Here is a 43,501-nt window from a genome sequence, read left to right as displayed (position 1 = left end):
CCCCCCCCCCCCCCCCCCCCCCCCCCCCCCCCCCCCCCCCCCCCCCCCCCCCCCCCCCCCCCCCCCCCCCCCGGCCCGCCCCCCCCCCCCCCCCCCCCCCGAGGGGGGTGTTCAAGCTGGACATAGCTCAGCCAGCACCCGCTTCTTCGCCAACGGCAACTTCTACACACCCGACGGCAAGGCGCGCTTCATCCCGATCCGTCCAGTTCCGCAAACCCGCACGAACGAAAAATTCCCGCTGGTGCTCAACACCGGGCGGGTTCGCGACCACTGGCACACCATGACGCGGACGGGAAAAAGCCAGCGGCTGTCGCAGCACCTGGCGGAGCCGTTCGCCGAAATCCACCCGGCGGACGCTCAGCACTTCGGCATCGGCGATGCCGACATCGTCCGCGTCTCAACCGAGCATGGCGAGGTGCTGCTTCGTGCGCTGGTGACGGCGCGGCAGCGGCCAGGCTCGGTCTTCGTGCCGATGCATTGGACGGACCAGTTTTCCGCGCGGGCTCGTGTCGATGCGCTGGTGGCGCCCATCACCGATCCGATTTCAGGACAGCCGGCCTCGAAGAATGTTGCCGCCAGGGTGGAACGCTTCGCTGCCGTCGCGTTCGGCTTCGCGGTGCTTGCCGAACGGCCAGCCTCGATCGACGCCGACTATTGGAGCCTCGCCCGCTGCGCCGCCGGCTGGCGTCTCGAGCTTGCGCTGGAAGCCGACCGGGACTGGCCGGGTTTCGCGGCCTCGCTTTTCGGGGCGGACGCGCCAGGCGAGACGCTCGCCTATCATGATGTCGCCGGCGGGCACTATCGCTTCGCCCGCTTTGCCGGCAGCCGGCTGACTGGCGCGCTCTATCTTGCGCCCAGGCCGGTCGCGGTGTCGCGCGGCTGGGCGGTCGAGCAGTTGAGCGCGGACCATGCCGATCGGCGCGGGCGACTGGCGATCGTGGCGGGGCGGCCGGGCGGCAACAGCGTCGATCGCGGCGCCATCGTCTGCTCCTGTTTCGGGGTCGGCGCCAATCAGATCGCCGACGCGGTGCGCGGAGGCTGCGTAAGCGTCGAAGCGATCGGCGCCAGCTTGCATGCCGGCACCAATTGCGGCTCCTGCCGCGCCGAGATCAGGACCATCATCGAGGCGCGGCGCCTTCACGCGGCGGAGTGAGGGCGTCTAAAGCGCGTCGCGTTTGACGGGCCTCATGCGACGCGCTTCAGGGTGTTGTTTTATGCATGTCGTTATCGCAAACCGCTGCACACCCCCGGGTCAGGCCCGAGAGCATGCTTTTGCGCGACATGCATGAGAACTCTGTCTCGCCGGGCCTCGGCGCTTACCAGCAATTTACAAACGGTGGGCTACCAACGTCCTTATTCGATTCGTTCCGAGCAGGACCCTTATGAGCAAAGCCCTCACTTCTTTCGCATTGGTGGCCATATTGACGGCTTTGCTGATGGCTCTCAGCCTGGCGGTGGCCAGGCATGGCTATCCCTTTGGTGCGATCGGCGCAGAACGCCTGGACGACGTCGCCGATGCCGGGACGTTTATCCCGCTCGCGGCCGTGTACTTCTTCAGCGCGCTGCTGATGATGATCCTGCCGATCAGGGTCGCCGGCATCGTCCTGACACATGCTGCGGATGCGATCTTCTGGACAGTCATCGTGTTGTTCGCGGCCATCATTGGCGGCCTCGCCGCCAGATGGGCTTTCGATCGAAGCAATGTCTTGCCGGCACTGCTGAATTGGCGGTTCCTGTTTGTCGTGGCCGTCGTCGGCTGCCATCTCTTCATGAACGAGCTGCGCCGCAATATTCTGCTGAGAAGCCTGTTCTTTGTCGTCTTCGCCGCAGCGACGCTCGCCTGCCTGTTCTGGTCGTTCACCATCTGAGAAACCTCGCAGCCGCTGGGCCTGACGGCTCAGTTCTTGTCGACCGGCTTCGAGCGCATGCGCGAAACGGTCTCGCGTTCGGCCCGCTTCGAACGCATTGGCGGCAGGCCGCGGTCGATCAGGTCCATGTCTTCCAGCATCATGTCGCCCATGCGCTTGAAAGCGATGTCGAGCGCGCCGGCCCGGTGGGCGGAGCGCAGGAAGCCGGGCAGCGTGCGGACAGGATGGTCCTGCGCCAGCGGCTCTTGCGGAAACACATCGCTGGCGGCGACGATGTGGCCGCTGCGAACTGCATCCATCAGCGCCGGAAAATCGACCACGCCGGCACGGCTGAGCAGGATGAAGGCGGCTCCTTTGCGCATCCTGGCAAAGGCCTCAGTGCCGAGAAAACCCTGGTTTTCGCTGGTCACCGAAGCGACGACGAAGACGAAATCGCTACTCGACAAAACCGTGTCGAGGGAAGCCGGCTCGACGCCGTTCTCGATCAGGATCGAGGGCGGCAGCCACGGATCGAAGACCTTGGTCCGCGTGCGAAAGCCCGACAGCAGCCGGTTGAGCGCACGGCCGAGATCGCCGAAGCCGATGATACCGACATCCGCGCCGGAGAGAAGCCGCGCCGCCCGGTTACCCTCGCCGCCCCACAGCTCCTTGCCCTGACGAAACGCGAGATCGGCGTCGACGATGTCGCGGGCGAGGTTGAGCGCCATGGCAAGACCGAGCTCGGCCACCGGCTCGGCAAACACCATGCCGGTGGTGACGACATGGATGCCGCGCGAAAACAGCGTTTCATACGGCATGTTGTTGATGAGGTTGCTCTCGACATTGAAGACACAGCGCAGCGCCGTCATCCTTTCCAGCGTCTCCGGCGCGATCGGCGGCTGGCCGACGATGTAGCGCGCCTCGGCGAGCACATCGTGTGCCAGGGCCGCGACGCCTTCTGGCGACGTTTCGACGATACGGTATCTGGCGCGGAATCTCGCCAGTGCCTCGGGCGTGAAAATCAGGTCGAGCGTGCGTGGCTCGGGCGCGCTGATCACCAGCGGCAACGCGCTGTCGGACACGGCAGCCTCCTCCTGGCGCGATCCGCGTCGCGCCGCACTAGAATCATGGTTTACCACCTCGACACCCAAGCAGGCTTGCCGGGCTTCGCCTGCCGGGTTTGTGTTTGTCGCAGGTTTTTATCGGAAAACCATCGAACACTTTTTCGAAACCTGCTTAGCACATGCCTGTCGAGGAGCAGAACTTTGCCGCTGGCGGCCTTGCGGTGTGGCGGCTGGTGGTCCAGATAGACGGCAATCGAAGGACAAGGAAGACAGCGACATGATCCCGTTTCGAAAGAACCTCATCGATGGCGAGTGGGTGGGCGATGCCGGCTCCCGCAACATCAACCCTTCCAATCTCGACGACGTGGTCGGCGAATATGCGTCGGGCGACGCCGAGCAGGCGCGGCAGGCCATCGCGGCGGCGAAAGCGGCATTTCCTGCGTGGTCCCGATCGGGCTTGCTGGCACGCCATGCGGTGCTGAGGAAGGCGTCGGACGAGATCACCGCGCGGAAAGATGAAATCGGCCGGGCGTTGGCGCGCGAGGAGGGCAAGACGCTGGTCGAGGGAATTGGCGAAACCGTGCGGGCCGCCCAGATATTCGATTTCTTTGCTGGTGAGACGCTGCGCCTGTCGGGCGAGCTGGTTCCAAGCGTGCGGCCCGGCGTCGGTGTCGAGATCACACGCGAAGCGGTCGGCGTCGTCGGCATCATCACACCGTGGAATTTCCCGATCGCCATCCCGGCGTGGAAGATCGCTCCTGCCCTGGCCTACGGCAACACCATCGTCTTCAAGCCGGCCGAGCTGGTTCCGGAGAGCGCCTGGACCATTGTCGACATATTGCACCGCGCCGGCCTGCCTGAGGGTGTGCTCAATCTTGTCATGGGCAAGGGTTCGGTAGTCGGCCAGGCCATGCTCGACAGCCCTGACCTCAATGCCATCACCTTCACCGGCTCGGTCGGCACCGGCAAGCGCGTGGCTGCCGCCAGCGTCGAGCACATGCGCAAGTACCAGCTCGAAATGGGCGGCAAGAACCCGCTCGTCGTGCTCGACGATGCAGACCTAGCCGTCGCCGTCGACTGCGCGATCAATGGCGCATATTTCTCGACCGGCCAGCGCTGCACGGCGTCGTCCCGCCTGGTCGTGACGGACGGCATCCATGACCGCTTCGTCGATGCGATGAAAGATCGCCTCGCCAAGCTGGTCGTCGGCGACGCCCTCGATGCGAAAACCCAGATCGGACCCGTCGTCGACCAGAGCCAGTTGAAACAGGACGAAGACTATATCGCCATCGGCCGCCAGGAAGGCGCCGATCTCGCCTTCGGCGGCGAGCGGCTCGATCGCGAAACCCGCGGCTTCTACCTGCAACCGGCGCTGTTCACGCAAGCCACCAACGCCATGCGCATTTCACGCGAGGAGATTTTTGGGCCGGTCGCCAACGTCATCCGCGTCAAGGACTATGACGAGGCCTTGGCGGTGGCCAACGACACGCCGTTCGGGCTGACGTCGGGCATCTGCACCTCGAGCCTCAAGCACGCCACGCATTTCAAGCGCAACTCGGAGGCCGGCATGGTGATGGTCAATCTGCCGACGGCGGGCGTTGACTTCCACGTGCCTTTCGGCGGACGCAAGGGATCGAGCTACGGCCCGCGCGAGCAAGGCCGCTACGCAGCGGAATTCTACACTACGGTAAAGACCGCCTACACGTTCGCCGGCTAAGTAAATCAAGCCAGACGAAATCGAACGGCCTTCCCGGCGGGCGCGAGTTGCCGGGAAGGCGAACGTCTTCGTGGCCGAAACGACAGCGACCACTGGGCGCTAATGCATGTCGCGCACATGCATGAAACAGCAACCTAAAGCGCGTCGCAGGAGGCCGGTCAAACGCGGCGCGTTTTAGCCGTCATTCAGCAGGGGTCCTTGCGAGGAGGGCTCGCCGGCTGCGACAGCCAGCCGCCGGAGAACCCGGCCTTGCACAGGCCGCGACGGATATGCGGGCTCGACCGCATCAGCTCCCAGATCAGCCGCGAGCGGTGGTTTTCAATCATCAGCACGACGATGCCTTGGTCCAGTCCATAGTGCGCATCCGATATCCAGCCGCTCGGCCCGAACTTCCGCCGGTTCGCCAGCGTCGGGTTGAAGCCGCTCGGCATCCTGAAACCGTCGACCACCTCAGGGTGGCGTTCTCTGAGGTGGCGCAGCGCAGGCAGGCAGATTTCCGGTGCGAAGGGCAGCGATGCGAGATACGACCACGGCGCAATCGTTCCGTCATCGGGGCCGAACGGTGCGCCACGCGCTGCATAGCCGGAAAATTTGCGCGGCCGCCGCTCGATCCGCGCGCGGAATTTGCCGGGTCCGTCACCCGCCGAAAGTCCCCAAAGTGCTTCGCCGTAGCCGTCATAGCCAGAGGGGTTGTGCCGCGCATAGTCCCGGTGAAGGTAGGTCGCGCGGCGGCTGTTTTCGAAATAGTCCGAGTTCTTGTCCCGCATGAACGCATCCCGGATGCCATCGAAGTCAATCCAGGCATGCGAGAATTGGTGCATGAACAGCGGGCCGCCATAGAGCACGTCGTAGCCGTAGATGTTTTCCCACTGATATGTCGCCGTCCAGCCGGCATAGCTGTCGTCCGAGGCGGGTTTGTCGGGGGCGGCCATTGCCAGGACGTAAAGGATCGTCGCTTCGTTGTAGCCTTCCCAGCCATAACGCAGAAAACCGCTCTTCGGCTTCCAGCCCTGTCGCAAGATCGGTCTGCTGCCTTGAATCCATCGCCAGTCGACGCGTCGGTAGAGCATTTCCGCCAGCTCGCGGATTTCGGTTTCGTCGTCAGTGTCGCCTGTGAAATAGGCGCCAGCCGTGAGCACGCCGGCCATCAGCAGCGCCGTGTCAACCACCGACAACTCGCATCGCCAGGCGCGCAGGCCGGTCCGCATGTCGAGGAAATGGTAGTAAAAGCCTTTGTGGCCGGTGACGTCGTCGCCATCGCCTTGCCGGCTGTTCCAGAAGAAACGCAGTGCGGCAAGCGTCAGCTTCACGGCTGCGTCTCGTGCTATCCAGCCGCGCTCGACCCCGACCGGATAGCAGGACAGGGCGAAGCCGACGACCGCGATGCTTGCCGGCCAATTTGGCCGCGACGTGTCGGCAACCAGTCCGTTTTCCGCATTCACGGTTTCCAGAAAATAGCCGAAGGCGGCGCGCTGGAAGCGGTCGAGCAGTTCTTCGTCGGACTGTGGAGGTTCGATCCTAAGCAAACGACGGGAACTCCAGTCTGGCGTCCGTGGTTGCAAATCGTTCCAGTTGCTTCAATAGGTCGCCCGGCCGCCGGAAACGTCGAAAACGGCAGCCGTCGTAAAGGAACATTCCTCGGAAGCGATCCACGAGATCAGCGCCGCCACCTCCTCGACCTCGCCAAACCGCGCCATTGGTATTTTCGACAGCATGAAATCGATGTGCTGCTGGCTCATCTGCTGGAAGATCGCGGTGCGCACCGCTGCCGGCGTGACGCAGTTCACCGTCACCTTGGTCTTCGCCAGTTCCTTGCCCAGCGACTTGGTCAGGCCGATCACCGCCGCCTTGGAGGTGCTGTAGGCAGAGGCATTCGGGTTTCCCTCCTTGCCGGCGATCGAAGCGATGTTGACGATCCTGCCGTAATTGCGCTCGAGCATGTGCGGAACCAGCGCCTTGTTGCAGTAGAAGACGCCGTTGACGTTGATGTCGATGACCCGGTGCCAATCCTCCACCGAATAGTCCCAGGTCGCCATGTTCGGTCCGGTGATGGCCGCGCTGGTGACCAGGATATCGACCGCGCCAAGGGCTTCAATCGTCTGCCGGGCGGCCTGTGCGACCGCTACAGGATCGGCGACGTCGACGGTCACGCCGTGCAAGTCGGCGATGACAGCCTTGGCCTGCTCGATCTGGGTGGAGTTGCGATCCCAGACGCAAACGCGCCCGCCCTCTTCAACGATTCGTTGCGCGACGGCCAGGCCGATGCCTGAGGCGCCACCGGTGACCACGGCCGATCGTCCGGCAAACCGTCCCGCAAAACTCATTGGCATATGGTCTCCCTCATTTGCCCGCCCCGACGGGCGCTGGCGACACCGCCGGCGGCGAATGTGAAGTCAACAGCGGAGAAGTTCAAGCCGGGGACTGGAGCCTCGAACAGGTTCATGGCGGGCCAGGAGCAGGCGGTTGAGAGCCGCTCTTGGCTACGACCTGACCATTCGATGCTGGGGCTGCCGTCTCTGCAAGGCGACTTCCACGCGCACAGTTCAAACGTTCTTGATCGACTTCCAATGGCTCAGCCGCTCCGCGATCAACTCCACCCGTCGCTGGTTGTCGCGCCCGTCCAGGATGCTCAAGTCCTCCGGTTCGGCGCGCAAGTAGACGCCTGAGGTGCGCGCGTTCAGTTTTGGCTGCGTGTCGGCGCGTGTGGTAAAGTACCCGGACGCGCGATCGGCGGACTCCAGCCGGATCTCCCCCGTCCCGTACAACTGCGACGCGTTAGCATCCAAGGGCCGTTCTCCATTCCAAAAGTAGAAGATGCCGGCAGGCTCCTTTCTCTCCTTTACCGCCTCGCTCCAGTATCTGGCTGACAGACTGCCATTCTCTTGCCATGAGCGGCCGGCCAACTCCAACGCGCCATCGCGGTCTCGCGCGATACGCAGGAGGCTCACGGCGGACGGTTCCTTTACGGTCCGCTCCGACAGGGAAAACTGCCACCAAAGGCCCTCTATTCGGGCGACGCGGCCTTCATTTTCAACAGCTTTTCGCAGCTTTTGGTTGACCGCTCTCATCTCCGCGGCGGTCGTCGCTTCGCCATACCTCACGGACGTCAGGCCCAGGAGATCGCTTGGAAGCTTGGAACCGTTGGCATGAAGGATAAACGTTCGGCGCATTCCAAGGACTCCGCCGAAAAGGCCGGCTTCGAAGACGACATTGTCTCGCGGAGAAGCCTGAGCGGATACAGGAGCAGATGATGCTGGCAGGCTTACACTGGTCCAGTCGTCCTGGGCGAAGACGAAAGCGGCGAAGTCGACTTCACGCGTAAGCTCGAGGAGGCGCCCCAGGGTGGTTGTCCCCGGATTGAATGACGTCGTCCAGGGTTCCACATGCGCGATGTCTTCAAGACCGCGTGTCAGCGCCTGCAGCAGTTTTTTCTGCTTCCCCGACGAGCCCAGGAAGATTCGAGGTTTGTCCATCCGTTTGCTCCAACCCAGCAGATCGGGGACGACCAGCCTCTGCCAATTGTTGGTGTGGCCATCGTCTGGTTGTCTCCGAGATAGCGTACGCGGAGGGCCTCATTCATTGCAACGGATGCAACGAATGCCGGCTGCTATTTTTCGGTCCGGTGCTGAAAGCAACTGCAAAAACAGTTCCGCGCGGCGGTCATGCCGACCCTCTCGTTAGATGCGGCGGCGATGGCTTTTGACGGCGCCGAGAGCGATGCCCCAGCCCTGCGCCGGGATGCTCGGGTTCTTGCCGCACGGCCTGTCGTGGCCTTTTACCGCCGCACGGGGCGCCTTATGGCTGTTTTTGCCTCATTTGGGTGACAGGCTGTGGGGGATGGGTTATATTGCACTGCACAATGAGATCGTTCGCGCATGGCGCGGCGGCGAATCGGCATTGAACTGCATGGACGGGAATTCGCTACCGAGATGAAGATTCCAAAATCTCTGTTGGTCGACCCGGAGAAGAGCACCGTCTACGGCGCATTTGCTGTTGCCATCTCTATTTGGGCGTTCTCCTACTCCTCGGTTTTCGGGCCGATCCTGATCCTGGCCTATTATGCGGTCTGGCTTCCCCTGATTCTGGTAGACTACCGGCGGCTGTTGCGGCATGCCTCCAGCGCGTGGCTGCCGCTGGCGTTTGCATTCTATGTCTGCCTCTCGGTGTTCTGGTCGGATGCCCCCGGCATCACGTTGAGGACGTCAATCCAGTATTGCTCCCATATCGCCTGCGCCTACATCGCCGCGCGCACCGTCAGCGTCCGGACGTTGACGATAGGCTCACTGATCGGGATTTTTGTCGTCCTGCTCTATTCGCTCAAGGTCGGGGGTTATTCCTATGATATGCTCGACGGGACGTACAATTTCGTCGGCGCATTCAGCTCCAAGAACCAGATCGGCTTTGTCGCCTCCCTTGGCATCTATTTTTGCATTGTCTTCCTGGTTTTTCTCAGGCGCGGCCGGATAAGCTTCATCCTGACGGCGCCCATCCTCGTCCTATCGGCCTATCTTCTGATCATGGCGCATTCCGCCACCTCGACGGCTTCGATACCGGCAGTTCTCGCTCTGGTGGCTCTGCTTGCCATGGCCAAAAAGCTTCCACTCCGCTACCGACGGGTGATTTTCGTGGTCGGCGCATGCGGGCTGGTCGTGGTCACCGCGGTTGCCTTTGCAGGACTTCTGGATTTCGTCCTTGGCGCCTTCGGAAAGGATTCCACGCTCACCGGACGGACCTATCTCTGGGAGCAGGGCTGGGAAGCGGCGCAGCAGGCGCCAGTCCTCGGCGTCGGCTACGCGGCCTATTGGGTGCAGGGGTTCGCCGAGGCCGAGCGGCTCTGGAACGAATTCTACATCACAACCCGAAGCGGCTTCCACTTCCACAACACCTATATCGAAGCCCTCGTCGAGCTAGGTTATGTCGGGGCGACGCTGATTTCGCTGATCATCCTGCGCACCCTATGGGGCCATATATCGGCCCTGATATTCAGGGCATGGCAAGCCGAGTCGGTGATTCTTGCCGGCGTGATGGTGCTTTTGTTCATTCGGTCCTTCGTTGAGATCGACACCTTCAACCCCTACATCACGGGCTCCTTCCTCCTGTATTACAGCTACTTCAAGCTGGTCAGGGTGCATGTCGCCCGTCCCCGATGGACCGCAGCGGACCTCGCGGAACCAGAAACCGCAGGGCGCTAATCAAAGGGCTAAAATATTACCTTGATTTTGGTGGCGCGCACAAAAACGCCGCCTGACAGCGCCAAGGCCAAGCAATTATCTCATCTCACAGGCAGCAGGCGAGCCTCGCCCGAGTTGGGTTTGCTGCCTGTTGATCAGGCCCTGAGGGTCAGGAGCGCATACCATGCGAACCGCTTCACAAAGGGAAGCGTCAAAACCACTGAATCGACAGCTTTGCCAACCGTGTAGACGGTCTCCGAGATGGTTCGCGGCATCAGCGCGCTTCCTACGGAGCACAGGCCGAAATAGTCCACCTGGACATCGCTGAAATAGCGGCGGGCCAAAGCGAAGTCCGAAATCAGCAAGGGATGTTCATCAGCGGTGCGGATGAGGGGTGTCCGCTTTCTGTAGGCATTCAGGAGCGGATTGTGTCCCATCGGCTCGTAGAAGGACGCCACGCCGTTCGGCTTCAGGACACGGACCACATCGGAAAAACACCGGTCCAGGGCCAGGTGATGGATGATCCCGCGTCCATACACCAGGTCGAACTTGTTGCCCTCGAACGACATGGCTTCCGCATTCATCGCCAGGAATGTAGCGTTCGTGCTTCCAAGCGCGCTCGCCCGTTCGTTCGCCCTGTTTACCGCTACATCCGAAATATCGATCCCCGTCAGAGATCGGCAATGATCGGGCAGGTGCAGGGAATGCAGGGACCACCCGCCATCGGAGCAGCCGTACTCGAGCACGTCTGCGTTTTTCGAAAGCTGTTTTATCTGCTCGTCTTGACGTTCAGCGCCGTGACGGATCGTTCGATACCACTTGTCAAGGCTTCCTCTTGGATCCTCCTCCTGACTAAATCTGAGATTGTGAAATTCTCTTTCTCGACTGACGATTTCGTCCCTTGCACTGTGCATGACGAAGTCCTCCTCGGATTTTGAGTTGCAACTAAAGCACAACATCTCCTTGCGCTGTAATTACTCACGTCCCGAGTTGACGGTTGGCTGGCCTGTCGGGCAGCGAGCACAGTGTCGACGAGTTCATGGTCGAACTCGTCCCGGTCGAACTCTTTGCCGATCGAATCTGGGCGGCGTGATCGGATCGGCCGATCGCTCGAAGGCCTATTGGCTAGCCATTGGCACCAGCTTCACCTTGATCACGTCTCCGGGCAGTACGGGCGTGTCTTCGCTGGCGGCGATTTCGCTGGTCTTGCCGTCGACAATCCGGACCAGGCCAAACGACATCGTTGGCTCTTCGCCGTCGCGATAGCCTTGCAGTGCCGGGTTCCCCGACATGGCTTCGGCCATCAGGCCGGTGTGCATGTTCATCTTGAGCATTGTTTCGGCGAGATCGGCTTCTGCCTGTTGCCGGCCAGTGGCGAGGTCGGCATTCTGGGTGTTCTCCAGGTCGATGGCGTCCTGGTTGGCCTTGCTGATCGACTGCCTGGCGGTGAGGATAGCCGTTTCGTAATCCAGGATCTGTCCTTCCAGGTCGGCGATCGTTTGCTGCGAACCCAGAACCCGAGTGTTGACCACAAGGCCCTTTTGCGCCAGCGAACCGATACCGCTGAGCTGTTCCTTTGCCAGGTCGACCTGCCGCTGCTGGTTGACGATCTTTTTCTGCAGCGAATCGATCTCGCTCTGCAGCAGCTTCTTCAAATCGTCGAGCGCCTGAAGGCGCAGTTTGAGATTCTTTTGATCGGCCGTCAGGATCGCCATCTCGTCGGCAACGATGCTTGCCAGCTTCGGATCCTCGGCTAGCTCCTTCGGCACGTCGAATGTCGGCTTGTCGGCGATCTGTGCTTCGATCCGCGCGCGCCGAACGATCAGTCGGACCCGTTGGTCCTGGAGAACGTCAAACTCGCCCTTGGCGTTGATCATGTCGCGGTCGTACCGCTGTCCTTCGGGGGCTCGCCGGACACCGCCGGCGATGCTCATCGCCCTCAGGACGGTCAGGTCGGGCACGTAGGGATACTGGCCCGGCGTCTGCACCTCCCCGGAAATGTAGAACGGCCTGTACTGCGCCATTTCGACGGAGGCTTCCGGCCGGTCCGCCAGAGCGAGCTTGCGCTGGAGCGCCTGGCTGATCGCTGCCGCGATCTCGGATGTGGTCTTGCCGGTTGCCGGCATTTCGCCGACGAACGGCACCGACAATGTTCCAGACGGGCCGACCGTGTATTCTCCGTTGACGGCCGTCCAGTCGCGGAACGTGCCTTCAACGGTCTGCCATTCGGCCACGCGGATGGTCAGCTTGTCCTGGGATCCAAGCCGGTACTCGTCGGCCGCGGCGAGTTGCGGAACGGCGAGCGCCAGCGCGAGGCAGGTGGTCATAAGCCGAATCCGTCGCATGCGATTGCTAACCGTGCCGGCCCAGGAGATTTCGAAGATGTCTGTTTTCAACTGTATGTTTTCCGATTCGCTTTAGCCCGGCCCGATGGAGCTTGCTGCAGAATGCTTGGCGTCTGGACAGTCACTTCTCCGCACACAGCCGGCTGCCGGCCGGTCAATAGCAGCCCCGCGACATCCAGACGGCAGGCACGGTCTTGATAATGATGCGAATGTCCTCGAACAGCGACCAGTTCTCGACATAGTGGCGATCGAACGCGACGCGGCTGTCATAGGAAACGTCATTGCGGCCGCTGACCTGCCAGAGCCCGGTCAGGCCAGGGCGCGATTTCAGGTAATAGACGGCCGAACTGCCGTAGATTTCGAGCTCGTCGCGCACCACCGGGCGAGGACCGACAAGGCTCATGTCACCCTGAAGGATGTTGATGATCTGCGGCAGTTCATCGAGGCTGAGCTTCCTCAGCACGGCCCCGACACGCGTGACGCGCGGATCGTTCTTGAGCTTGCGGGTAGCTATCCATTCGGCCTTCGCGTCCGGGTTGGTGGCAAGGTATGCCGCCAGCACCTGTTCGCCATTCTGCACCATGGTGCGAAACTTGAGGCACGGGAAAATCCGTCCGCCCCGCCCGATCCGCCTGTGACCGTAGAAAATCGGCCCGCCGTCGGAAAACTTGACAAGCAGCGCGACCATCACAAACAGCGGACTGAGAGCAACCAGCCCAATCAGTGAACCGGCGATATCGAAGCTGCGTTTGAGCAGGCCGCCGATTGGTGGAAAGTCGATACCGGCCTGTGGAAAATCCGCGTCGGCCGGCTTGGCTACGTCCCTCATGCATAAACTCCATACGTTGAACGGATGGTTTGCCGCACGATATCAAAAAAATGCTGCATCGCAACACACAATTCCTTGAGCGCCTGAAATAATCGCGTCATGCATTGATTAAATAATAAACCGGTCCTGCGCAAATTTTGGCCTTTTATGGCGGTTTCGTGACAAATTATGGGCAAACTTGAAAAATTTAGTGCCTTTTTGAGGCTGATTTTGGGCGTGTCGCTCTTTGTGCCGCACGGTTGAGAAATATCGTGCTGTAGCTTTGTGAAATATAAAGCGCTCTTAAAGTAAAATACTGATTAATATTATGGCCCTTACTGAAGTGAGTCCAGACCGGGTGATTGGTCGTGATACCGGGGTGTGCGTCGCAACATGGCAGAGTCGATCCCCCGAACTTATGCAAAATAATTTGCGGCTGGCCTTGCCCGCTATTGCACACCTTAATAGAGTTGCAAATTGTTTCTGTCAGAGTATGGACAGCGTGGGAAGGCTGGAAGCAACCGGCCAAAAAAAAGCGGGTGGCCTCAACAAGCTCGCATGGCGAAGGGAGGCTTCGGGATGGTCAATCATCGATTTTTGCCCGAGCAGGTTGACGGGCTGTCGGGTATGTCGCTACCAAAATTCATTATCGGCATGATTTTCGCGCTGGCGATCGTGGTCGCCTGGTCTTATCTCAACGGCGCTTCGCTAGGCGCAACGCTTCTTCGCGCTATAGCCTGCGCCATTGTCATTCAATTGGGTTACTTTCTGCTCGTTTTCGCCATGGTTGCCAGAAATACCCCGACGTCGGCTGACAAGATTCGCGACGTCGAACGAAAGCTGAGTTCGACCGAAGCGGCCGATGGCGAGAAGTTCAGTGCCAGGAGAAGCCTCCACTGACCTGACGGCAGGTAGCGTCGGCCGGGTCCCTGGCGCACTGCTCGCCCGACAGCATCCTGGGCAACCGACTTGTGATTTCCCCTTCAGCCTCGGATCCTCTGACTCGGCCACCACTGCCTAAACCCTGTCGATCGACCTGGTGATCAGCGATTCGAGTGCGCTGATCACCCATCCAGAATGGGCAGGGACGGTGTGCGAAGCGGCCCGCCTATCCGCTGGCATTTCACCGCCCATCGATTTGCGCCATGACGACCCCGAAAGGAAAGACTGGACGGAGCGAGTGATTTTAACGATGCTTCGCACTCGCAGCATAAGCGCCGGCTGATGTTTCGTACAGCCGGGCAGTCAGTGAGAACGAGAGCTGCATTGCGGGAGAAATTCGGAGCTACCTGTGCAGTCGAGAGGCGAATTGATGACAGAACCGGAAGTCTGCGTGATCATTGCTGCTCGCAACGCGGCGCGGACAATTGCGGTTGCCATCGCATCGGCCTTGCGCGAGCCGGAGGTGGCCGAAGTCGTCGTCGTCGATGACGCCTCCACTGACGATACCGCGAAAGTCGTTCGGGCGGCCGACGATGGCAGCGGCAGGCTTTCCGTCATCCGGCTCGACGTCAACGGCGGTCCTTCCTTGGCCCGCAACGCCGCGATCGCCAGCTCCAAATCGCCGTTCATCAGCATTCTGGACGCCGACGATTTTTTTCTCGAGGGCAGATTTCGCGAGTTGTTCGCCAGCCCCGATTGGGATTTCGCTGCCGACAACATCATGATGATCAGGGACGATGCGGCGACCGACGTTTCGAAAATCACCGCTCCGCGGTTTGCAGCCGATCCGGAATTTCTCGATTTCGAGCGCTTCATCGAAGGCAACATCTCCAGTCGTCGTGTGCAGAGAGGTGAGTTGGGTTTCCTCAAGCCGGTGATCAGCCGCGCTTTTCTGGACCGGCATGGGCTGCGCTATGACGAAAACCTGCGGCTGGGCGAAGACTATGAACTCTACGCGCGCGCAGTTGCTTGCGGGGCGCGCTTCAAGGTCATCAGGTCCTGCGGCTACGGAGCGATCGTTCGCGCGGATTCGCTGAGCGGCCAGCACAAGACGCAGGATCTCAAGCGTCTGGCCGACGCGGATCTGGCGCTGCTGGCGATCGACAGTTTGCCGGAAGGCTCCAAGGCCGTGCTCAGAAAGCACGAACGGCAGGTGCGCGACAAATATCGGTTGCGAAACTTCCTCGACGTGAAGAACGAGAGAGGGCTGACAGCGGCTGCGGCCTACGCCCTGGCCAGCCAATCCAATCTCATCCCCATCGTTCGCGGCGTGGCCGCCGACAAGCTGGATGCGCTGTTTCGCCGCGTCGGCTTTGGCTCGAAACAGCCTGTGCCGTCGCGGCGCTTTCTCATGGCCGCAACCAGCCCGGTCGGCGAGGCTTGAGCTGGTCCGCCGGCGCGCCACACCGATCATGTCAACAGGTCCTTACCCTGCCTCAAAACGATGCGAATTTCCGATTCGCCGCACTAGGTGGTTGCCTACTCGCTTTGGGAATGGCATGTATGTTGCGGTGCAGCAATTTTGATTGGCTGTTTGAATCGGCCGAAAATGTCCGCCTGTCAGAGGAGCTGGACGATGCGACAAGAACTTTTTTGGCCCGGCCGGGCACAAGGGACAGCTTAGGCCGGCTATGACAGGAAACTGAGCGTATGGCCTCCATATTTGGCTTCAGATCAAGGGATCCGGCTCGAGACAGGCAGACCGATATCTCGCGCCTTGACCGCCTGGCAAAGCTGCTTGACCAGATCGCAGCCGAGATCGAGGCGGAGAAAAACGGGCTTGAGAATCGCTACCGGACAAAGGCCACCAACGCCGCCTTCCTGGTCGAGGCGATCGAAAATGGCGCGGCCTCCTCCAGTAGATCCTCCGAGGTCAGCGAACTGACGAAGTCGATCCTGAATTACGAGCGGCGCATCGCGGCGCTCGCCCGCCAGAACGAATTGATGAAGGGTCTCCGGCATTCGCTGGATGCTATCTTCGACGAAAGCGCCCAACCTGGCTCGGCCACCAAGGCCGATTTCGCCAACCCGGCCGCCGGCGCGGGGTGAAATTTCAAAGAGCCTGGGTGGCGCCACTGGGCAAGAAGCAGGCAACCGGGGAAGCTACCGGCAGAAGGTCAAGATCAGCTCGTTTCGTCATGGTTTTGAACATCGATTTGGGTTGGGGGGCGCACAGCACAAGGTGAGTTTGGTATGAACGCGGATTCGAAAAGCACGTCCACCCGAGCAACCGGCGACCGGCCGTTCACGCACATGATGAGGCAAGGGAAACTGAGGCAGCTATGTTTGGGCGGAGCGTTTCTGCTGGTCGCACTCGGCAGCCTGGTTGCGGGCCCGACCCCTTCCCGTTCGCAGGACATCCCGACTGCGCCATCGTTCGTCGATGATTTCACCAGCTTCGACCGGGCGCGTTGGTACATTGCTGACGGCTGGGCGAACGGCAAGTATCAGAACTGCATCTGGTCCAAAAAGCAGGTCAAGCTTTCCAATGGCATGCTGACGCTCGGTTTCGAAAAGCAGAAGGTAAAGGATCGCGACTTTGCCTGCGGCGAGGTCCAATCCAAGCAGCGCTTCGGCTATGGCACCTATGAGGCGCGGATGAAAACCGATTCGGGCTCTGGCATCAACGCCTCCTTCTTCACCTACATCGGCCCCACCGATAAGCAGCCGTGGGATGAAATCGACTTCGAGGTGCTGACCAAGGACACCTCCAAAGTGCAGGTCAACGCCTACATCGCCGGCAAGGGCAATAACGAGAAAGTGGTGGATGTAGCTGGCGGCACCGACAAGGCTTTTAACGATTACGCCTTCGTTTGGGAGAAGGACCGGCTGCGCTGGTACGTAAATGGCGAGCTGGTGAACACGATCACCGATCCGGCAAAGCTGCCCAGCCATGCGCAAAAGATATTTTTTAGCCTCTGGGGCAGCGACACGATGAAGGAATGGCTGGGGCCGTTTTCGGATCCGGGTCGCAAGCTTACCTTGCAAGTGGATCGCATCGCATTCACGGCGCTCGGCCAGCCATGCCAGTTTCCGGAATCGCTGGCATGCAGCATTAAGTAAAGACCAATCTGAACCGGCCGGGCCGAAAGCGCTCCGAAGTCTTGAACAGGAATGAAATCAAATGAATTTGACGGTCTTTGGAATCGGCTATGTCGGTCTGGTGCAGGCGGCGGTGCTTGCCGAAGTCGGCCATCAGGTATTATGCGTCGACATCGACGTGAACAAGGTGGAGCGGCTCAATCAGGGCCTCATTCCGATTTTCGAGCCCGGGCTCGAAAACCTCGTCAAGGAGAACCACGCGGCCGGCCGCATCAAGTTCACCACCGACGCCGCGGCCGCCGTCAAGCATGGCCAGATCCAGATGATCGCTGTCGGCACGCCTCCGGGCGAGGATGGTTCGGCCGACCTCAAATATGTGCTGGCGGTTGCCGAGGCCATCGGCCGGGAGATGGATGCGCCCAAGATCGTCGTCGGCAAGTCGACCGTGCCGGTCGGCACCTGCGAAAAGATTAAGGCCAGGATCGCCGTGACGCTGAAGGCGCGGGGCCGCGAGGATCTTACTTTCGACGTCGCCTCCAATCCGGAATTCCTCAAGGAAGGCTCCGCGGTGGCCGACTGCATGAAGCCCGACCGCATTATCGTCGGCACCGGCAGCGAGGACACCGAGGCGGTGATGCGTGAGCTTTACGCTCCATTCAACCGCAACCACGAGAAGATGATCGTGATGGATGTGCGCAGCGCCGAGTTCACCAAATACGCGGCCAATTGCATGCTGGCGACCAAGATCAGCTTCATGAACGAAATGGCCAATCTGGCCGAGGAACTCGGCGCCGACATCGAGGAGGTCCGCAAGGGCATCGGCAGCGATCCGCGCATTGGCTACCACTTCATCTATCCGGGCCTCGGTTATGGCGGCTCGTGCTTCCCCAAGGACGTGCGCGCCCTGATCAAGACCGCCGAAGGCGTCAAATTCGATGCCAAGCTGCTGCGCGCCGTCGAGGAACGCAACAACGAACAGAAATCGGTCCTGTTCGATAAGGTGAACCGCTGTTTCAACGGCAATCTGAAGGGCAAGACTTTTGCGCTGTGGGGCCTGGCGTTCAAGCCCAATACCGACGACATGCGTGAGGCGCCGGCTCGGGTCTTGATGGAAGCGCTCTGGAAGGCCGGCGCCAAAGTGCAGGCTTACGATCCCGAGGCGATGCAGGAATGCCAGGCCGTCTACGGACTGCGCGAGGATCTGCTCTTGTGCGGGACCAAGGAGGCAGCGCTGCGTGGCGCCGATGCGCTCATGATCGCCACCGAGTGGAAGAATTTTAAGGCACCGTCGTTCGACGCGATCAAGGATGCGCTGTCCACGCCGATCATCTTCGACGGTCGAAACCTCTACGACCCCAAGGTCATCGCTCGCTACGGCATCGAATATCACTCGATCGGCAGGATGGCGGCGTGAGATCAGGCAGGACAGGCCGGTGGCCAGGACATCAAGGACGATCGCGAAGGCTTCGATGAACGCGCTCGTGTCAACAAGGGGTCTTCTCTGATGGTGCTGGGCATCAGGCCGGAACAGATCGCCAACGAGCATTTCGATCTTGTCGCAGTCGGTTCCGGTTTCGGTTCGGCCTTCTTCCTGCATGCGTTCGCCAAGCAGCGAAAGGCACGCATTCTGGTTCTGGAATGGGGCGGGCACAACACGCATGAATGGCAGCTCGAGCAGAACGTCAACACCGACATCGAGGACAAGACCACCTACAAGACCAACTCTGACAAGCCGTGGAATTACACCATCGGATTGGGTGGAGGAACGAATTGCTGGTTCGCCCAGACGCCGCGCTTTCACCCGAACGACTTCAGGCTGAAAAGCCTCTACGGCGTCGGTAACGACTGGCCGATCAGCTATGACGAGCTCGAGCCGTTTTACTGCGATGCAGAGGACGTCATGTCGATTTCAGGCGACCCCGACATGGCGGCGATGATGCCGCGTTCCAGGCCATTTCCCCAGCCACCGCATCACATGTCGACGCCGGACCGGATGATGAAAGCGGCGCAGCCGGACCAGCATTTTGTCATGCCGACAGCCCGCGCGCGCGTGCCGACCGCGCAACGGTCTTCTTGCTGCGCCAACTTGCGGTGCGGATTATGCCCGGTCGATGCCAAATTCACCGCCAACAATGGGCTGATGCACGTCTTCGAGCATCCCGACGTTTCGGTCTGCCTTGGCGCTGAAGTGCGCCGGCTCGACCATATCGGCGGTTCGGTCCGTTCGGTCGCATTCGTGCATGAGGGCAAGGAATATTCGGTCAGCGGCGATCTTTTCATACTGGGCGCCAATGCCATCCAGAGCCCGGCGATCATGTTGCGGTCCGGCCTGTCGGGCGAATTCGTCGGGCGCGGCCTGCACGAATCCTACGGATGGAATTTCGAAGCCTATCTCGACGGTGTCGATAATTTCGACGGAAGCACCATCACCACCGGCTTGAATTTCGGCCTTTATGACGGCTCTCACAGATCGGACCATGCGGCGGCGCTGGTCTATTTCGAAAACCGCTGGCAGCACGGGATGCGCCCTGAAAAGGGACGTGTCCGTCAGACGCTTCCCATCATCATTGTTACCGAAGACCTGCTCGACCCGGAAAATCTCGTGATTCTCGACGAGGATCAAAACGCCTTCGTCAGTTTCGCGGGAGCATCCGACTATGCGGTCAAGGGCATGGCCCGGGCAAAGGAGAAATTGGCGGCGCTTCTGGCGCCGCTGCCGGTCGAAGAAATCTTCGATCGCGGCATCCGGCGCACCGAGTCGCATGTCCAGGGCACGTTGCGGATGGGCTCGAGCCCGGCGGATTCGGTGGTCGATCGGGACATGATCCACCATCAGCTCAGGAACCTGGTTGTCGTCGGCTCAAGCACATATCCAAGCTGTTCCTGCGCCAACCCGAGCCTGACGGCGGCAGCCCTCTCCCTGCGGGCGGCGAGCCGGATAGCAGGAAAGGAAATGGCCGGATGACCAAGGTTTCGCGACGCGCGGCACTGGCCATCATGGCTGGCGGAGTTGCTTCGACCGGCATCGCCTACGCCACCGTTTCCTCGCTTTCGGACGAAGACCTGGTGCGCGTCACGCTCGAAAGATATTTCGGCAGGCTGAACATGCGCATCGAACATTTGCAGCAGTTCGTCCTGGAATTCCAGAAGCGGAACCCCTGGATATTTCCAAACACAAAGCTGGGCGATGCTGTCACTGTGCTTGAGGCGCTGAAATTGGGCGCCGCACGCCGGTTTCTGCCCGAACAGAAAAAACAGGACCTGAGGCATTTCGACCGCTGGGTCATTGCCGAGTTCCATATGCTGACCGACTACGCCCGGCGCAGTTCGCCAGCCGACCCGGTCCGGTTCACCGGATGGCAGCCGTGTACCAATCCGTTCGCCAATTTGGAGACGCAGCAGGATGCTTGAAGCGGGTCGCAAGCCAGCATCCGTAAATAAGCCGTGCGTCATTGCCCGTAAACTTGAGAATGCGACAAGGAGCCGAAACCATGAAAGTGCTTTTTGCAGGCGGTAACGGTTACACGCCCCAGTTCAGCGGCGGTGTCCAGTCCAGCACCCATCACCTTGCCGAACAGTTGCGCGAGCACGGGCATGAGGCTTCGGTGCTCGCCGCCCTGTTCGGCCAGGGCGTCTTCGGCTACAAGGCGCGCGCCAAGATGAAGCTTTTGAGGCAGCGCGCTGTCATCGACAGCTTTCCGGGCTATCCGGTCGTGCGCGCCTGGTTTCCCTGGGAGGCGGCGGGTTTCGCCGTCGAAAAGCTGAGGCCGGATGTCGCCGTGGTCCAGTGCCACAAGTCGGTTCCGATCGGCAAGGCGCTGCAGGCCGAAGGCGTGCCGCTGGTCGTCTATCTCAGGAATGTCGAGTTCCACGAATTGGGCGGCGATCTGCGCGAGCTCCATTCGGCGCTCTACATAGCCAATTCCGAGTTCACGGCGCGCACCTACAAGGCAAAATTCGATATCGATTCGACGGTTATACCGCCGACCATCAATCCCGCGCTCTACCGCACGCCGACGACAGGCGAGTTTGTCACGCTGATCAACCCCTATGAGGAAAAAGGTTTCGAGCTTGCGGTGCGCATCGCCGCCGCCTGCTCTGAAATCCCGTTCCTGTTCGTCGAAAGCTGGAAGCTTGACGATGATCATCGGGCCCGGATCGAGCAGACGATCGCGCCGCTCGGCAACGTCACCCTGGAGAGCCGGACCAACGACATGAAGACGGTCTACGGCCGCACGAAAATCCTACTGGCTCCCAGCAAATGGGAAGAGGCCTGGGGTCGGGTGGCGTCGGAAGCCCATTGCAGCGGCATTCCAGTCGTCGGCTCGCGTCGTGGCGGCCTGCCCGAAGCGATCGGCTCCGGTGGCGTGGTGCTGGATTACGATGCCCCACTCGCCGACTGGGTGGCAGTGGTCAGGCGTCTGTGGACCGACAGCCTGGAATATGGGCGGCTTTCAGCGGCGGCGCGTGCATTCTCCGAGCGCCCGGAACTCGATCCGGCGGGTCAATTCGCGACCTTCTTCTCGATGCTGGAGAGGGCGACACAACAGCCTTCGCGGCAAGCCGCCTAACGCATGTCGCCCAAAAGCATGCCCTCGGGCCTGACCCGGGGCTTGACCAGAGGGTGCGTAGCGGTTTTGCGATAACGACTGCATAAAACAAAACAAAAGCGCGCGTCGCGTGACGCGCTTTAAGTCCCGAAACCGGGTTCAAGCCGGTCGTTTGACCCGGCTTTTGAGCGTCTCGTAACCGCGTTCGCCAAGCAGCGTGCGCGCGACGGTCTTGATTGCCGTCTTGCGCCCGTCAGGCGAACTGATCTGCCTTAACCTGCCCGGAAGGTTGCGCGCCGCCTGTCCAAGTGCCGGAAGTGACAGCGTGTCAGGATAAATTGCCAGATGCGTTTCAACGCACAGCACCGGCTTGCCGGAAAGCTCGGCGATCTTGAGGGCCTGCTGGTGCTCGCTTTCGATGAACAGGATGGCATCGGATTTGCGGTAGAAATCGGCTTTGAAACTGCCATGCGCGCCAAGCCGTTGCCGTTCTGCCTTGCTCGGCAGGTCAAGCATGATCAGCTTGTCGTATTCTATGCCGTGCTTTGCCAGCCATGCTTCGGTAAGCGCGCGGTATTTCTCGAGCCGGCTGGTGACGAGCCAGCCGATCTTGCGGGTCGGGCCAAACAGAGGCAGCGCTTCGCCCAGGAATTTCTCATAGGCGGGGCCGTCGTCGTTTTCTGCTTCGGTCGGGTCCAGGCAAAGCACGCCGTCAATGTCGACGCAGCTTTGCGCGAGGAATTTGTGGTGCATGAAGTTCCATTGGAACATCCTTGGATGCGGCACGACCTCGAGGACGATGTCGGTTTCCTCGTGTTGGGGCAGCAGGCCGAACACCGCGGCAAAGGTGAAGTCCGCCTTGATGCCGGCGGCCTCTACCCGGCTGCGCGCCTCTCTCATAGCAGCGCCGCCGCTGACGCTGTCGTCGATCACCAGGACCTTGCGCATATCGGTCGCCTGGCGGTCGAGCGCGGCGCGGCGTTTGGTGACGCCCGAAGTATAGATCTTTCCGGCCAGGAAACTGTCCAGGTCGGTCATCGGAATGTTCGCCGTCAGGCTGAGCAGGGTGGCGGCGAGAATGCCGCTTCGCGGGACCCCGACCACCAGGTCGATGTCGCGCGGCAACCGGTGAAGGTTTCTGACAATTGCGTCATTCATGTCGGAGATCGATCGGTAGTGCATGGGATCAGACCTGGTCCTCGTATGGATGTCCGTGCAAGTTACTCGCCTCGCTTGGTGCGGCCTTAGGCGCCCGCGCCGGCAGCAGTTTTAGGGCCTCCCGCAACGCCTCGCGGCCGGAAGCAAACGCCAGCGCGGTCATGACCGTGATCATGTAGGACAGCGCCACCGCGCTCGCCATCGCGACGATGTGCTGTTGCGGCAGCAACGGCTTGGCGAACCAGATCGCGGCAAGCGCCAGATGCGCGCCAAGCACGAAGGGCGTTGCCGCGCGAAGCATATGGCTTGCCCGCAGCGGCCCGGTCTTTCCGATATACAGCCACAGAAAAGGCGTTCTGAGATATTCGCTGACCGCATAGGCGATCGCCACGCCCAGCGCGCCATAGGGCAGGCCGATCAGGAAGGCCAGCACCGACGTCAAGGCTGTTATGATGCCCCAGCGCATGAAATCGCCCGAGCGGCCCTGGCTGATGAAAAGCCATCCCGCCGGGTTGTTGAGCGGCTGCAGCAGACCGGCAAAACCGAGCGCCAGGAAGATGCTGGAACTCTGCCGCCACTGCTCGCCGAGCACGAACGGTATCAGCACGTCGGCCATGGCGATGGCGAAGGCGACACCCGGAAGTGCGACCAGCAATATCAGCGGCATGACGCGAAGATAAGCGCTGCGGTAGCGATCCGGCTCGTCCTTCAGCCTGGAAAGAGCCGGCACCATGACCTTCGACAGCGGATTGGTGATCTGGCTCAACGGAAACAGAAGCAGCTTGTAGGCGCGGTCATAGAGTCCAAGCTGCGCTTCGCCCCAGTATTTTCCGATCAGCACATTGTCGAGATTTCGGGCAAAGAAGTTGGCGAAGTTGAACCCGGTGATGCCGGCGCCGAAATTGATCAGCTCGCTAATGCCGTTGACCTTGCGCGGCAGGCTGGGGCGCCATCGCGAGTTTGCCCAGTAGCAAAGCGTGGGCAGTACGGCTGCTGTCAGGGTGCCGGCAAAAAGCGCCCAGTAGGAACGGTCGATGAAAGTCCAGGCGATCGATACGGCAAGGCCGGCAATGGCGCTTGCGACGTCGATGATGGCCAAGCGGGCGAACTGCATTCGGCGTGTCAGCAGCGCCAGATGCTGGGCGCCCAGCCCATAGGCTATGATCTGCAGTCCGAGTGCTGCCACCAGACCAGACACCCGCGGTTCGCCATAGAAGGCGGCGACCAGAGGCGCCGCGCCGGCAAGCACGCAGGCGAGCAATGCGCTAACCGCGACATTGACCCAGAAGAGGTAATTGACCTCTTCATGCTTGATTCCGCTTTTCTGAACCGTCGCCTGGGTCAGGCCGAAATCCTGGAACAGCGCGATGAACGCCAGCACAGGCGCGCACATCGCCACGACGCCGAAGTCCTGCGGCGAGAGCAGGCGCGACAGCACGATGACGGAGACGATCTGCGTCGCAACCCGCACCGATTGCGCCAAAGCCGTAATGATAGCGCCGCGTCCGACCGATCTGCGGAGAGAGCCCTCTGGCGGGTCGAATGCATTGGCTTGCAAATTCAGGGTCCCTGATTTTCGTGCCGGTCCCGGAGTCCCGACCCGTGCCCGATGCCACCATCAAACTACGGCAATAATATTGCAGCGCAACAAAAAACATTGATTTTTGCTACGCTGCACCAAAAATGTTGCGATGCAGCACGAGCTGTACTAGGATTCTTTCGGGCGGGCCAACAGTGGTCGAGTTTTTCATGCTGCATGTCTTGTACTTGGTGCACGACGTCTCCGATCCGGCAGTGCGCCGGCGGATCATAATGCTCAAGGCAGGCGGTGCCCAGGTCACACTGGCAGGCTTTCGCCGGTCAGCAAGCCCGATCGCCGAGGTCGAGGGCTTGCATCCGATCGATCTTGGCGCAACGCGCGATGGGCGATTCGCCCAGCGGCTGGCAGCGGTCACCAAGGCGGCGGTTTCGATCGGGTCGAAACTCGGTTCGATGCCCAGACCCGACCTCATCATCGCGCGCAATCTGGAAATGCTGGCGCTTGCCCGGCGTGCCAAATCGGCATTCCAGGCAACCGTGCCGATCGTCTATGAGTGTCTCGATATCCATCGCCTGATGCTTCGCGACGATTTTCTGGGCAAGGCGATGCGCGGCGCGGAGCGCTATCTGGCCAGGGATGTAAAGCTGCTGGTCACCAGTTCGCCGGCCTTCATCGCAAACTATTTCAAGCCGTTCGGGCAGATTGCCGCGCCGGTCGAACTGCTCGAAAACAAATATTTCGAGCCTGCCGCGGTTTCGCTGAATGATCGCACGGCGGCGGAGCCCGTCGCTCCGCCTTGGCGGATCGGCTGGTTCGGCGCGCTCCGATGCCGCCGCTCCCTGGAACTGCTGGCCGAATTTTCCCGGCGACACGAGGGCCGCTTCGAAATCATCCTCAGGGGCCGTCCGGCGCTTTCCGAATTTCCGGATTTCCACGGTTTCGTCGAATCTGAGCCCTGGCTCTCGTTTGGCGGACCCTATCGGAATCCCGAAGATATGGCGACGATCTACCGTGAGGTTCATTTTTCCTGGGCCATCGATTTTTTCGAGCAGGGGCTGAATTCTGAATGGCTGCTGCCCAACCGCCTCTACGAGGGCTGCCGCTTCGGCGCCGTGCCGATCTCGATGGGCCACACCGAAACCGGCCGGTTCCTCGACCAGCAGGGGATCGGTGTTCTCTTGCCTCAAGCCACTCCCGAGGCACTCGAGGCTGCCTTGGGCGAGTTGGAGGACCATCGTTTCGGGAAATTGCGGGCGCGTGTTCTTGCTCGCAATCCGCGAATCTGGAGCCACGATCGCAGCGATTGCCGGGCGCTCGTCGAGAAGCTTCGCGGGTTGACGGTCGCGCCCGGTTCATATGCTGCCGAGGCACTGGCTTAGGATGGCTAGGGAAGGACATGGGCCGATGATGCAGACCGAAATGCCGTCCAACCTGATCGTGATTCCGTGCCTGAACGAAGCGGCTCACATCGGTGCGCTTGTTCACGAGCTTCGACCGGCCGCCGAGAGGCTCGGCGCCCGGATCATCGTTGCCGATGGCGGTAGCACGGACGGCACCAGGGCGATCGTCGAGGAGATCGCCGGGAAGGATCCGAGGATCATCCTTCTTGACAATGAAAAGCGCCTCCAGAGCGCGGCGATCAATCTCGCCATCGCCAGGTACGGCGATGGGGCTGAATATTTCATTCGCATCGACGCGCATGGCGGCTACCCTCCGGATTATTGCGATCGGCTGATCGAAGAGGCGCTGGCCACCGGCGCCGATTCGGTCGTCGTCTCGATGCTGACCAGCGGCAGCGGCACAGTGCAGAACGCGGTTGCGGCTGCACAGAATTCCAAGCTCGGCACGGGCGGCTCCAAGCACCGGCATCTCTCGGCGGGAGAGTGGGTCGACCACGGTCACCATGCGCTGATGCGGATTTCGGCGTTCAAGGAGGTGGGCGGCTATGACGAGACGTTCAGCCATAACGAGGATGCGGAGCTCGACTACCGGCTGCGCAAGGCCGGCTACCGGATCTGGATGAGCGGCAAGACGCAAATGATCTATTACCCGCGCTCGTCGCTCGCCGGCCTCTATTTCCAGTATCTCGGCTATGGCCGCGGCCGGGCAAAGAACGTTCTCAAGCACCGCATGATACCGAAGGTCCGGCAGATGGTGCCGCTCCTGGTGTTCCCTGTCGTCCTTCTCTCTGCCTTTTTCTTCGTGCATTGGCTGGCAGTCATGCCGATTCTGGTGTGGGCGTCGGTTTGTCTCGGCTATGGCGTGTGGATTGCGATCAGCCAGCGCAATCCGGACAGCGCCCTTGCCGGGATTTCGGCGATGGTCATGCATTTCGGCTGGTCCGTCGGTTTCTGGCTGCAACTGCTTGGACCGCGATTGCAACGTAGAAGGGTGGCGTGATGGGTGTGGCCGAAAAAAACCGCAGCGTCGACGTCTGCGTCTGCACGTTTAGGCGGCCGGAGCTTGCCGACACGCTTCGCTCGGTAGCCGCCCTGGACGTGCCTTCGGGATTCGACATCCGCGTCATCGTCGCCGACAATGATGACGGGCCAACGGCCGAACTGCTGGTGGCGACGCTGGCGGAGACGCTGAAGCTGCCGATCAGCTATCGTCATTGCCCGGCACGCAACATCTCGATCGCCCGCAATGCTTGCCTCGACGCCAGCACGGCGGATTTCGTCGCCTTCCTCGACGATGACGAAACGGCATCGTCGAGATGGCTCGTCGAACTGGTTGCAACGGCGGACTTGAGTGGCGCTGCCGCCGTGCTCGGGCCAGTGCGGGCGCGCTATCGGCCGGATGCGCCCAACTGGATGCGCCGCGGCGATTTTCACTCCACACTGCCCGTCTGGGTGGGCGGCGAGATCCGCACCGGCTACACCTGCAACGTCCTGCTCAGGATGGGCGCCGACAGCCTCCGCGGCCGGCGATTCAGCCTGGCGCGTGGCCAGACCGGCGGCGAGGACACCGAATTCTTCGACCACATGGTCAAGGCCGGCGGTCGCATCGCCTTTTCGCCGCAGGCCTGGGTCGATGAAGTGGTGCCGCGCGCCAGGGCGGCCTTCGACTGGCTCCGTCGCCGCCGGTTCCGCGTCGGGCAGACGCATGGGCACCTGCTGGGGCGCGACGCGCATGGCCTCGCGCTGGTCAGGCAAGTCGGCCTCGCCTCGGCAAAGGCGGTTTTTTGTTTCGCATCGGCAATCCCGGTCGCCATCAGTCCCGTGCGCAGGAACCGCAGCGTGCTTCGCGGCATCATGCATGTCGGCGTCGTGAGCGGTCTTGTCGGCGTGCGTGAAATCCGCCAATACGGCCTGCCCTCGCCGCAGGAAGGGGGCAAGCGTGCAGCCTGACGTCACCTTTGTCATTGCCGCCTACAATTCGGAGCTGACCATCGAGCGGGCGATCGCCAGCGCCATCGCCCAGCGCGATGTGAGCGTGGAGGTGATAGTCGTCGACGACCAGTCGCGCGACCGGACGCTCGATCTGGCGCGATCCTACTCCGAAGACATCGTCCGCGTCGTCGCACTTGAGCAAAACCGCGGTCCAGGCGGCGCCAGGAATGTCGGCCTTGAGCTTGCCCGCGGCAGGTGGGTGGCGGTCCTCGATTCCGACGACGCGGTCTATCCCGGGCGGATCTGCACCATGATTGACCGCGCCGAGAAAGCGGGCGCCGAGCTCGCAGTCGACAATCTCCAGGTGGTTCGCGAGGACGGTGTTGCCGAAGAGACGATGTTCCCTGCCGACTATCTCAAGGGTTTGAGTGAAATCTCGCTGGCGGACTATATTGGTGGCAATGTGGTCTTCGAATCCAGGTTCAATCTCGGCTATCTCAAACCGATCTTCCAGCGCCGGTTTCTGAACGAAAACGGGCTTCGCTATGACGAAAGCCTGATCATCGGCGAGGACTACATCTTGCTGGCCAGTGCTCTGGCCAAGGGCGGCAAGTGCGTGGTCGAGCCGACGACCGGTTATGTCTACCATATCCGGACCGGCTCCATTTCCCGCGTGCTCGAACCTCATCACGTCGAGGCGATGCGTAAGGCCGACCTCGTTTTCGCCAGAACCCATTCGATGGACGCAAAGGCCGCAGCCGCTTTCGCAAGGCGCACGCGCAGCCTGCGCAAGGCGGCGTCGTTCCTTTCTCTGGTCCAGCACATCAAGGCGCGATCCCCACTCAAGGCGGTGTGGACGGCGCTCAGCGATCCGGCGGCGGTTTGGCATATGGGCATGCCGATCGCCGTTCGGCTGCGAAGGGTCGCGGCGCAATTTGCCGTGGGTGCGGGGGAGGTGAAGGGTGCAGGCAGCTGAAAAATAGTTTTCGCGGCCTGCGACAGGTTGAAGTCGATCTCCTCAGAAGGAATATGCAATGAAGAAAGTCAGGAAGGCAGTCATACCGGTAGCGGGGCTTGGAACGCGATTCCTGCCGGCGACCAAGTCGATGCCGAAGGAAATGCTGCCGGTCGTCGACAGGCCTGTCGTGCAATATGCGGTGGACGAGGCGTTCGAAGCCGGCATCGAGCACATTGTCTTCGTGACGGGCCGCAACAAGGCGGTCATCGAAGATTATTTCGACCTGCATCCAGAATTGATCGGAACTTTGGAGCAAACCGGCAAGACGGCGCAGCTTCAGGCGCTGGAAAGCCTGCTTCCCGTGGCTGGTGCGACGAGCTTCATTCGGCAGCAGTCACCGCAAGGTCTGGGCCATGCGGTATGGTGCGCCCGGGAAGTCATCGGCGACGAGCCCTTCGCATTGCTGTTACCGGACATGGTGTCCTTCGGCGGCCGCGGATGTCTCGCTGAAATTGCGGACCTCTATGCGCAGACCGGCGGAAACGTCATCGCCGTCGAGCGCTGCGACCCGACCGAGACCAGCAAATACGGCATCGTCGGCTGCGGCGCCGATGTCGGCTCGGGCTTCGAGGTCACCGCCATGGTCGAAAAGCCGGCTCCGGCGAATGCGCCGTCGAACTACTACATCAACGGCCGCTATATCCTGCAGCCTGAAATATTCGGGCTGCTCGGCAATCAGCAGCGCGGCGCCGGCAATGAGATCCAACTGACCGACGCCATGGTCCGCCTTGCGCAAAGCCAGGCTTTCTTCGCGCAGCCCTTCAACGGCCGGATGTTCGATTGTGGCTCGAAGGAAGGGTTCATCCAGGCCAATGTCGCCTTCGCGCTGGCGCGCGACGACATGAAGGGACCGATCTTCGAGATGCTTCAGGAGTTCGTCCGGTTGCATGAGCGCCGGGTGGAAGCCGCATAAAGCCCATTTTTTGGGAGCAAGCATATGAATGGTGACGCAAGACATGCCGATATGTTTGACTGCCCAGGTCTCGCGGTGGCTGGCATGAAGCTTGCGTTGGGCATATGCTGATGCTCCCGCTCTAGCGCCTGCAAACGAGAGCAGCGGACCCGAGTGGAGACAGGGTTTCCGAGGCTCAAACAAAAATAGAGCGGCGGCGCGTTCGACTTGAGAGACCGCCGCTCTAGATGCAAACTTGAATTGGACCGAAGATGAATTATGCCAATTTTCCTCTCGACAAGAGGAAACCATTGCCGAGTTCGGACCCAGTCAGCGCCGACGATTTCATCGATGTCGAGCGCCTGCTCGGCATGGCAGCAAGGCAGGCAAAGGTGGTTGCGGCATGCGCTGCCATCGGTCTTTTTCTGGGCGTGCTCTATTTGCAGACCACGCCTCCCACCTACATGGCGACGAGCCGTGTGCTGATCGACGAAGGGTTGAATAAGGTCGTCGACGAGGTCTCGGCGGCGTCGGTCAGCATGCAGACCGACTCCGCCATTTTGAGCCAGATCGAAATACTCCACTCGGCGAGACTGGCGGCGGTGGTCGTCGACAAGCAGAAGCTCGATCAGAACGACGCTTTCATGAACCCTCCGACGTCGGCCGTGTCGAAGGCTGCCGGTTTTGTGCGCGGCGTGGTCCGGTATTTCCGTCCCAATCCCGCCGTGGGTACGGCCGACGTTACTCAGCTTGACCCGGCGACGCGTGACGCGATGATTGCCTCGTCGCGGCGCGATTACGCAATCCTCAAACTGCAGGACGAGGTGCAAGCCGAGCGCATCGGTCGAAGCTATGTGATCTCCATCGCCTACCAGGCCACGGACCCCGCACTTGCGACCGCGGTTACCAAAGCCTATGCCGACGCCTATCTCGCCGATCAGCTCGATGCGAGCTTCGATGCGACCGAGCGGGCGGCGGTCTGGCTGCAAGGTCGGCTGACGGAGCTTCGCGAAAGCTCCCAGGCAGCGGCGCTCGCCGTCGAGAAGTTCAGGGCCGAACATGGGCTGGCCGTCGATGACGGCCAGTTGATCAGTGACAAGCAACTGTCGGACCTCAATGGCCAGCTCATTGAGGCGCAGGCCGACACCGCCCGCGCCAGCGCCCGCTACCAGCAATACAAGTCGATCGTCGAAAGCGGTTCGGACAACGCATTCAGGGACGCCGCGATATCCGCCGACCAGCCGAGCAACTCGATCATTTCAACGCTCAAGACCCGCTATCTCACTGTCGCCAAGCGGCAGCAGGATATCGAAGCCAATTTCGGGGCTGAGCATCCCCAGGCGGTCGCACTTGCCAAGGAAAGGGCCGACATATCGGCGCAGATATTCGGCGAGCTGAAGCAATTGACCGAAAGCTACCGCAACGAATACGAAGTCGCTCTCGCGCGCGAGACGGCGCTCCGTGCAAATGTCGCGTTAGCGGCTGGCAAGAGTTCCATCGACAACCAGTCGCAGGTCAAGCTGCGCGAACTGGAGCAGAAGGCAACGGCGCTCTCGACGCTCTATCAAACGTTCCTTGGCCGCTACGAGGAAGCCTCCCAGCAGCAGTCCTTCCCGGTCGGCAAGATCCGCGTCATCTCGGACGCGACGCTGCCGAAGTCCGCGGCAACCCCGCGCACGTCCATAGTGCTGGGACTTTCGCTCGTGCTTGGCGTGATGTTGGGAGCCGGGGTTGGTGGCCTGAATGAGTTCAGGGAGCGGTTCTTCAGGACCGGCGAAGACGTTCGCGATCGCGTCGGCCTCAAATTCCTTGGCTACCTGCCGATCATTGGCAGCAAGGTCGCCAAGGACGACAAGCGCGATGACGGTCAGGCGGATATCAAAACCGCCCAATCAGCGTCGGCGGCTGAAAGACGCGCGCGCATGCGGGTGAGCATCGACGCCCCGGCATCGATGTTTTCCGAGACGCTGCGCAGCGCCAAGATTGCCTTCGACGTGGTGATGGAAGGGCAGGGCAGCCGGGTCATCGGCGTAATCTCGGTCCTTCCCGGCGAGGGCAAGTCGACCGTGGCGGCGAATCTGGCCGGATTGCTTGCCGCCAACGGGTCGAAAACGCTGCTGGTGGACGGCGACCTGCGTAACCCCGGCCTCAGCCGCAGCCTTGGCATGGAAGCCGAGCAAGGCCTGATGGAAGCGGTGGTGAGCGGGCAGACCTGGCAGTCCGTCGGCAAGATCGACCGGCAGACCAAGCTGGCGATCGTCCCCGCCGTGCCGCGCGGTCATTTCTCGCACACAAGCGAGCTTCTGTCGTCGGCCGGGATGCGGCGTTTCATCGACAATGCCAAGGAGACCTTCCAGTACATCGTCGTCGATCTGCCGCCGCTCGGCCCCGTGGTTGATGCCAAGGCCTTTGCGCCGCTTGCCGACGGCTTCGTGCTCGTGACCGAGTGGGGGCGCACGCCGCGTGCGATGGTGCAATCCATATTGAGTTCGGAATCCTATATCGCCAACAAGATCGTCGGCGTCGTCCTCAACAAGGTCGATTTGAAGAAGCTGGCGAAGTATGGATCGATCGGCGGCTCGGAAAAATTCTTCGACAGATATTCGTCATACTATCTGGAGAAGTCGGAAGCGCGGACGAAGGTGAACAGCTGAGGCCGGTCTGTAGGACCGATATTGAGCAGATCGTCGTCTTGCGCCGTCAGGCCGATACCGGGCCGAGGCCGTCGTGAGCGAAGACGAATGCCCCTCGAACAGACCATGACAGGCAGCCTGTGCACGAGCCGGTAGGGTCGGTGGCGAATGACGTTCCTTAGGGTGCCGGTCGATTTCCTCGCTTGATCAGGTCGCCGAGCCGCGACGGGTCGCGCAAAAGCGTTCGCACCCTGCTTTGTGCCGGACATTCCACCGTAGGACGTTTGCAGCCAGGAACCGGCGTGACAACGCTGGCGCGTTACGCCGCCTTGAGACGGTAGCGGAAGATGGTGTGGTCGAGCAGAAGCCGGATGCGCGGTTCGGCCTCGATCGCAATCAGCCAGCTCGCGGCGATCATGGTCGCCCCGACGATGACCACCGAAAGCAGGTATGGCACTCCCGCACGCATCAAGGCGCCGAGAATGGCTGCGCCGACGACATTATGGATCAGATAGAGAGGGTAGGTCATCAGGCCGATCCGGCGCCAGCCGCGCCAGGACAGGTCGAGCCGTAACGACCACGCCATCAGCGCCATGGCAGCGAGGAACAGGACGATCGGCGGCCCGTAGGGCATCGCGGCTTCGACCTTGATGCTGCGGACGTCGACAGCACTTATGATCTGCAGCACGCCGCCAGCCAGGAACGAGGCGCAGAAGACAAGGCGGGCGGGCGTCACTGCCTTGAAACGCATCAGCCAGAACAGCACACCTGTCGCGAAAAAACATCCGTGATGCACCAGGAGCAGGTCGAGCCAGCGCGCCTCGGCAAGGTCCGTCCAGTCGAATGGATAGTACAGGCACCAGAAAAGCGTGCTGATCGCGCCGAGCGCAACTGCCACCGCTTCCATCAGGTCGAAGCGGCCGAGCCGCAGCAGGATCCAGACGACGGCGTAAAAGGCGATCTCGATGCCAAGCGTCCAGTAGACGCTGTCGACCCAGGGGTTGAACGGAACGAACAGGGCGGTGCGTATGAGCGTGGTGACAGCGTCCGTCGGCCAACTGAGATCGACGAGAAGCAGCACCATCGCGGTGACTGGTGCGCAGATCCAGGCGGCCGGCGCCAATCGTTTCACCCTTGCCTCGAAAAACCGCAGCGGTGTGGAATGCTCGGCGCTGAAGGCGATGACGAAGCCGCTGATGACGAAGAATATCTGGACGCCGACCCATCCGAATTGGACCAGTCCGCCTATTTCCGGATGCGGCGGGATGCCGCCCGTCGCACGCGCCGAAACGCCCTCGGGGAACGCCCACACCCAGAAGCCGTAGTGGTAGACCATCACGAGGACAGCGGCGACAAAACGCAGGATGTCGACGCCGCCGAATGTTGTTTTTTGCTGAGCCATGCCGTGCCTTCGGAATGGCCCCCCACGCAAAGGTTTAAGGGCAATTGCTGCATTGCACAACAGACGATTGCAGTGCAGGATGAATTCGTGAATTCGTCCGAAGCCGCGATCCGCCTGCCGCGCTCCGAAAGCAGCTAAAGCCCGATTCCGCGTCCCTTCAGCGCCGCGGTGATTTCGTCGAGAATGACCGGATCGTCGATGGTCGCTGGCATTGTCCAGTCTTCCTTGTCGGCAATCTTCTGCATGGTGCCGCGCAGGATTTTGCCGGAGCGCGTCTTGGGCAGGCGCTTGATCGTGACCACCGTCTTGAAGGCGGCGACCGGGCCGATCCGCTCGCGCACCAGCGTGACCACCTCGGTCTCAATAGTGCCGCTGTCACGCGTGACACCGGCATTCAGCACGACGAACCCGAGCGGAACCTGGCCCTTCATAGCGTCGGCAATGCCGACGACAGCGCACTCGGCAACGTCCGGATGCGCGGCCAGCACCTCCTCCATGGCGCCGGTCGACAGCCGGTGGCCGGCGACATTGATGATGTCGTCGGTGCGGGCCATCACGAACAAATAGCCGTCCTCGTCCATCATGCCGGCATCCGCCGTCTTGTAGAAGCCGGGGAATTCCTCGAGATAGGCTTGGCGAAACCGGTCATCGGCATTCCACAGCGTCGGCAGGCAGCCGGCCGGCAGCGGCAGCTTGACCACGACATTGCCCAACGTGCCGCGCGGCACTTCGTGGCCGGCATCGTCGAGCACACGGATATCGTAGCCGGGCATCGGCACCCCGGGCGAGCCGTATTTCACCGGCAGTAGCCCTAATCCGGCTGGGTTGATCGTCATCGGCGAGCCCGTCTCGGTCTGCCACCAATGGTCGATTACCGGCACGTTCAATTTCTGCTCCGCCCATTTGATGGTTTCCGGATCGGCGCGCTCGCCGGCGAGGAACAGCGTGCGGAATTTCGACAGGTCGTATTTCGGGACGAATTCGCCCTTGGGGTCCTGTCCCTTGATGGCGCGGAATGCGGTCGGCGCGGTGAACAGCGCGACCACGCTATGCTCTGATATCACCCGCCAGTAGGTGCCGGCGTCGGGCGTGCCGACCGGCTTGCCCTCGAACAGGACGGTCGTGCAGCCATGCAGCAGCGGGCCGTAGACGATGTAGGAATGGCCGACCACCCAGCCGACGTCGGAAGCCGCCCAGAACACCTCACCCGGCTTGACGCCGAACTCGTTCTCCATCGACCATTTCAGCGCAACCATGTGGCCGCCATTGTCGCGCACGATGCCCTTGGGCTGGCCGGTCGTTCCGGACGTGTAGATGATGTAGAGCGGGTCGGTGGCGAGCACCGGAACGCAGTCGACATTGGCGCCCGCGGCCCGCTCGCGGGCGACGGCGTCGGCATAGTCGATGTCATGGTTCTCCTCTAGCTCGCAGCGCAGCTGATCGCGCTGCAGGATGAGGCAGGCTTCGGGCTTGTGCCGCGACATCTCGATCGCCTTGTCGAGCAGCGGCTTGTAGGCGACGACGCGCCCGGGCTCCAGGCCGCAAGAGGCGGAAATGATCAGCTTCGGTCTGGCGTCGTCGATGCGTGTGGCGAGCTCGTGCGAAGCAAAGCCGCCGAAGACGACCGAATGTACGGCGCCGATACGGGCGCAGGCAAGCATGGCAAACGCAGCTTCCGCCACCATCGGCATGTAGATGATGACCCGATCGCCTTTTTGGACGCCGCGGTTCTTCAGCACCGACGTCAGCGCGACCACCTCGCGTTTCAATTCGGCATAGGTGAATTTCCTGACCGTGCCGGAAATCGCGCTGTCATGGATCAGCGCGATCTGATCGGCGCGGCCACCCGCCACGTGGCGGTCGACGGCGTTGAAGCAGGTGTTGCAGGAGGCGCCGCCAAACCAGCGCCCATAGACGCCGGCATTCGCATCGAAGACCGTTTCGAACGGCGAGAACCAGTCGATGGCCTTGGCCGCATCCGCCCAGAATTTTTCCGGATCGCGTTTCCAGCCGTCATAGACCTCGTGGTAGCGTGACGCCATCCAGCTTTCTCCCAGGAATGTTTCTGTCCTTGGAAATAGCGTATGCTGTTTTTGCAAGCACGTGCAAATTCGTCTTGGCGACCTCGCTTTGGTCGAAATGGACGTGACCGCCGCTTTATCGCCGCAACCGGCCAGGTCGTAGAAAGCGCCTGCTTGCTTAATACTGTTCCTATAGCCGTGGCGCGGTGTTGGCCGTGCTACATCCCCCGGCGCAGGGCAGCCGTATGCACCGGTGCGTCCCACAATGCGGTCGTCTCGTCGTCGAGCATGGTCAGCGTGATCGAGCAGCCGGCCATGTCGAGCGATGTCACATAGGACCCGACCAGCGAACGGGCGACCGTCACGCCGTTTTTCTCGAAGATTTTCCGGGCGCTGTTGTACATCAGGTAGAGCTCCATCAGCGGCGTGCCGCCGAAGCCGTTGACGAAAAGCAGCGCCGGGCCTTTTGCTCTGTCACCCAGATCGCCTGATATCGCCGCGCAGATCTCCTCGGCGATGGCGTCGGCGCTCTTCAATGTGTCGCGGCGGCGGCCGGGTTCGCCATGGATGCCGACGCCGAATTCCATCTCGCCGTCGCCGATATCGAAGGTCGGCCTGCCGGCGGCCGGTACGGTGCAACTGGTCAGCGCAACGCCCATCGAGCGCGTCGCGCCATTGATGCGTTCGCCAAGCGCCTTCAACGGCTTCAGCGCCATGCCTTGCTCGGCCGCGGCGCCGAGGATCTTCTCGACCACCAGCGTGCCGGCAACGCCGCGTCGGCCAGTGGTGTAGGAGGAGTTCTCGACCGCGACGTCGTCATTGGTCATCACTTGCATCACACCCTCCGACATTTCAGCAGCCATGTCGAAATTCATCACGTCGCCCTCGTAGTTCTTGACGATGAACAGGCAGCCGGCACCGGTGTTGACCGCCTCCGCGGCCGCCATCATCTGGTCCGGCGTCGGCGAGGTGAACACCTGGCCGGGGCAGGCGGCATCCAGCATGCCATGCCCGACCAGCCCGCCATGCAGCGGCTCGTGGCCAGAGCCGCCCCCGGAAATCAGCGCTACCTTGCCGGGCTTGAGTGTCCTGCGGCGCACGAATTTATGCTCGTCGCCAAGCACAAGGATGTCGGCATGGGCGGCAACGAAGCCGTCGAGGCTTTCGGTCAGCACCGTGTCCACAGAATTCAGAAACTTCTTCATGGCCGTCTCTCCCGAAATAGCTGAACGTGGCGCGACTATGTCCCGCCTTTGCCGGCGATGCTGGTGATCTTCTGGATGAAATCGTTGACCGCCCTGTCGAGCGCCGCGTTCTGTTTGTCGTCGCCGAAATCGGGAACGATCAGCGAAACATGCCGCGTCTTGCGCATGCCGGATGCCAGCGACATTTTTCCCGGATGCGCCTGATGGTAGGCGGCAAGAAAATGGTCGCGTTCGGCCGGGCTGAAATGGCAGACGGCGAAAATAGCCGGCAAATGTTTTGACGGGATCGGGATCGAGTAGGCCGGACTGGAAATCTGGGTGACGAAGCTGCGATGCTTGCCCAACGCGTCGGCGAGGCGCTGGCGCATGCCGGACGGGCGCTGGTCGAGGACCTGCGACAGGATCGTCTTATAGGCGCGGATCGCCTCTTCGGAACCGGCTTCAGGCGTCTTCTTGGTTTCGGCCATGCCGGTGCCTAGATCGAGACGTCCGCAATGGCCACCTTGGCCATTGCGAGCTGGGCGGGAACCACGGAAAGGTCGCGCAGACCGGCCTCAATCAGCGCCGGGATCGCCGCAGGATCGCCGCCGGCGTCGCCGCACAGGCTGACCGGAATCTTTTGCGCGCGGCCGAACGCCGCAACCGAGGCGATCAGCCGAAGCACGGCCGGGTTCCTGATCGAATTGAGATGCGCGACCGAGGCATTGTCGCGCGCCGCCGCCATCACATACTGGGTCAGGTCGTTCGAGCCGATCGAGAAGAAGGCGACCTCGGCAAACGCCTCAGGAGCGATCGCCACCGACGGCACCTCGACCATGATGCCGAGCGGCGGCATTTTTTGCGCGACGCCGCGCGCGGCAAGCGCGGCCTGCTCTTCGGCGAAGAGCGCGGCTGCTCGCTGATACTCGTCCCACACGGCGACCATCGGGAACATCACCTTGAGATTGCCATGCAAGGCGGCGCGCAGCAGCGCCCTGATCTGCACCCGAAAAACCTCCGGTCTCGCCAGCGATAGCCTGATGCCGCGCAGGCCGAGAAACGGATTACCCGCCTCGACGGTGAAACCCGGCACCGGCTTGTCGCCGCCGGCGTCGATGGTGCGGATGGTCACCGGTCTGTCGCCGGCCCATTCGAGCACCTTGCGGTAGGCGCGATACTGCGATTCCTCGTCCGGCAGCGTCTTGCCGAACAGGAACTCGGTCCGCATCAGCCCGACGCCATCGCAGGTCGAGACATCGATACCGTCGACATCGGACGGATCGGCGATGTTGACCTGCACCCGCACCGCAGTGCCGGCTTTCGTCACCGCCGGCCGAGCCAAAAAAGTTTCCGCCCTGTCGCGACGTGCCGCGAAAGACGACGACGATTGCCGGAACGCCTCGACCTCTGCCCTTGTTGGCCTCAACACGATGCCGCCGTGCTCGGCATCGAGCAGGGCGACGCCGGCAAGATCAGCCGGCGAAGCACCGAGCCCCACGATCATAGGCACGCCGCGCGAGCGCGCCAGCATGGCGACGTGGCTGGCGGTACTGCCCGCCTTCAGCGCAATGCCGCCGCCGGCGCTCCAGTCGGTTTCGAGAAAGCGCGTCGGCGCGATGTCCTCGCCGTAGAAGATGGCGCCTGTCGGCGCGGCAGCCGCGCTGTCCGCTGTCAGCGCGCGAAGCACCTGGTCTCTGATGTCGCGCATGTCGGCGGCGCGTGCCCGGAAATAATCCTGATCCGACGTTTCATAGCCGACAATTTCGGCGTCAAGCGCCTGCCGCCATGCCGCATCGGCCGGCTGGCCGGCGGCAATCGCGGCAAAGGCCGGGCCGGTCAGCGCATCGTCCTCCAGCATGGCGAGCTGGAATTCGAGAATGTCGGCGGCATCGCCGTCGGTTGCCTGGATCAGCTTGGCAAGCCGGCCTGTCGCTGTGCCGATTGCCGTTTCGAGCGCGAGCCTCTCGTCAGCGGCGGTCGCTTTACCTTTATAGCGCGCGACGACCGGGTCGAGGTTGAACAGCGGCCCTTCGGCATAGCCGGCCGAAGCCGGGATCCCCTGCAGCTTAAGCGGTTCGGGCATGGTCCACGCCCTCGTCGAAGTCGCGCCGCACCAGTTCGACGAGCGCGCCGACCGCCTCGCCGGCACCGTCGCCCTTGGCTCTGATATGCAGCACCGTGCCTTTCGGCGCCTTGGCCGCCATCACCTTGACGATGCTCTTGGCGTCGAACCAAGGACCGTTGGCGGCGAGCGCAACTTCGACTTCGGCCGAAAACGTCTTGGCGAGCTTGGTGAATTTCACCGAAGGGCGCGCATGCAGGCCGACCTCATGGGTGATCAGAACGGTGGCTTCTGCGGATGCGGACATTGAGTCAAAATTCCTGTTCATTCACGATGGCGACAATTCGTGTGCCGTCGCCACCACTTCCCTGAGCGAGGCGCCGCCGGACGCCTCCGTCGCCGCCATCACCGCGCCCTCGACGATCGGCGCGTTGCAGACGATGATCTTGTGCGCGCGCGGCTCGCCGATCATCTCGACCGCCATCTCGCTGTTGGTTTCGGCGCCGCCAAGATCGACAAGTATAGCGACACCTGCCTCCGACCAGGCCTTGTCGATCGCGCCCATGATCGCCTCGACATTGGTTCCCAGCCCGCCATGGCCGTTTCCGCCGCACCATGCAAGCGGCACTTCGTCGCCGACCATCTGGCGCACCATGTCGGCCGTGCCCTCGGCGACCAGCGGTGAATGCGATACGATGACGATGCCGACATTGCTCATGCTTGCCCCTCGATGGTCTCGGTGACAGCCCGCACCAGAAGCGCGGTCGAGCGTGCCCCGGCATCCATATGGCCGATGGAGCGGTCGCCGAGAAACGAGGCGCGCCCGCGCAAGGCCTTCATCGGCACGGTGGCATCGGCAGCACTGTCCGCGACATCGGCGATTTCCGATCCGGTCTTTCCCTGCAGCAGGGCGTCATGCACCGGTTGCAGCACGTCGAGCATGGTCTTCTGCCCGACCTGCGACTTGCCCCTGGCTGCCACCGCCTCGATCGCCTTGCCGAACGCCGACATCAGGTTGGCGCGATCCGGCTCTACGGAAATTTCCTTGCCGAGCGCCATGAACAGCGTCCCGAACAAGGGGCCCGAAGCCCCGCCGACGGTCATTACCAGCTTGGTGCCGATCGCCTTCAGAGCGTCCGGCAGCGGCTTTGTCGCGAACGTGTCCGCCTCGGCGCGCACTGCCTCGAAGCCGCGCTTCATGTTCAGCCCATGGTCGCCGTCGCCAATTGCCTGGTCGAGCTTAGTCAGCTCTTCGGCGTGAGCGGCAATCGTGTCGGCGGTGACTGATATCAGCGTCTTCAGGTCAAGCTTGTCCATCGTCCCGGTCTTGTCCAGTGTCGCAGTCTTGTCCAGTATCCCGTTCTTTTCCAATGTCCCGGGGCTCATCGGTTTGCAATCCTGTTTCCGGCCTGGTCGAAGAACAGCGGCGCCCGGTAGCGGATAATCACCCTGTCGCCTTTTTCCAATTGGATGTCGGGTTCGGTCAGCGTCACCAGCTTTCTGCTTCCCACCGTCACATGCAGGTGGTTCTGGTCGCCCAGATGCTCGACCCAGTTAACAACGCCGTCGGCGGGGCCATTCGATGCCTTGCCGATCGACAGATGTTCTGTACGCGCGCCGATCGTTTTGGTTCCCGCCGGCATGTCGCCATCCGGCAGCAGGCCGGTCGGCAGCAGATTGATCGCCGGCTGGCCGAGCCTTGCGGCTACATGAACGTTTGCCGGCTCCGAGTAGATGGTGCGTGGCGTGCCGATCTGCGCCAGCACGCCGTCGGCGAGAATGCCGATGCGATCGGCCATCGTCATCGCTTCGATCTGGTCGTGCGTGACATAAAGCATGGTGGCGCCGACCTCGGCCTGGATGCGCTTCAGTTCGAGCCGGAGATCGGCGCGCAGCTTGGCATCGAGCGACGACAGCGGCTCGTCCATCAGATAGATCGAGGGCTTGCGCACCAACGCGCGCCCGATGGCGACGCGCTGCATCTCGCCGCCGGAAAGTTTGGTGGAGCGGTTGTTCAGCTTGTGGTGGATACGCACCATCTTGGCCACATCCTCGACGCGGCGGCGCACCGAGTCCTCGCTCAGCCGCCGCGCAGGCGAGCGCAGCGGAAAGGCCAAATTGTCGAAGACCGACAGATGCGGATAAAGCGAATATTGCTGGAAGACGAAGGCCGTGTCGCGCTCGGCCGGCGACAACATTGTCGCATCGCGGCCGCCGATATGGATCGAGCCCGTATCCGGCCGTTCCAATCCGGCGATAAGTCTGAGCGTCGTCGTCTTGCCGGCCCCGGTCGGGCCGAGCAGCACGACGAATTCGCCGTCGGCGACGTGCAGATCGAGAGTGTCCACGGCGACATGTTCGCCGAAGCTCTTGGTCACGCCTTTGATCTGCACGTCAGCCATGATGCGCTCTTCCCTGGGACGCCCCGTCATGGATTGCGGTTCGCACCGCGCGGCCGGAGCCCTTCTCGAACAGCGACAGCCGTGCGCTGCTCAGCGCCAGGCCGACATGGTCGCCCGCATTGAGCCGGATTTCGGCCGGCACCCGCGCCTTGATGATGCCGCCGGATGTCTCCACCGCAACGATCTGCGTGGTGCCGAGATACTCGGTGCTATAGATGGCGCCGCGCAGCTTCGAAGCGTCGTCGAAGCGGATGTGTTCCGGTCGGATGCCGAGCGCCATGTCGGCCGGCGCGATGTCCTCGCGCACCTCCGGCACTGCCACCTTGGCGCCTTGCACCAAAATCTCCTTGGCGCCCTTTGAAAGCCCGCCGCCGAAGCCGAGAAAATTCATCGGCGGCGAGCCGATGAAATCGGCGACGAACATCGTCGCCGGCCGGTCATAGATTTCGCGCGGCATGCCGAACTGCTCGATTACGCCGTGGTTCATAACCGCGATCTTGTCGGCCATCGACATCGCTTCCATCTGGTCATGCGTGACATAGACCGTGGTGGCGTGGATGCGGTTGTGCAGTTCGCGCAGTTCATGCACCATGAGATCGCGGAATTCGGTGTCGAGCGTGCCGAGCGGCTCGTCCATCAGGAAGCATTTTGGCCGCCGCACGATGGCGCGGCCGAGCGCCACGCGCTGGCGATCGCCGCCGGCAAGACCGGAGACCGATTTGTTGAGCAGATGGTCGATGCGCAACAGCTTCGCCGTCTCTTCGACGCGCCGGCGGATTTCGATGCCTGGCGTGCCCTGCGCCAGCAGCGGGAAGCCGATGTTCTTGCGCACGTTCATATGCGGATAGAGCGCGAACAGCTGGAAGACGAAGGCGATGTCGCGCTCGCGGGCACGCCGCATGGTAACGTCCTCGCCACCGAGCAGGATCTTGCCGCCGGTCGGCAGTTCGAGCCCGGCAATCATGCGCAACGTCGTCGTCTTGCCGCAACCCGACGGCCCCAGCATGACGAAGAACTCGCCATCCCCGACGACGAAGTTGGAATCCTGCACGGCGACGAAATCGCCGAATGCCTTTCTCAGATGCTCGACCCTGATCTCCGCCATCGTCTACTCCGGAAACTTCGAGACGATGATGAACATCGCCGTGCCGGCCAGCATGGTGATGAACGAATAAGTGTAGAGCGACAGCGCGAACGGCTGGAACAGCATCAGGAAGCCAATGGCAATGATCACCGTGGCGATATTCTCCATCAATCCGCGCCTCGCCCAGACCGGCCAGCGCGACTTGCGTTTTGCGGGTTGGGTCATGCTCATTTGCGCACCGCGCCGAAAGTGATGCCGCGCAGCAACTGCTTGCGAAGCAAGATGGTGAACACCAGGATTGGCACCAGGAAGATCGTCGTGCCCGCGGCGACCGCCGGCCAGTCCTGGCCGCCTTCGCCGATGATGGTCGGGATGAAGGGCGGTGCGGTCTGCGCCGTGCCCGAGGTCAGCAGTGCGGCGAAGGCATATTCGTTCCAGGCGAAGATCAGGCAGAAGATGGCGGTCGCGGCAATGCCGGTGGTCGCCTGCGGCAGCACGGTGCGCCAGAAGGCCTGCAGCCGCGTATATCCGTCGATCATCGCCGCTTCTTCGTACTCGCGCGGGATTTCGTCGATGAAGCCCTTCAGCAGCCACACGGCGAGCGACACATTGACCGCCGTATAGAGCAGGATCATGCCGAGCGCGGTGTCCGACAGGCCAATCTCGCGATACATCAGGTAGATGGGAATAGCGACCGCGATCGGCGGCATCATGCGCGTCGACAGGATGAAGAACAGCAGGTCGTCGGCCAGCGGCACCTTGAAGCGCGAGAAGCCATAGGCCGACAATGTGCCGAGGAACACCGCGCAAAAGGTCGAGCCGAAGGCGATGATCAGCGAATTGACGAAGCGCGGCATGAAATTGGACGGGCCGGCGATGACCATGTTGCGCTTGCGCACTGTCTCATCGCAGATGTCCGTCGCCGGTCCCAGCGCGTTGATGTATTCCGGTGTCTGCCGGGTGCGGGTCGAGAACAGATTGCAGTAGCCCTCGAGGCTCGGCTGGAACAGGATTTTTGGCGGATAGGCGATCGAGTCCGGCGGCGTCTTGAAGCTGGTGGCGAAGATCCACAACAGCGGCACGATCGAGATCAGCGCGTAAAGCACGATAATTGTGCCGGCGACGCGCTTCGAAATCGCGGAGGGTGCGACAACAGAATGGGCTGACGTCAGGCTCATCTCTGCTTCACCTTGTTGAGCGCCTTGACATAGATGTTGGCTAGCCCGAACACCGCAACGAACAGGATTATGGCGAAGGCCGAGGAATAGCCGGTCCGCCAGCTTTCGA

At 61.8% G+C, this 43,501-nt stretch carries 40 protein-coding genes (1 of these 40 cut by a window edge); 18 read left to right on the top strand and 22 right to left on the bottom strand.

Going from position 1 to position 43,501, the window contains the following annotated elements; translation table 11 throughout:
* Together AC0L2M_RS28705 and AC0L2M_RS28700 are read left to right on the top strand one after the other, a co-directional pair.
* Positions 1–1,153, top strand: a 1,153-nt coding sequence (locus AC0L2M_RS28705; protein ID WP_473536510.1) for a molybdopterin dinucleotide binding domain-containing protein, incomplete at its 5' end; no start/stop codon positions are given.
* Positions 1,154–1,382: 229 nt separating this feature from the next.
* Positions 1,383–1,868, top strand: coding sequence for a hypothetical protein (locus AC0L2M_RS28700; protein ID WP_027151538.1), 486 nt, complete (start codon positions 1,383–1,385; stop codon positions 1,866–1,868).
* 29 nt (positions 1,869–1,897) lie between these two features.
* On the opposite strand, the gene AC0L2M_RS28695 is transcribed toward AC0L2M_RS28700, so the two are convergent.
* Entirely contained in the window at positions 1,898–2,929 is a 1,032-nt protein-coding gene (locus AC0L2M_RS28695; protein WP_473536509.1) for a hydroxyacid dehydrogenase, read from the bottom strand.
* A gap of 262 nt (positions 2,930–3,191) precedes the next feature.
* Here AC0L2M_RS28695 and AC0L2M_RS28690 point away from each other — a divergent pair, with 262 nt between their 5' ends.
* Entirely contained in the window at positions 3,192–4,628 is a 1,437-nt protein-coding gene (locus tag AC0L2M_RS28690; protein WP_473533026.1) for an aldehyde dehydrogenase family protein, read from the top strand.
* A gap of 185 nt (positions 4,629–4,813) precedes the next feature.
* On the opposite strand, the gene AC0L2M_RS28685 is transcribed toward AC0L2M_RS28690, so the two are convergent.
* From AC0L2M_RS28685 to AC0L2M_RS28675, 3 genes are all read right to left on the bottom strand, one after another.
* Positions 4,814–6,154 (bottom strand): glucoamylase family protein, encoded by a 1,341-nt coding sequence (locus AC0L2M_RS28685; protein WP_091592785.1) that lies wholly within the window; start codon positions 6,152–6,154, stop codon positions 4,814–4,816.
* 51 nt (positions 6,155–6,205) lie between these two features.
* Positions 6,206–6,958: an SDR family NAD(P)-dependent oxidoreductase gene (locus AC0L2M_RS28680; protein ID WP_473536508.1), complete on the bottom strand. Its 753-nt coding sequence runs from the start codon at positions 6,956–6,958 to the stop codon at positions 6,206–6,208.
* Between the two features lie 213 nt (positions 6,959–7,171).
* Positions 7,172–8,101, bottom strand: a complete 930-nt coding sequence (locus AC0L2M_RS28675) for a TIR domain-containing protein (RefSeq protein WP_236379044.1) — start codon at positions 8,099–8,101, stop codon at positions 7,172–7,174.
* 456 nt (positions 8,102–8,557) lie between these two features.
* Between AC0L2M_RS28675 and AC0L2M_RS28670 the strand changes: the two genes are divergently transcribed.
* Positions 8,558–9,820 carry an O-antigen ligase family protein gene (locus AC0L2M_RS28670; protein ID WP_091593000.1) on the top strand — a complete coding sequence of 421 codons (1,263 nt, stop codon included), beginning with the start codon at positions 8,558–8,560 and terminating at the stop codon, positions 9,818–9,820.
* A gap of 134 nt (positions 9,821–9,954) precedes the next feature.
* Here AC0L2M_RS28670 and AC0L2M_RS28665 read toward each other — a convergent pair whose 3' ends face one another.
* The 3 genes from AC0L2M_RS28665 to AC0L2M_RS28655 all read right to left on the bottom strand — a co-directional run bounded on the left by AC0L2M_RS28665 (position 9,955) and on the right by AC0L2M_RS28655 (position 12,973).
* Positions 9,955–10,713, bottom strand: a complete 759-nt coding sequence (locus tag AC0L2M_RS28665) for a class I SAM-dependent methyltransferase (protein WP_473536507.1) — start codon at positions 10,711–10,713, stop codon at positions 9,955–9,957.
* Positions 10,714–10,917: 204 nt separating this feature from the next.
* Positions 10,918–12,126, bottom strand: coding sequence for a polysaccharide biosynthesis/export family protein (locus tag AC0L2M_RS28660; protein WP_287171384.1), 1,209 nt, complete (start codon positions 12,124–12,126; stop codon positions 10,918–10,920).
* 172 nt (positions 12,127–12,298) lie between these two features.
* Positions 12,299–12,973 (bottom strand): sugar transferase, encoded by a 675-nt coding sequence (locus tag AC0L2M_RS28655; protein WP_473536506.1) that lies wholly within the window; start codon positions 12,971–12,973, stop codon positions 12,299–12,301.
* A gap of 558 nt (positions 12,974–13,531) precedes the next feature.
* On the opposite strand from AC0L2M_RS28655, the gene AC0L2M_RS28650 reads away from it, so the two are divergent.
* From AC0L2M_RS28650 to AC0L2M_RS28615, 8 genes are all read left to right on the top strand, one after another.
* Entirely contained in the window at positions 13,532–13,852 is a 321-nt protein-coding gene (locus tag AC0L2M_RS28650; protein ID WP_287171383.1) for an exopolysaccharide production repressor exox, read from the top strand.
* Between the two features lie 412 nt (positions 13,853–14,264).
* Positions 14,265–15,278 (top strand): glycosyltransferase family 2 protein, encoded by a 1,014-nt coding sequence (locus tag AC0L2M_RS28645; protein WP_473536505.1) that lies wholly within the window; start codon positions 14,265–14,267, stop codon positions 15,276–15,278.
* 266 nt (positions 15,279–15,544) lie between these two features.
* Positions 15,545–15,943 (top strand): hypothetical protein, encoded by a 399-nt coding sequence (locus AC0L2M_RS28640; protein WP_128172937.1) that lies wholly within the window; start codon positions 15,545–15,547, stop codon positions 15,941–15,943.
* 144 nt (positions 15,944–16,087) lie between these two features.
* On the top strand, positions 16,088–16,957 hold the full coding sequence (gene exoK / locus AC0L2M_RS28635; RefSeq protein WP_473536504.1) for an endo-1,3-1,4-beta-glycanase ExoK: 870 nt from the start codon (positions 16,088–16,090) through the stop codon (positions 16,955–16,957).
* 61 nt (positions 16,958–17,018) lie between these two features.
* Entirely contained in the window at positions 17,019–18,350 is a 1,332-nt protein-coding gene (locus AC0L2M_RS28630; protein ID WP_287239110.1) for a UDP-glucose dehydrogenase family protein, read from the top strand.
* A gap of 90 nt (positions 18,351–18,440) precedes the next feature.
* Positions 18,441–19,901: a GMC oxidoreductase gene (locus AC0L2M_RS28625; RefSeq protein WP_473536503.1), complete on the top strand. Its 1,461-nt coding sequence runs from the start codon at positions 18,441–18,443 to the stop codon at positions 19,899–19,901.
* Positions 19,898–20,347 (top strand): hypothetical protein, encoded by a 450-nt coding sequence (locus tag AC0L2M_RS28620; protein ID WP_023796742.1) that lies wholly within the window; start codon positions 19,898–19,900, stop codon positions 20,345–20,347. Before AC0L2M_RS28625 ends, AC0L2M_RS28620 begins: the two co-directional genes overlap by 4 nt.
* 80 nt (positions 20,348–20,427) lie before the next feature.
* On the top strand, positions 20,428–21,507 hold the full coding sequence (locus tag AC0L2M_RS28615) for a glycosyltransferase (RefSeq protein ID WP_023796741.1): 1,080 nt from the start codon (positions 20,428–20,430) through the stop codon (positions 21,505–21,507).
* Between the two features lie 138 nt (positions 21,508–21,645).
* On the opposite strand, the gene AC0L2M_RS28610 is transcribed toward AC0L2M_RS28615, so the two are convergent.
* Positions 21,646–22,668 carry a phosphoribosyltransferase gene (locus tag AC0L2M_RS28610; protein WP_473536502.1) on the bottom strand — a complete coding sequence of 341 codons (1,023 nt, stop codon included), beginning with the start codon at positions 22,666–22,668 and terminating at the stop codon, positions 21,646–21,648.
* A 4-nt stretch (positions 22,669–22,672) separates the two neighbouring features.
* Entirely contained in the window at positions 22,673–24,202 is a 1,530-nt protein-coding gene (locus tag AC0L2M_RS28605; protein ID WP_473536501.1) for a lipopolysaccharide biosynthesis protein, read from the bottom strand.
* Positions 24,203–24,393: 191 nt separating this feature from the next.
* On the opposite strand from AC0L2M_RS28605, the gene AC0L2M_RS28600 reads away from it, so the two are divergent.
* The 6 genes from AC0L2M_RS28600 (at position 24,394) to AC0L2M_RS28575 (ending at position 32,080) form a co-directional block, all read left to right on the top strand.
* Positions 24,394–25,563, top strand: a complete 1,170-nt coding sequence (locus AC0L2M_RS28600; protein ID WP_473536500.1) for a glycosyltransferase family protein — start codon at positions 24,394–24,396, stop codon at positions 25,561–25,563.
* A gap of 28 nt (positions 25,564–25,591) precedes the next feature.
* Positions 25,592–26,584, top strand: coding sequence for a glycosyltransferase family 2 protein (locus AC0L2M_RS28595; protein WP_473536512.1), 993 nt, complete (start codon positions 25,592–25,594; stop codon positions 26,582–26,584).
* On the top strand, positions 26,584–27,534 hold the full coding sequence (locus AC0L2M_RS28590; RefSeq protein ID WP_023796736.1) for a glycosyltransferase family 2 protein: 951 nt from the start codon (positions 26,584–26,586) through the stop codon (positions 27,532–27,534). Before AC0L2M_RS28595 ends, AC0L2M_RS28590 begins: the two co-directional genes overlap by 1 nt.
* A complete protein-coding gene (locus AC0L2M_RS28585; RefSeq protein WP_473536499.1) occupies positions 27,524–28,492 on the top strand; it encodes a glycosyltransferase family 2 protein in 969 nt (322 codons plus the stop codon). The genes AC0L2M_RS28590 and AC0L2M_RS28585 overlap by 11 nt, the downstream gene beginning before the upstream one ends.
* A 58-nt stretch (positions 28,493–28,550) precedes the next feature.
* The gene (locus tag AC0L2M_RS28580) at positions 28,551–29,447 is read left to right on the top strand and encodes a UTP--glucose-1-phosphate uridylyltransferase (protein WP_023796734.1); all 897 of its coding nucleotides are present in this window, start codon (positions 28,551–28,553) and stop codon (positions 29,445–29,447) included.
* 251 nt (positions 29,448–29,698) lie between these two features.
* Positions 29,699–32,080: a polysaccharide biosynthesis tyrosine autokinase gene (locus tag AC0L2M_RS28575; protein WP_023796733.1), complete on the top strand. Its 2,382-nt coding sequence runs from the start codon at positions 29,699–29,701 to the stop codon at positions 32,078–32,080.
* 298 nt (positions 32,081–32,378) lie between these two features.
* On the opposite strand, the gene AC0L2M_RS28570 is transcribed toward AC0L2M_RS28575, so the two are convergent.
* From AC0L2M_RS28570 to AC0L2M_RS28510, 13 genes are all read right to left on the bottom strand, one after another.
* Positions 32,379–33,461, bottom strand: coding sequence for an acyltransferase family protein (locus AC0L2M_RS28570; RefSeq protein ID WP_473536498.1), 1,083 nt, complete (start codon positions 33,459–33,461; stop codon positions 32,379–32,381).
* A 134-nt stretch (positions 33,462–33,595) separates the two neighbouring features.
* Positions 33,596–35,503: a propionyl-CoA synthetase gene (locus AC0L2M_RS28565; RefSeq protein ID WP_473536497.1), complete on the bottom strand. Its 1,908-nt coding sequence runs from the start codon at positions 35,501–35,503 to the stop codon at positions 33,596–33,598.
* Positions 35,504–35,700: 197 nt separating this feature from the next.
* A complete protein-coding gene (gene dhaK / locus AC0L2M_RS28560; protein WP_473536496.1) occupies positions 35,701–36,687 on the bottom strand; it encodes a dihydroxyacetone kinase subunit DhaK in 987 nt (328 codons plus the stop codon).
* A 35-nt stretch (positions 36,688–36,722) separates the two neighbouring features.
* Positions 36,723–37,154, bottom strand: coding sequence for a hypothetical protein (locus tag AC0L2M_RS28555; RefSeq protein WP_023796729.1), 432 nt, complete (start codon positions 37,152–37,154; stop codon positions 36,723–36,725).
* Positions 37,155–37,162: 8 nt separating this feature from the next.
* Positions 37,163–38,749, bottom strand: a complete 1,587-nt coding sequence (ptsP, locus tag AC0L2M_RS28550) for a phosphoenolpyruvate--protein phosphotransferase (RefSeq protein WP_473536495.1) — start codon at positions 38,747–38,749, stop codon at positions 37,163–37,165.
* Positions 38,733–39,035, bottom strand: coding sequence for an HPr family phosphocarrier protein (locus AC0L2M_RS28545; RefSeq protein WP_023796727.1), 303 nt, complete (start codon positions 39,033–39,035; stop codon positions 38,733–38,735). Before AC0L2M_RS28545 ends, ptsP begins: the two co-directional genes overlap by 17 nt.
* Before the next feature lie 21 nt (positions 39,036–39,056).
* Positions 39,057–39,446 (bottom strand): dihydroxyacetone kinase phosphoryl donor subunit DhaM, encoded by a 390-nt coding sequence (gene dhaM / locus AC0L2M_RS28540; protein ID WP_027151568.1) that lies wholly within the window; start codon positions 39,444–39,446, stop codon positions 39,057–39,059.
* Positions 39,443–40,045, bottom strand: a complete 603-nt coding sequence (gene dhaL / locus AC0L2M_RS28535) for a dihydroxyacetone kinase subunit DhaL (RefSeq protein ID WP_023796725.1) — start codon at positions 40,043–40,045, stop codon at positions 39,443–39,445. Before dhaL ends, dhaM begins: the two co-directional genes overlap by 4 nt.
* Before the next feature lie 65 nt (positions 40,046–40,110).
* Positions 40,111–41,130, bottom strand: a complete 1,020-nt coding sequence (locus AC0L2M_RS28530; RefSeq protein WP_023796724.1) for an ABC transporter ATP-binding protein — start codon at positions 41,128–41,130, stop codon at positions 40,111–40,113.
* Positions 41,123–42,235 carry an ABC transporter ATP-binding protein gene (locus AC0L2M_RS28525; protein ID WP_473536494.1) on the bottom strand — a complete coding sequence of 371 codons (1,113 nt, stop codon included), beginning with the start codon at positions 42,233–42,235 and terminating at the stop codon, positions 41,123–41,125. The genes AC0L2M_RS28530 and AC0L2M_RS28525 overlap by 8 nt, the downstream gene beginning before the upstream one ends.
* 3 nt (positions 42,236–42,238) lie before the next feature.
* The gene (locus tag AC0L2M_RS28520; RefSeq protein WP_027151572.1) at positions 42,239–42,445 is read right to left on the bottom strand and encodes a hypothetical protein; all 207 of its coding nucleotides are present in this window, start codon (positions 42,443–42,445) and stop codon (positions 42,239–42,241) included.
* Entirely contained in the window at positions 42,442–43,392 is a 951-nt protein-coding gene (locus AC0L2M_RS28515; RefSeq protein ID WP_128172947.1) for a carbohydrate ABC transporter permease, read from the bottom strand. Before AC0L2M_RS28515 ends, AC0L2M_RS28520 begins: the two co-directional genes overlap by 4 nt.
* Positions 43,389–43,501 carry the 3' end of a carbohydrate ABC transporter permease gene (locus AC0L2M_RS28510; RefSeq protein ID WP_128244752.1) on the bottom strand. Its footprint extends 835 nt past the window's final position, so only the last 113 of its 948 coding nucleotides appear in the window; the start codon falls outside the window, past its right edge; it ends in the stop codon at positions 43,389–43,391. Before AC0L2M_RS28510 ends, AC0L2M_RS28515 begins: the two co-directional genes overlap by 4 nt.

The organism is Mesorhizobium sp. WSM4806, from assembly GCF_055811635.1.
Note: the sequence above shows the minus strand (reverse complement) of the source record. Positions and strands in the feature narration are given on the sequence as shown.

Bases quoted from the DNA above. Each gene is read 5' to 3' on its own strand.
- AC0L2M_RS28700 (WP_027151538.1), top strand. From the start codon at position 1,383: ATGAGCAAAGCCCTCACTTCTTTCGCATTGGTGGCCATATTGACGGCT.
- AC0L2M_RS28680 (WP_473536508.1), bottom strand. From the start codon at position 6,958: ATGCCAATGAGTTTTGCGGGACGGTTTGCCGGACGATCGGCCGTGGTC.
- AC0L2M_RS28675 (WP_236379044.1), bottom strand. From the start codon at position 8,101: ATGGACAAACCTCGAATCTTCCTGGGCTCGTCGGGGAAGCAGAAAAAA.
- AC0L2M_RS28670 (WP_091593000.1), top strand. From the start codon at position 8,558: ATGAAGATTCCAAAATCTCTGTTGGTCGACCCGGAGAAGAGCACCGTC.
- AC0L2M_RS28665 (WP_473536507.1), bottom strand. From the start codon at position 10,713: ATGCACAGTGCAAGGGACGAAATCGTCAGTCGAGAAAGAGAATTTCAC.
- AC0L2M_RS28660 (WP_287171384.1), bottom strand. From the start codon at position 12,126: ATGACCACCTGCCTCGCGCTGGCGCTCGCCGTTCCGCAACTCGCCGCG.
- AC0L2M_RS28655 (WP_473536506.1), bottom strand. From the start codon at position 12,973: ATGAGGGACGTAGCCAAGCCGGCCGACGCGGATTTTCCACAGGCCGGT.
- AC0L2M_RS28650 (WP_287171383.1), top strand. From the start codon at position 13,532: ATGGTCAATCATCGATTTTTGCCCGAGCAGGTTGACGGGCTGTCGGGT.
- AC0L2M_RS28645 (WP_473536505.1), top strand. From the start codon at position 14,265: ATGACAGAACCGGAAGTCTGCGTGATCATTGCTGCTCGCAACGCGGCG.
- AC0L2M_RS28640 (WP_128172937.1), top strand. From the start codon at position 15,545: ATGGCCTCCATATTTGGCTTCAGATCAAGGGATCCGGCTCGAGACAGG.
- exoK (WP_473536504.1), top strand. From the start codon at position 16,088: ATGAACGCGGATTCGAAAAGCACGTCCACCCGAGCAACCGGCGACCGG.
- AC0L2M_RS28630 (WP_287239110.1), top strand. From the start codon at position 17,019: ATGAATTTGACGGTCTTTGGAATCGGCTATGTCGGTCTGGTGCAGGCG.
- AC0L2M_RS28625 (WP_473536503.1), top strand. From the start codon at position 18,441: ATGGTGCTGGGCATCAGGCCGGAACAGATCGCCAACGAGCATTTCGAT.
- AC0L2M_RS28620 (WP_023796742.1), top strand. From the start codon at position 19,898: ATGACCAAGGTTTCGCGACGCGCGGCACTGGCCATCATGGCTGGCGGA.
- AC0L2M_RS28615 (WP_023796741.1), top strand. From the start codon at position 20,428: ATGAAAGTGCTTTTTGCAGGCGGTAACGGTTACACGCCCCAGTTCAGC.
- AC0L2M_RS28610 (WP_473536502.1), bottom strand. From the start codon at position 22,668: ATGCACTACCGATCGATCTCCGACATGAATGACGCAATTGTCAGAAAC.
- AC0L2M_RS28600 (WP_473536500.1), top strand. From the start codon at position 24,394: ATGCTGCATGTCTTGTACTTGGTGCACGACGTCTCCGATCCGGCAGTG.
- AC0L2M_RS28595 (WP_473536512.1), top strand. From the start codon at position 25,592: ATGCAGACCGAAATGCCGTCCAACCTGATCGTGATTCCGTGCCTGAAC.
- AC0L2M_RS28590 (WP_023796736.1), top strand. From the start codon at position 26,584: ATGGGTGTGGCCGAAAAAAACCGCAGCGTCGACGTCTGCGTCTGCACG.
- AC0L2M_RS28580 (WP_023796734.1), top strand. From the start codon at position 28,551: ATGAAGAAAGTCAGGAAGGCAGTCATACCGGTAGCGGGGCTTGGAACG.
- AC0L2M_RS28575 (WP_023796733.1), top strand. From the start codon at position 29,699: ATGAATTATGCCAATTTTCCTCTCGACAAGAGGAAACCATTGCCGAGT.
- AC0L2M_RS28570 (WP_473536498.1), bottom strand. From the start codon at position 33,461: ATGGCTCAGCAAAAAACAACATTCGGCGGCGTCGACATCCTGCGTTTT.
- AC0L2M_RS28565 (WP_473536497.1), bottom strand. From the start codon at position 35,503: ATGGCGTCACGCTACCACGAGGTCTATGACGGCTGGAAACGCGATCCG.
- dhaK (WP_473536496.1), bottom strand. From the start codon at position 36,687: ATGAAGAAGTTTCTGAATTCTGTGGACACGGTGCTGACCGAAAGCCTC.
- AC0L2M_RS28555 (WP_023796729.1), bottom strand. From the start codon at position 37,154: ATGGCCGAAACCAAGAAGACGCCTGAAGCCGGTTCCGAAGAGGCGATC.
- ptsP (WP_473536495.1), bottom strand. From the start codon at position 38,749: ATGCCCGAACCGCTTAAGCTGCAGGGGATCCCGGCTTCGGCCGGCTAT.
- AC0L2M_RS28545 (WP_023796727.1), bottom strand. From the start codon at position 39,035: ATGTCCGCATCCGCAGAAGCCACCGTTCTGATCACCCATGAGGTCGGC.
- dhaM (WP_027151568.1), bottom strand. From the start codon at position 39,446: ATGAGCAATGTCGGCATCGTCATCGTATCGCATTCACCGCTGGTCGCC.
- dhaL (WP_023796725.1), bottom strand. From the start codon at position 40,045: ATGGACAAGCTTGACCTGAAGACGCTGATATCAGTCACCGCCGACACG.
- AC0L2M_RS28530 (WP_023796724.1), bottom strand. From the start codon at position 41,130: ATGGCTGACGTGCAGATCAAAGGCGTGACCAAGAGCTTCGGCGAACAT.
- AC0L2M_RS28525 (WP_473536494.1), bottom strand. From the start codon at position 42,235: ATGGCGGAGATCAGGGTCGAGCATCTGAGAAAGGCATTCGGCGATTTC.
- AC0L2M_RS28520 (WP_027151572.1), bottom strand. From the start codon at position 42,445: ATGAGCATGACCCAACCCGCAAAACGCAAGTCGCGCTGGCCGGTCTGG.
- AC0L2M_RS28515 (WP_128172947.1), bottom strand. From the start codon at position 43,392: ATGAGCCTGACGTCAGCCCATTCTGTTGTCGCACCCTCCGCGATTTCG.